The 56412-nt window shown below is 68.4% G+C and carries 59 protein-coding genes and 1 tRNA gene (2 of these 60 only partly in view); 30 read left to right on the top strand and 30 right to left on the bottom strand.

Annotated elements, in window-relative coordinates; genetic code table 11:
- Positions 1-716 carry the start of a DNA-directed RNA polymerase subunit beta gene (rpoB, locus tag AC1DH3_RS01635; protein ID WP_138768564.1) on the bottom strand. Its footprint begins 2800 nt before the window's first position, so 716 of the gene's 3516 nt are visible here — the first part of the coding sequence; its start codon is at positions 714-716; its stop codon lies beyond the left edge, outside the window.
- 399 nt (positions 717-1115) lie between these two features.
- Here rpoB and AC1DH3_RS01630 point away from each other — a divergent pair, with 399 nt between their 5' ends.
- Both AC1DH3_RS01630 and AC1DH3_RS01625 read left to right on the top strand, forming a co-directional pair.
- Positions 1116-2315 (top strand): acetyl-CoA C-acetyltransferase, encoded by a 1200-nt coding sequence (locus AC1DH3_RS01630; RefSeq protein ID WP_476892118.1) that lies wholly within the window; start codon positions 1116-1118, stop codon positions 2313-2315.
- Positions 2315-2827: an aminoacyl-tRNA deacylase gene (locus AC1DH3_RS01625; protein ID WP_441417030.1), complete on the top strand. Its 513-nt coding sequence runs from the start codon at positions 2315-2317 to the stop codon at positions 2825-2827. Before AC1DH3_RS01630 ends, AC1DH3_RS01625 begins: the two co-directional genes overlap by 1 nt.
- A gap of 108 nt (positions 2828-2935) precedes the next feature.
- Here AC1DH3_RS01625 and AC1DH3_RS01620 read toward each other — a convergent pair whose 3' ends face one another.
- From AC1DH3_RS01620 to AC1DH3_RS01575, 10 genes are all read right to left on the bottom strand, one after another.
- Entirely contained in the window at positions 2936-4768 is a 1833-nt protein-coding gene (locus AC1DH3_RS01620) for a bifunctional metallophosphatase/5'-nucleotidase (RefSeq protein WP_476892116.1), read from the bottom strand.
- Between the two features lie 205 nt (positions 4769-4973).
- The gene (gene rplL / locus AC1DH3_RS01615) at positions 4974-5348 is read right to left on the bottom strand and encodes a 50S ribosomal protein L7/L12 (RefSeq protein ID WP_441417028.1); all 375 of its coding nucleotides are present in this window, start codon (positions 5346-5348) and stop codon (positions 4974-4976) included.
- A gap of 75 nt (positions 5349-5423) precedes the next feature.
- The gene (rplJ, locus tag AC1DH3_RS01610) at positions 5424-6023 is read right to left on the bottom strand and encodes a 50S ribosomal protein L10 (protein ID WP_441417027.1); all 600 of its coding nucleotides are present in this window, start codon (positions 6021-6023) and stop codon (positions 5424-5426) included.
- A 291-nt stretch (positions 6024-6314) separates the two neighbouring features.
- Complete coding sequence (locus AC1DH3_RS01605; protein WP_441417026.1) at positions 6315-7433, bottom strand: GNAT family N-acetyltransferase; 1119 nt, start codon at positions 7431-7433, stop codon at positions 6315-6317.
- Positions 7434-7581: 148 nt separating this feature from the next.
- Complete coding sequence (locus AC1DH3_RS01600; protein WP_476908455.1) at positions 7582-8694, bottom strand: GNAT family N-acetyltransferase; 1113 nt, start codon at positions 8692-8694, stop codon at positions 7582-7584.
- Positions 8695-8789: 95 nt separating this feature from the next.
- Positions 8790-9497: a 50S ribosomal protein L1 gene (gene rplA, locus AC1DH3_RS01595; protein ID WP_441417024.1), complete on the bottom strand. Its 708-nt coding sequence runs from the start codon at positions 9495-9497 to the stop codon at positions 8790-8792.
- 188 nt (positions 9498-9685) lie between these two features.
- Positions 9686-10117 carry a 50S ribosomal protein L11 gene (rplK, locus tag AC1DH3_RS01590; protein WP_003803853.1) on the bottom strand — a complete coding sequence of 144 codons (432 nt, stop codon included), beginning with the start codon at positions 10115-10117 and terminating at the stop codon, positions 9686-9688.
- Positions 10118-10247: 130 nt separating this feature from the next.
- Entirely contained in the window at positions 10248-11054 is an 807-nt protein-coding gene (gene nusG, locus AC1DH3_RS01585; RefSeq protein WP_441417023.1) for a transcription termination/antitermination protein NusG, read from the bottom strand.
- A 112-nt stretch (positions 11055-11166) separates the two neighbouring features.
- On the bottom strand, positions 11167-11451 hold the full coding sequence (secE, locus tag AC1DH3_RS01580; RefSeq protein ID WP_056738571.1) for a preprotein translocase subunit SecE: 285 nt from the start codon (positions 11449-11451) through the stop codon (positions 11167-11169).
- A gap of 79 nt (positions 11452-11530) precedes the next feature.
- Positions 11531-11603: transfer RNA gene (locus AC1DH3_RS01575), tRNA-Trp, on the bottom strand.
- A gap of 288 nt (positions 11604-11891) precedes the next feature.
- Between AC1DH3_RS01575 and AC1DH3_RS01570 the strand changes: the two genes are divergently transcribed.
- On the top strand, positions 11892-13109 hold the full coding sequence (locus tag AC1DH3_RS01570) for a pyridoxal phosphate-dependent aminotransferase (RefSeq protein ID WP_476892113.1): 1218 nt from the start codon (positions 11892-11894) through the stop codon (positions 13107-13109).
- 81 nt (positions 13110-13190) lie between these two features.
- On the opposite strand, the gene AC1DH3_RS01565 is transcribed toward AC1DH3_RS01570, so the two are convergent.
- Positions 13191-13880 (bottom strand): LuxR C-terminal-related transcriptional regulator, encoded by a 690-nt coding sequence (locus tag AC1DH3_RS01565; protein WP_476908454.1) that lies wholly within the window; start codon positions 13878-13880, stop codon positions 13191-13193.
- A complete protein-coding gene (locus tag AC1DH3_RS01560; protein WP_476892112.1) occupies positions 13877-15241 on the bottom strand; it encodes an ATP-binding protein in 1365 nt (454 codons plus the stop codon). Before AC1DH3_RS01560 ends, AC1DH3_RS01565 begins: the two co-directional genes overlap by 4 nt.
- 125 nt (positions 15242-15366) lie before the next feature.
- On the opposite strand from AC1DH3_RS01560, the gene AC1DH3_RS01555 reads away from it, so the two are divergent.
- The 5 genes from AC1DH3_RS01555 to AC1DH3_RS01535 all read left to right on the top strand — a co-directional run bounded on the left by AC1DH3_RS01555 (position 15367) and on the right by AC1DH3_RS01535 (position 19504).
- A complete protein-coding gene (locus tag AC1DH3_RS01555; RefSeq protein ID WP_441417019.1) occupies positions 15367-17004 on the top strand; it encodes a PspC domain-containing protein in 1638 nt (545 codons plus the stop codon).
- 1 nt (position 17005) lies between these two features.
- Positions 17006-17266, top strand: coding sequence for a hypothetical protein (locus AC1DH3_RS01550; protein ID WP_441417018.1), 261 nt, complete (start codon positions 17006-17008; stop codon positions 17264-17266).
- Between the two features lie 3 nt (positions 17267-17269).
- Positions 17270-17524: a PspC domain-containing protein gene (locus AC1DH3_RS01545; RefSeq protein WP_441417017.1), complete on the top strand. Its 255-nt coding sequence runs from the start codon at positions 17270-17272 to the stop codon at positions 17522-17524.
- Positions 17525-17711: 187 nt separating this feature from the next.
- Positions 17712-18737, top strand: coding sequence for a 6-phosphofructokinase (locus AC1DH3_RS01540; RefSeq protein WP_175321157.1), 1026 nt, complete (start codon positions 17712-17714; stop codon positions 18735-18737).
- A 56-nt stretch (positions 18738-18793) separates the two neighbouring features.
- Entirely contained in the window at positions 18794-19504 is a 711-nt protein-coding gene (locus AC1DH3_RS01535; protein ID WP_441417016.1) for a GNAT family N-acetyltransferase, read from the top strand.
- Positions 19505-19539: 35 nt separating this feature from the next.
- On the opposite strand, the gene AC1DH3_RS01530 is transcribed toward AC1DH3_RS01535, so the two are convergent.
- The 6 genes from AC1DH3_RS01530 to AC1DH3_RS01505 all read right to left on the bottom strand — a co-directional run bounded on the left by AC1DH3_RS01530 (position 19540) and on the right by AC1DH3_RS01505 (position 24998).
- The gene (locus AC1DH3_RS01530; protein ID WP_476892111.1) at positions 19540-21093 is read right to left on the bottom strand and encodes a DHA2 family efflux MFS transporter permease subunit; all 1554 of its coding nucleotides are present in this window, start codon (positions 21091-21093) and stop codon (positions 19540-19542) included.
- A gap of 30 nt (positions 21094-21123) precedes the next feature.
- Positions 21124-21540: an ankyrin repeat domain-containing protein gene (locus tag AC1DH3_RS01525; RefSeq protein WP_441417014.1), complete on the bottom strand. Its 417-nt coding sequence runs from the start codon at positions 21538-21540 to the stop codon at positions 21124-21126.
- Positions 21537-22619 carry a CAF17-like 4Fe-4S cluster assembly/insertion protein YgfZ gene (ygfZ, locus tag AC1DH3_RS01520; protein ID WP_441417013.1) on the bottom strand — a complete coding sequence of 361 codons (1083 nt, stop codon included), beginning with the start codon at positions 22617-22619 and terminating at the stop codon, positions 21537-21539. The genes AC1DH3_RS01525 and ygfZ overlap by 4 nt, the downstream gene beginning before the upstream one ends.
- A 22-nt stretch (positions 22620-22641) precedes the next feature.
- A complete protein-coding gene (locus AC1DH3_RS01515; protein ID WP_441417012.1) occupies positions 22642-23400 on the bottom strand; it encodes a flavodoxin family protein in 759 nt (252 codons plus the stop codon).
- Positions 23401-23471: 71 nt separating this feature from the next.
- The gene (locus tag AC1DH3_RS01510) at positions 23472-24086 is read right to left on the bottom strand and encodes a nitrobindin family protein (protein ID WP_441417011.1); all 615 of its coding nucleotides are present in this window, start codon (positions 24084-24086) and stop codon (positions 23472-23474) included.
- A 177-nt stretch (positions 24087-24263) separates the two neighbouring features.
- Positions 24264-24998, bottom strand: a complete 735-nt coding sequence (locus tag AC1DH3_RS01505) for a permease (protein WP_441417010.1) — start codon at positions 24996-24998, stop codon at positions 24264-24266.
- Positions 24999-25361: 363 nt separating this feature from the next.
- Between AC1DH3_RS01505 and AC1DH3_RS01500 the strand changes: the two genes are divergently transcribed.
- The 17 genes from AC1DH3_RS01500 (at position 25362) to asd (ending at position 39638) form a co-directional block, all read left to right on the top strand.
- Positions 25362-26060, top strand: a complete 699-nt coding sequence (locus AC1DH3_RS01500; RefSeq protein ID WP_175321149.1) for a winged helix-turn-helix transcriptional regulator — start codon at positions 25362-25364, stop codon at positions 26058-26060.
- Between the two features lie 269 nt (positions 26061-26329).
- A complete protein-coding gene (mshD, locus tag AC1DH3_RS01495) occupies positions 26330-27349 on the top strand; it encodes a mycothiol synthase (RefSeq protein WP_476892107.1) in 1020 nt (339 codons plus the stop codon).
- Between the two features lie 103 nt (positions 27350-27452).
- Positions 27453-29717 carry an RNA degradosome polyphosphate kinase gene (locus AC1DH3_RS01490; RefSeq protein ID WP_441417008.1) on the top strand — a complete coding sequence of 755 codons (2265 nt, stop codon included), beginning with the start codon at positions 27453-27455 and terminating at the stop codon, positions 29715-29717.
- Positions 29718-29728: 11 nt separating this feature from the next.
- Positions 29729-30694 (top strand): NUDIX hydrolase, encoded by a 966-nt coding sequence (locus tag AC1DH3_RS01485; protein ID WP_441417007.1) that lies wholly within the window; start codon positions 29729-29731, stop codon positions 30692-30694.
- Positions 30695-30761: 67 nt separating this feature from the next.
- Complete coding sequence (locus AC1DH3_RS01480; RefSeq protein WP_476908453.1) at positions 30762-30914, top strand: hypothetical protein; 153 nt, start codon at positions 30762-30764, stop codon at positions 30912-30914.
- Between the two features lie 3 nt (positions 30915-30917).
- Positions 30918-32432 (top strand): hypothetical protein, encoded by a 1515-nt coding sequence (locus AC1DH3_RS01475; RefSeq protein WP_476908452.1) that lies wholly within the window; start codon positions 30918-30920, stop codon positions 32430-32432.
- Entirely contained in the window at positions 32429-32878 is a 450-nt protein-coding gene (locus AC1DH3_RS01470) for a GntR family transcriptional regulator (RefSeq protein WP_441417005.1), read from the top strand. The genes AC1DH3_RS01475 and AC1DH3_RS01470 overlap by 4 nt, the downstream gene beginning before the upstream one ends.
- A 9-nt stretch (positions 32879-32887) precedes the next feature.
- Positions 32888-33691 carry a thymidylate synthase gene (locus tag AC1DH3_RS01465; RefSeq protein ID WP_476892104.1) on the top strand — a complete coding sequence of 268 codons (804 nt, stop codon included), beginning with the start codon at positions 32888-32890 and terminating at the stop codon, positions 33689-33691.
- Positions 33688-34281, top strand: a complete 594-nt coding sequence (locus tag AC1DH3_RS01460; protein ID WP_441417003.1) for a dihydrofolate reductase — start codon at positions 33688-33690, stop codon at positions 34279-34281. The genes AC1DH3_RS01465 and AC1DH3_RS01460 overlap by 4 nt, the downstream gene beginning before the upstream one ends.
- The gene (locus AC1DH3_RS01455; protein WP_441417002.1) at positions 34281-34499 is read left to right on the top strand and encodes an NF038396 family protein; all 219 of its coding nucleotides are present in this window, start codon (positions 34281-34283) and stop codon (positions 34497-34499) included. The genes AC1DH3_RS01460 and AC1DH3_RS01455 overlap by 1 nt, the downstream gene beginning before the upstream one ends.
- 179 nt (positions 34500-34678) lie before the next feature.
- Positions 34679-35761, top strand: a complete 1083-nt coding sequence (locus AC1DH3_RS01450; protein WP_476892103.1) for a WXG100 family type VII secretion target — start codon at positions 34679-34681, stop codon at positions 35759-35761.
- A 14-nt stretch (positions 35762-35775) separates the two neighbouring features.
- The gene (locus AC1DH3_RS01445) at positions 35776-36429 is read left to right on the top strand and encodes a hypothetical protein (RefSeq protein ID WP_476892102.1); all 654 of its coding nucleotides are present in this window, start codon (positions 35776-35778) and stop codon (positions 36427-36429) included.
- The gene (locus tag AC1DH3_RS01440; protein ID WP_441416999.1) at positions 36416-36835 is read left to right on the top strand and encodes a hypothetical protein; all 420 of its coding nucleotides are present in this window, start codon (positions 36416-36418) and stop codon (positions 36833-36835) included. Before AC1DH3_RS01445 ends, AC1DH3_RS01440 begins: the two co-directional genes overlap by 14 nt.
- A 161-nt stretch (positions 36836-36996) precedes the next feature.
- Positions 36997-37377 (top strand): hypothetical protein, encoded by a 381-nt coding sequence (locus AC1DH3_RS01435; RefSeq protein ID WP_476908451.1) that lies wholly within the window; start codon positions 36997-36999, stop codon positions 37375-37377.
- 110 nt (positions 37378-37487) lie between these two features.
- Entirely contained in the window at positions 37488-37904 is a 417-nt protein-coding gene (locus tag AC1DH3_RS01430; RefSeq protein ID WP_476892100.1) for a hypothetical protein, read from the top strand.
- An 82-nt stretch (positions 37905-37986) separates the two neighbouring features.
- Positions 37987-38403 carry a hypothetical protein gene (locus AC1DH3_RS01425; protein ID WP_476908450.1) on the top strand — a complete coding sequence of 139 codons (417 nt, stop codon included), beginning with the start codon at positions 37987-37989 and terminating at the stop codon, positions 38401-38403.
- A gap of 92 nt (positions 38404-38495) precedes the next feature.
- Entirely contained in the window at positions 38496-39638 is a 1143-nt protein-coding gene (asd, locus tag AC1DH3_RS01420) for an aspartate-semialdehyde dehydrogenase (RefSeq protein ID WP_476908449.1), read from the top strand.
- A 15-nt stretch (positions 39639-39653) separates the two neighbouring features.
- On the opposite strand, the gene AC1DH3_RS01415 is transcribed toward asd, so the two are convergent.
- A complete protein-coding gene (locus AC1DH3_RS01415; RefSeq protein WP_476908448.1) occupies positions 39654-40769 on the bottom strand; it encodes a winged helix DNA-binding domain-containing protein in 1116 nt (371 codons plus the stop codon).
- A 109-nt stretch (positions 40770-40878) separates the two neighbouring features.
- On the opposite strand from AC1DH3_RS01415, the gene AC1DH3_RS01410 reads away from it, so the two are divergent.
- Positions 40879-41364, top strand: a complete 486-nt coding sequence (locus tag AC1DH3_RS01410) for a hypothetical protein (protein ID WP_441416993.1) — start codon at positions 40879-40881, stop codon at positions 41362-41364.
- A gap of 19 nt (positions 41365-41383) precedes the next feature.
- Here the strand turns inward: AC1DH3_RS01410 and AC1DH3_RS01405 are convergent, their stop codons facing one another.
- Genes AC1DH3_RS01405 through AC1DH3_RS01390 form a run of 4 tightly spaced genes read right to left on the bottom strand, consistent with a single transcriptional unit; the run spans position 41384 to position 44709 of the window.
- Positions 41384-42451 carry a UDP-N-acetylmuramate dehydrogenase gene (locus AC1DH3_RS01405; RefSeq protein WP_476908447.1) on the bottom strand — a complete coding sequence of 356 codons (1068 nt, stop codon included), beginning with the start codon at positions 42449-42451 and terminating at the stop codon, positions 41384-41386.
- Positions 42452-42504: 53 nt separating this feature from the next.
- A complete protein-coding gene (locus tag AC1DH3_RS01400; protein WP_476908446.1) occupies positions 42505-43782 on the bottom strand; it encodes an MFS transporter in 1278 nt (425 codons plus the stop codon).
- Positions 43783-43797: 15 nt separating this feature from the next.
- Entirely contained in the window at positions 43798-44235 is a 438-nt protein-coding gene (locus AC1DH3_RS01395; protein WP_441416990.1) for a MaoC family dehydratase, read from the bottom strand.
- 3 nt (positions 44236-44238) lie between these two features.
- Entirely contained in the window at positions 44239-44709 is a 471-nt protein-coding gene (locus AC1DH3_RS01390) for an FAS1-like dehydratase domain-containing protein (RefSeq protein WP_441416989.1), read from the bottom strand.
- Between the two features lie 149 nt (positions 44710-44858).
- Here AC1DH3_RS01390 and AC1DH3_RS01385 point away from each other — a divergent pair, with 149 nt between their 5' ends.
- Together AC1DH3_RS01385 and AC1DH3_RS01380 are read left to right on the top strand one after the other, a co-directional pair.
- Positions 44859-45236 carry an ArsR/SmtB family transcription factor gene (locus AC1DH3_RS01385; protein ID WP_476908445.1) on the top strand — a complete coding sequence of 126 codons (378 nt, stop codon included), beginning with the start codon at positions 44859-44861 and terminating at the stop codon, positions 45234-45236.
- Positions 45233-46921: a SulP family inorganic anion transporter gene (locus tag AC1DH3_RS01380; protein WP_441416987.1), complete on the top strand. Its 1689-nt coding sequence runs from the start codon at positions 45233-45235 to the stop codon at positions 46919-46921. The genes AC1DH3_RS01385 and AC1DH3_RS01380 overlap by 4 nt, the downstream gene beginning before the upstream one ends.
- Here the strand turns inward: AC1DH3_RS01380 and AC1DH3_RS01375 are convergent.
- From AC1DH3_RS01375 to AC1DH3_RS01355, 5 genes are all read right to left on the bottom strand, one after another.
- Complete coding sequence (locus AC1DH3_RS01375; RefSeq protein ID WP_441416986.1) at positions 46911-47135, bottom strand: DUF3188 domain-containing protein; 225 nt, start codon at positions 47133-47135, stop codon at positions 46911-46913. The two genes, AC1DH3_RS01380 and AC1DH3_RS01375, sit on opposite strands and share 11 nt — an antisense overlap.
- A gap of 52 nt (positions 47136-47187) precedes the next feature.
- On the bottom strand, positions 47188-48138 hold the full coding sequence (locus AC1DH3_RS01370; RefSeq protein WP_441416985.1) for a DUF2797 domain-containing protein: 951 nt from the start codon (positions 48136-48138) through the stop codon (positions 47188-47190).
- A 29-nt stretch (positions 48139-48167) separates the two neighbouring features.
- Positions 48168-49031 carry an HpcH/HpaI aldolase/citrate lyase family protein gene (locus AC1DH3_RS01365; protein WP_441416984.1) on the bottom strand — a complete coding sequence of 288 codons (864 nt, stop codon included), beginning with the start codon at positions 49029-49031 and terminating at the stop codon, positions 48168-48170.
- A 185-nt stretch (positions 49032-49216) separates the two neighbouring features.
- On the bottom strand, positions 49217-50194 hold the full coding sequence (locus AC1DH3_RS01360) for an aldo/keto reductase (RefSeq protein WP_476908444.1): 978 nt from the start codon (positions 50192-50194) through the stop codon (positions 49217-49219).
- Positions 50191-51897: a glycoside hydrolase family 13 protein gene (locus AC1DH3_RS01355; protein ID WP_476908443.1), complete on the bottom strand. Its 1707-nt coding sequence runs from the start codon at positions 51895-51897 to the stop codon at positions 50191-50193. Before AC1DH3_RS01355 ends, AC1DH3_RS01360 begins: the two co-directional genes overlap by 4 nt.
- A gap of 73 nt (positions 51898-51970) precedes the next feature.
- Here AC1DH3_RS01355 and AC1DH3_RS01350 point away from each other — a divergent pair, with 73 nt between their 5' ends.
- Positions 51971-53200, top strand: a complete 1230-nt coding sequence (locus tag AC1DH3_RS01350) for an ROK family protein (RefSeq protein ID WP_476908442.1) — start codon at positions 51971-51973, stop codon at positions 53198-53200.
- A 191-nt stretch (positions 53201-53391) separates the two neighbouring features.
- A complete protein-coding gene (locus AC1DH3_RS01345; RefSeq protein WP_476908441.1) occupies positions 53392-56250 on the top strand; it encodes a M43 family zinc metalloprotease in 2859 nt (952 codons plus the stop codon).
- 24 nt (positions 56251-56274) lie between these two features.
- On the opposite strand, the gene AC1DH3_RS01340 is transcribed toward AC1DH3_RS01345, so the two are convergent.
- Positions 56275-56412, bottom strand: partial view of a Na+/H+ antiporter gene (locus AC1DH3_RS01340; protein ID WP_476908440.1) — the 3' portion only. Its footprint extends 1434 nt past the window's final position; only the last 138 of its 1572 coding nucleotides appear in the window; its start codon lies off the right edge, out of view; it ends in the stop codon at positions 56275-56277.

Here is a 56412-nt window from a genome sequence, read left to right as displayed (position 1 = left end):
CCTTCGGTCCAGCCGAGGGCCTTCAGCAGCACCGTGACGGACTGCTTGCGCTTGCGGTCGAGGCGAACGCCGACCTGGTCGCGCTTGTCGATTTCGAGTTCGAACCAGGCGCCGCGGGACGGGATGATCTTCGCGGTGAAGATGTCCTTGTCGCTGGTCTTGTCCGCGGTGCGCTCGAAGTAGGCGCCCGGGGAACGGACCAGCTGGGACACGACGACACGCTCGGTGCCGTTGACGACGAAGGTGCCCTTCTCGGTCATCAGCGGGAAGTCACCCATGAACACGGTCTGCTGCTTGATTTCGCCCGTGTTGTTGTTCATGAATTCGGCCTTGACGTACAGCGGAGCCGAGTAGGTAGCGTCCCGGTCCTTGCACTCGGCCATGGTGTACTTCGGATCAGCGAACTCCGGCTCGGAGAAGCTCAGGGACATGGTGCCCTGGAAGTCCTCGATCGGGGAGATCTCTTCGAAGATGTCAGACAGGCCCGAAGTGGTGGCGACGCTGAGGTCGCCTTCTTCGACGGCCTTCGCGACGCGTGCCTGCCAGCGTTCGTTTCCGACCAGCCAGTCGAAGCTGTCGGTTTGCAGGGCAAGCAGATTCGGAACGTCAAGCGGTTCGTGAATCTTTGCGAAGGAGAGCCGGCGGGTTGCACCGTCGGTGCTGTCGGCATTGATAGCGGTAGCGTTGTTTACATTAGAGGTGCTCGAGGCGACCAAGAGGGATCCTTCCACAGACCTTCAGGCGTTTTCAGATCTCCCCCGTTATGCACCCTGCGAAGTGACTTCGCAGTGCTACCAGTCCGGTTCCGCTATATGACCCGGGACCCGGCTGCCCATGCTGGTGCGCGTTGTAGACGGCACATTGATGGAGCAGCTGTCAGGCTAAGCCCACCGCTATATGAAGGCTGAAGGTAAACAGGGAAGACGCAAATATCTACGATACGGCAAAGCAACCTACTTGTCTACCCCACTTGCGGCGTGAATGCAAGCACGGCCCCCGCTCCCCCACGGCCTCGCCGCGGGCCCACCCACAGCCGGGACGATTCCGCGGAATGGCTCCGTGATGGGGCTCACGATAGCCTTGGAGGACATCGTTAGAGATCGGAAGAGATAACCATGAGCAACTCCGCGGACAACAATGATGTTGTCATCCTCGCCGCCGCCCGCACCCCGCAGGGGCGGCTCAACGGGCAGTTGGCCAGCTTCACCGCCGTCGAACTCGGCGCCCACGCGATCCGGGCGGCCCTGGCCGCCAGCGGAGTGAAGCCGGACCAGGTCGACTCGGTGGTCATGGGCCAGGTCCTGCAGGCCGGCGCGGGCCAGAACCCGGCCCGGCAGAGCGCCATCGGCGCCGGCATCGGCTGGAACGTCCCCACCGTCACCATCAACAAGGTCTGCCTCTCCGGCCTCACCGCCGTGATCGACGCGGCCCGGATGATCCGCAGCGGCGACGCCACGGTCGTCGTCGCCGGCGGCCAGGAATCCATGAGCCGGGCGCCGCACCTGCTGCCCGGCTCGCGGCAGGGCTGGACCTACGGCTCGGTCCAGGCACTCGACGCCGCCGCCCACGACGGCCTCACCGACGCCTTCGACGGGCAGTCGATGGGCCTGTCCACCGAGAGCAAGAACGTCACGCTCGGCATCGACCGCACCTCCCAGGACGAAGTGGCGGCGGCATCGCACCAGCGCGCCGCCACGGCGGCGAAGGACGGGGTGTTCGACGGCGAAATCGCCCCGATCAGCGTCAAGCAGCGCAAGGGCGACCCGATCGTGGTCGGCACCGACGAGGGGATCCGCCCGGACACCTCCGTCACATCCTTGGCGGCCCTGCGCGCCGCCTTCGCCACGGACGGCACGATCACCGCCGGCAACTCCTCCCCGCTCTCCGACGGCGCCGCGGCCCTGGTCCTCACCTCGCGGAAGTTCGCCGAGGACCACGGCCTGGACTACCTGGCCGTCGTCGGCAAGCCCGGGCAGGTCGCCGGACCGGACAATTCGCTGCACTCCCAGCCCTCAAATGCGATCAAGAACGCACTGGACAAGGCCGGCTGGTCCACCGGGGACCTGGACTTCATCGAGATCAACGAGGCCTTCGGTTCCGTGGCCGTGCAGTCGCTCAAGGACCTGGACTACCCGCTGGAACAGTGCAATATCCACGGCGGCGCCATCGCCCTGGGCCACCCGATCGGCGCCTCGGGGGCCCGGCTGGCCCTGCACGCGGCCCACGAGCTGAAGCGGCGCGGCACCGGCAAGGCCGCCGTGTCGCTCTGCGGCGGCGGCGGCCAGGGCGAAGCCCTGCTGCTGTACCGCGACTGATGAGCGAGCTCGTCTCGGGCCAGGACCGCGGCGGCGGTGCCGGCAGGAAGCGTTTCCTCGCCGACGCCGCCGCGCGCGGACTTGAGGTGGAGCTGGTTGAGCGGCTGGCCGCCAGCAGCCTGGAGGAGGCCGCCGGTATCCTCGGGATCGCCCCCGGCGACATCGTGAAGTCACTCGTGGTCAAACACAAGGACGGCAGCTTCCTCTTCGCCCTCGTTCCCGGCGACCGCCAGATCTCCTGGCCCAAGCTCCGCCAGCTGGTCGGCGTCAACAAGCTCTCGCTGCCTGGCGCCGACGTCGCCCTCGCGGCGACCGGCTACGAGCGCGGCACGATCACCCCGCTCGGCAGCACCTCCCCGTGGCCGGTCTACGCGGACAGCACCATCACCGGCCGGCGGATTTCGATGGGCGCCGGCGAACACGGCTACAGCGCGTTCGTCGACGCCGACGCGCTCACCGCGGCGCTTGGCGCCGTCGTCGCGGACATCACCGAGCCGATGCCGGCCGTCTAATACACCCGGGTTAAAACCAACGCGGGGTCACTTCCAGCCCATCCGAGGCCAAAGGATGGGCGAGAGGTGACCCCGCGTTGCTGTTTCCGGCGGAAGGGTCCGTAGGAATCAGGCGGTGACGGTCAGCGGCGCCCCGTTGACTGTGAGCCGCCAGTTGCTTTGGCTGAATACGGCCGCGTCCAGGGTGCCGAGGTCCACGACGTAGTCAATGATGCGCTGCCGGATTTCCTGCTGGCTGTTGGAGAGCACCGGCGCGGTCTTCACGGCCGGGAAGTTCCCTCCGCCGCTCTGCCGGTAGTTGTTGATCGCCATCGCGAATTCCTGGCCGGCCGGGACGGGCGCCCCGCCGTACGTCAGGTTCATGATCCGGTCCCCCACCGGGCGGGCGAGGTCGATCTCGTAGTCCAGCGGGGCGTCCAGGCCGTAGACGACGTCGTAGTTATAGTCCGGGGTGCCGTTCGGCGCCATCGCGGTGGCCGCGTTCGTGACGTCCTGGGCGCTGGCCGTTGTGCCGGAGACCGGCTTGAAGTACTGCGCGGACCATTCGAGGTAGGCCTTGACCTGGGCGCCGGTGACCTTGATGGACAACAGCGTGTTGTCGAAGATGTACAGCCCGGCCACGTCGCGGATGGTCAGCGGGCCCGCCTTGACGTCCACCGCCCGCGAGAACGCCGCCGCGATGGAGAGCACCGGGAGCCCGGCTGCCGGCCCGTTGGCCAGCTCCGCCTTGATAGTGCTCGCCTGGACATAGTTGATCGCGTCGATCGCGGCCGAGTCGCCCCAGCAGGCGGTCGCCGTGCTCAGCGGCGCGGTGGACGTGCCGATCACCTGGTTCACGTACTTCACGGTCGCCTGGTGGCCGGCCTGCACGGCGCTGACGACGGCGGCGTCGGCATCGACGGTCTTGGCGTCGAGGAGGTGGGAGTGCGCCGAGACGACGCTCCACTGCCCCCGGTCCTTGGCGAGCTGCAGGTCGATCACGGCGACGCGCATCCCCCACTTGAGGGGTTCAGTCAGGAGCACCTGCCGGCCGGTGGCCTTGTTGGTGACGAAGCGTTCCGGAATCTCCAGGTGGGCGTGCCCGACGAGGATCGCATCGATCCCGGGGACCTCCTCGGCGAGCTGGGTGGAGGCGTTCTCGGGGAACGGCAGCGCATCGCCGTAGGAAGAGCCCGGCGTCGCACCGGAGTGGCTGGAGACGATGACGACGTCGGCTCCGGCCGCCTTCATCTGCGGGATGACGGTCTTGGCCTCCTCGACGATCCCGTTGAAGTCGAGCTTGCCCTGGACGTTGTCGCGGTCCCAGAGCGCGCAGCCGGGGGTCACGAAGCCGACGAGTCCCACGGTCAGCCAGCCGTTCCCGGTCTTGACGCGCTTGAGGATGTACGGGGTGAAAGCGCGCTGGCCGGTGACGGCGTCGTGCACGTTCGCGCCGAGCAGCGGGAAATCCAGCTGCTTTTCCCAGGTCCGCAGCAACGGGATGCCGTAGTTGAATTCGTGGTTGCCGAGCGCGACGGCGTCGTAGCCCACGGCGTTCATGGCCAGTGCCATGGGGTGCTTGACGGTGTCGGAGATGGGGTTGACCTTGGCGAAGTAGTAGGCCAGCGGCGTGCCCTGGATCGTGTCCCCGGAGTCGATGGTGAGGGTGTTGCCGGCGCCGCGTTCTGCCCGGACCGCCTTGATCAGGGTGGCGGCCTGCGCGATGCCGATCTTGTTTCCTGCGTTGTCCGAATAAGGCACGTCCTTGAAGTAGTCCCAGTTGAAGACGTTGTTGTGCAGGTCGGTGGTGCCGAGCACGGTCAGCTGGAACTGCTTCTTCCCGTTGGCCGGCGCGGCCTGGGCCGCCGGGGCGCCGGAGAGGGCGGCAGCGGCAGCGCTGCCGCCGACGAAGGCCGCGGTGAGCATGGCGCGGCGGGAGAACGAAGGATTCGGATCGGTCATTGGGTGGACTCCTCAGGGTTTGGCGGCCGGTCGGCACAGAGCCAAAGTCTAGGGGCCGCGCACGCTCCTGAAAAGGAGAGCCCCCAATCATTTACAAAAGGTTCACCTGGGCCGTATCCGACCCGGAACGCAGGAAACCCCGCCCACCGGAGTGGACGGGGTTTCCCGAAGCTGGAAAGCTGAATGCCTTCCGGAGCTGAGAGTGTTACTTGAGGGTAACGGTGGCGCCGGCAGCCTCGAGCTGCTCCTTGGCCTTCTCTGCAGCTTCCTTGGTGGCGCCTTCGAGGACAGCCTTCGGTGCACCGTCGACCAGGTCCTTGGCTTCCTTGAGGCCGAGGGAGGTGATGGCGCGAACTTCCTTGATCACTGCGATCTTCTTGTCGCCAGCAGCTTCGAGGATGACGTCGAAGTCGGTCTTCTCTTCAACCTCTTCAGCGGCGCCGCCGGCGGGGCCAGCAACAGCAACCGCAGCAGCGGTAACTTCGAAGGTCTCTTCGAAGAGCTTGACGAACTCGGAGAGCTCGATGATGGTCAGTTCCTTGAAAGCTTCAATGAGCTCTTCGTTGGTGAGCTTCGCCATGGTTGGCGTCCTTCCTATAGTGGTGCTTGGCGGCCGGGGCCGTGCCTTCGCACCGGAGTCTGGTTTGAAAGAGAGTTAGTTCTCTTCGGCAGCTGCGGCTTCGGCCGGAGCTGCGGCTTCGGCGTTAGCCTCGGCTGCGGGGGCTTCTGCTTCTTCAGCGGCGGGCGCTTCGGCAGCTGCCGGTGCACCGTTCTCTTCTTCAAGCTTGAGGCGCAGTGCGTCGATGATGCGTACAGCAGCGGCAGCAGGAGCCTTGAGGACGCCTGCAACCTTGGCGAGCTGCAGCTCACGGGACTCGAGTGCTGCCAGGGCAGCAACTTCGCTGGCGTTCAGTGCCTTGCCTTCGAAGTAACCGGTCTTGATAACCAGCTGCTTGTTGGCCTTGGCAAAATCCGTCAGGCTCTTGGCAGCGGCAACTGCGTCACCCTTGATGAACGCGATTGCAGTGGGGCCGGCGAGCTGACCGTCGAATGCTTCGACACCAGCTTCCTTGGCTGCAATTGCGGTCAGGGTGTTCTTGACGACCGAGAACTTGGTTTCCTGGCCGAGAGAAACACGCAGCTGCTTGAGCTGTGCAACGGTGAGCCCACGGTATTCGGTCAGGACAGCGGCGTTCGATTCCTTGAAATCGTTAGTGATCTCAGCTACTGCTGAAACCTTGCTAGGCGTTGCCATAACCCTCCTTCCGGGGATAGTGCCGGTTTGTCCGGGTCCCCGCTCGGATGAGCTAAAACTAAAAACGCCCCGCGCAGATGCACGGGGCTTGGCTCAACGCGATCATGCCGCGGAGCTTTGCTTCGTTCACCTGCGCCGGCCGCCCTATGTCAGGGTCCTTCGTCTGGAGATCCACTGGCCCTCCCGGCGCAGCTGCAGAATTGAGCCTTGCTTGGGAGAGTGGATTTCCAACAACCGACGGTCTTTGGTCCCATCAGCTTACGGGAAGGGCACCGTGTGCTCCAAATCGGCTCAGCTGACACTGGGCCGGAAGTCCGGCAGCTCCTTTTGCCAGATGCCCGTCACGCCCGCGGTGGTGAACCCGAGCTGCTGGTTGACGGTGAGGAGGTAGCGGTTTTCCGGAGCGTTCCAGGTATAGAGCACACGCGCGTCCGGGAACTGTTCGGTCAGCCTTTCCATGTTCGCCACCTTGATCAGCAGGCCAAGCTTGTTGCCGCGGTGCTCGCGCAGCACAACGGTGTCGTCCTGGAAGACGACGTCGGGGCGCAGGGCCAGGACGCTGATGGTGGTCAACCCCACGAGCGTTCCGCTGGCGATGTGCTCGACGGCGGTGACCACCGTCCGGCGTCCCTGCGCGATGGCGACGTCCTCCGCCTCACGGAGGATGCCGCCGTCGAACACCAGAGCCCCGTCGTCGGCGCCGGGGATACCATCCTCTCCGGCCTGGTTCTCCAGCGCGGCGACAGCCTCGAGCCACTGCTCCGGGCAGCGGTCCGTCCAGTGGTGCAGCCGGTAACGTCCGGCGTTGGCTTCTTCCGCCTCGGCCTGCAGCTCGGCGACCAGCTTGCTGTCCAGCGGAAGGGTGCAGGAGCTGAACTGTTCGATGTGCTGCAGGGTGTAGCCGGTGTGCTGCGCGAATTCCACCTCCCGGCTGTTCAATGGCACGAACCCCATCCCGGTACCGGGAATCAGCTGCCCTGCCTTGCTGTCGGCGAGCGTCGCGCCGGGGTGGTTCGTGTCGATCAGGATGATGCGCCTGCCCTCCTCCCGGGCCAGGTGCTCCGCGGCTTCCAGCAACTGCCGCCCCACGCCGCGGCCCTGGAACTCCGGCAGGATGTCGAGGGTGAATTCGGCCAGGTCCAGGTTGTCCGCGAGCGGCAGGGCAATATCCACGGTTCCGACGATCTGGTTGTCGACCTTGGCCACCAGGATCACCTGGCGTTCATAGGGGTCCGCCAATTCCAGCAGCTTCTCCAGCGGCGCGTAGGCCAGGTCATCGCTCCCCCACGTCTGCATCCGGACCTTCCGCCCTACTTCGACGGCGGCAAGGAAATCTGCTGCATCCGGTCCGTCCAGCGAATCCGGGATCCAGAGCTGCTCGACCCGTACCTCGTATGCCTTAGCGGGCATGTTCCCAGCCATCCTGCCGCCCAATGCTCTACCGCCCCATGCGTTGCCCGGCCCGCGCCGGGCTTTCAAGCGTCAGCATATGCCCGTTTGGGTCCGCATTCCATGGCCGGCACCGGGATGTTTGCGGGCAGCCTCGATGCAGGCGGGGTCACTGGGACGACGCTGCTGTCCCGGACGTGACGGAGCGTTGCCATTCCCCATCCCAGCCGGCCGGACGGAAGCCGAGGGCCACGTTAATGGCCAACATGTGGTCGTTTTCGGCGGCGTTGAAGGTGGCGACGCGTTCGACGCGGGGGTAGTCCGCCAGACGGCGGAGGTTGGCGATCTTGACCAGCATGCCCAGGCGGTGGCCGCGGTGGTTGGCGGCCACCAAGGTGTCATCCTGCTCGGCAAGCCACGGCTTGCTGGGCGCCAGCTCGAGGACGGAGTAGGCGGCCAGTGCGCCGCTCTCCCGGTGCCGGGCCGCAGCCACGAGCGAGACGTTGCCGGCCTGTTTCCAAGTGTCCTCCACATGCCGGACGCGTGCGGCGTCCCAGGTTTCCTCGTCAAAGCTGAGGCCTCCCGTGGGCGCGTCCGTGCTCATCCGTGACATCAGCACGGCAAGCTGCTCCACGTGTTCGTCCGGGCAGCGGTCCGTCCAGGTCAGCAGCTCGTACCCGGCGGCCCTGGTCCGCGCGTCCCGCTCCAGGCCGTCCAGCGCCGGCGCCGCGGCAGCGAGATCCAGGCTGCTGAACCGCTCCACCTGCTCGAGCTGGTAGCCTGCCGCCGCGGCGAAACGAACGCCGCGGGCCGCCGCCGGCAGGGCGCCGGTCCCGGTCAGCGGGGCGATCACGTCCGGGCCGTCGGCGTCGAAGTCCGCCGGGTGTTCCGTGAAACTCATCAGGACGCTGCGGCCGTCAGCGGCGGCCAGCTCCTCAGCGTGCTGCAGCAGCGCCCGGCCGATCCCGCGGCCGGCATACGCCCTGAGCACGGCGACGTGCAGGAGTGCCCGGCCAAGGTTCTCCTGCTGCTCGAAGCGGATCCAGGACTTCGCCGCCATCCGGCCGTCAACGCGGACAAAGAAGATCCGCATCCGGGTGTAGGCGTTGTCGCGCCAAAAGCGCAGCCGCGCCGGGGGCGCCGTCGCCCGGTCCAGGCTTCCCCAGGTTTCGAGGGTCAGCGCGTCACAGAGGCGACCGAATTCGTGGAAGTCCGCGGCGTCCGGGGCGTCGATGGTTTCCGGGAGGGTCAGGGGTTCGATGAGGTACGTCGCTGGAGTCACCGGGACAGCCTAACCGGGGTCCGGAATGCAGAAAAGACCGCCCCGCGGACGCGGGACGGTCTTTTCGCTGCTTACTACGGCAATCCGGGAGGGGATTAGACCTCGGTCAGGACCTTGGTGACGTTGGGGTCAACCGAGATGCCCGGGCCGAACGTGGTGGCGACGGTGGCCTTCTGGATGTAGCGGCCCTTGGAAGCGGACGGCTTGAGGCGAAGGACCTCTTCCAGAGCGGCTGCGTAGTTCTCGGCCAGCTTGATGGCGTCGAAGGAAACCTTGCCGATGATGAAGTGCAGGTTCGAGTGCTTGTCGACGCGGAAGTCGATCTTGCCGCCCTTGATGTCGTTGACAGCCTTGGCGACGTCAGCGGTCACGGTGCCGGTCTTCGGGTTCGGCATCAGGTTGCGCGGGCCGAGGACCTTACCGAGGCGGCCAACCTTGCCCATGAGGTCAGGGGTGGCGACGGCGGCGTCGAAGTCCGTCCAGCCGCCGGAGATCTTCTCGATCAGGTCGTCGGAACCGACGAAGTCGGCGCCGGCTGCGATTGCGGCCTCAGCCTTGTCGCCCGTGGCGAAGACGAGGACGCGGGCGACCTTGCCGGTGCCGTGCGGCAGGTTGACGGTGCCGCGGACCATCTGGTCGGCCTTACGGGGGTCGACACCGAGGCGGAACGCGACCTCAACGGTGGCGTCGAACTTGGACGGGTTGGTGTCCTTGGCGAGGGTCACTGCCTCGAACGGCGCGTAGAACTTCTCCGCGTCGATCTTGGCGGCGGCTGCCTCATATGCTTTGCTGCGCTTTGCCATGCTGCTTATTCTCCTTGTGCAGTTGTGGTCTGCGGACCGCGCTGGGCCCTGCCACAGTCGGATGCCGAACGGTTGATCCGTTCCTGGTTCCCGACATTTCAATGTTTAGGTGGTGCCGGTCGCCCGGCGGTGCTGTCCGTCGTCGGTTTCGGTTTCCCGGACCCGGCGCCGCATCAGCGGTGGGGGAATTAACCCTCGACGGTGATACCCATGGAACGGGCGGTGCCGGCGATGATCTTCGCGGCGCCTTCCAGGCTGGTGGCGTTGAGGTCTTCCATCTTGGTGGAGGCGATCTCGTTGACCTGGGCCTGGGTCAGCTTCGCAACCTTGACGGTGTGCGGGGTAGCCGAACCCTTGGCGACGCCTGCAGCCTTCTTGATGAGCTCTGCAGCCGGCGGGGTCTTGGTGATGAACGTGAATGAACGGTCTTCGTAGACGGTGATTTCAACCGGAATAACGTTGCCGCGCTGGGCTTCCGTCGCAGCGTTGTACGCCTTGCAGAATTCCATGATGTTGACACCGTGCTGGCCAAGCGCAGGACCGATCGGCGGGGCCGGGTTAGCGGCACCTGCCTGGATCTGCAGCTTGATGAGGCCGGTGACCTTCTTCTTGGGAGCCAATGTAGGGTCCTTCTCTCAATTACGTCCTGGGACACAGGAGCGTGCCTCAGGTTGTTGGCCGCCATGGCGAGGCGGCCTGCCGCTCCAAGGCTGCTAAGCGGGCAGCCCGGGGCGAATTCTGTCGGTGTTGCTAGATCTTGCTGACCTGGTTGAACGCCAGCGTGACCGGGGTCTCGCGCTCGAAGATGGAGACCAGCACCACGAGGGTCTGCGAATCCACCTTGATCTCGGAGATCGTGGCGGGGAGGGTCTCGAAGGGACCTTCCTTGACGATAACGGATTCGCCGACCTCGAAGTCGACGTCGACCGCGGCGGCTGCGTGCTTGACCGGCTTGCCCTTCTCGGCCTGCTCTTCTTCGAAGACCGGGGCGAGCATGGAGAAGACCTCGTCGAGGCGCAGCGGCACGGGGTTGTGGGCGTTGCCCACGAAGCCGGTGACGCCGGGGGTGTGGCGGACGGCGCCCCACGAGGCGTCGGTCAGGTCCATGCGGACCAGTACGTAGCCGGGGATGCGGACGCGGTTGATGACCTTGCGCTGAGCGTTCTTAATCTCAACGACTTCCTCCATCGGGACCTGGATTTCGAAGATGTAATCTTCCATGTCCAGGGTCTGGATGCGGGTCTCAAGGTTTGCCTTGACGCGGTTTTCGTAGCCGGCATACGAGTGGATGACGTACCAGTCACCCTCCTGGCGGCGCAGCTTGGCCTTGAATTCGTCGGCGGGGTCGACCTCGGCCGCGGCGGCGGCAGCCGCGAGGGCGTCGCCTTCCTCGCCGGTTCCGGTTTCCTCGGCAGCTACGGCCTCGTCAGCAGTCTCATCGGCGGCGTCGGATTCGGGCGCAGCAGACACAGCCTCGGACTCTTCCGTGGCTTCCGCCGCGGCGTCCTGGCTCTTATCCAGCTCAGTCTCAGTTACCTCGAGCTCCTGCTCAGACACTTGGTCTCCTGCTTCCTCATTGCCTAACATGCCTATTTAAATGACTCAATTCCGCACACCCCGCGGAAGCTCCGGTTTCCCGGAGGTCCACGCAGTCTGCGGACCGGTCGCCTTAGCGGTCCGTGGCGCCTGTTCCGCCGAATACCCAGCTCACTCCGGTCCCGAAGGCCAGGTCCAGCAGGGTGACGATCACCATCATGATGACCACGAACACCAGCACCACGAGCGTGTAGTTGATCAGTTCCTTGCGGGTGGGTGCAACGACTTTCTTCAGTTCACCGATGACCTGGCGGACGAAGAGTGCAATCCGAGCGAAGAATCCTGCCTTAGGGGCATTCTTGGCGGGGCGGCCTTTGGAGCTGCTGGCAGCTGTTTCGGTCACCTGATCCTCACTCATCCTCGCGATGTCGGATACCCGGCTCTGGACTGAACCATGGTTGCTGCGCTGGTTCCGATAAACCCCGGAACAGCTTGCGCAGGGCAGACAGGACTCGAACCTGCAACCTGCGGTTTTGGAGACCGCTGCGCTACCAATTGCGCCACTACCCTATGGATCGAAAACCGGTCAGACCGCGCATTTCCGCAGGCTTCCCTGAGGCGCACGCCATCATCGTGTTTTCAACACCGGAGAACCAGTCTACGCAACAACTGCGTCCACGTCGAACCGGCTCCGTCCGGACCCCTGGCTGCCTGCGGAAACGGCGGACCCGAAAGCCGCTTTCCCGCTCTGGGTCACATTCATACCCGGCACCCCGGAGGATCCGCTGAACAGCATAGAGTAGATTTCGTCGAATCCCCTCATCCAGCCACGAGCTGAACGCGAAGAACGGACCCGCAATGCCTGCCGCCCGCATTTCCCAGCGCATTTCCGCCATAGCCGAATCCGCCACACTGGCTGTCGATGCCAAGGCGAAGGCGTTGAAGGCGGCCGGCCGGCCGGTGATCGGCTTCGGCGCCGGCGAACCCGATTTCCCGACTCCCGGCTACATCGTCCAGGCAGCCATCGAGGCCGCGGGCCAGCCGAAGTACCACCGGTACTCCCCCGCCGGCGGGCTGCCCGAGCTGAAGCAGGCCATCGCGGACAAGACCTTCCGGGACTCCGGCTACAAGGCCGAGGCATCCCAGGTGCTCGTCACCAACGGCGGCAAGCAGGCTGTCTACAACACCTTCGCCACGCTGCTGGATCCGGGCGACGAAGTGATCGTCCCTGCGCCGTTCTGGACCACTTACCCGGAGGCGATCCGGCTGGCCGGCGGCGTTCCGGTGGAGGTCTTCGCCGGCCCGGAACAGGGCTATCTGGTCACGGTGGAGCAGCTGGAAGCGGCCGTCACGGACCGCACCAAGATCCTGCTCTTCGTCTCCCCGTCCAACCCCACCGGCGCTGTCTACTCCCCGGAGCAGGTCCGCGAAATCGGCCAGTGGGCGGCCGCCAAGGGCCTCTGGGTGGTCACCGACGAGATCTACGAGCACCTGACGTACGACGGCGTGCCTTTCACCTCGATCGCCACGGCCGTCCCCGAGCTCGGCGACAAGGTGGTCATCCTCAACGGCGTCGCCAAGACCTACGCCATGACCGGCTGGCGGGTGGGCTGGATGATCGGCCCGGCCGACGTCATCAAGGCCGCCACCAACCTGCAGTCGCATGCCACCTCCAACGTTTCCAACATCATGCAGATCGCTGCCCTCGCGGCAGTTTCCGGCCCGCTCACGGCGGTCGATGAGATGAAGGTGGCCTTTGACCGCCGCCGGAAGGCCATCGTGGCCGGGCTCAACGCGATCGAGGGCGTGGACTGCCCCACGCCCAAGGGCGCCTTCTACGTCTACGCCGACGTCCGGGGGCTGCTGGGCAAGGAGTTCCCCACCGCGAACGGCCCGGTCCGGCCTTCGACGTCGGCCGAACTCGCCGCGCTGATCCTCGACGAGGTGGAAGTCGCTGTCGTGCCCGGCGAGGCCTTTGGCCCCTCCGGTTACCTGCGCTTGTCCTACGCACTGGGCGACGAGGACCTCGCCACCGGCGTCGGCCGCCTCCAGGACTTCCTCGGCAAGGCCAAGTAGCGGCCCGAACCTCTGATGCTCTCTCACATAGGGTCCCCAAGCCGCCGGCTTGGGGACCCTATGTGAAGGAGCATCTTAGGGTTAGAGGAGGCGGCGCTCCGCGGCCCAGCGGGTCAGCTCGTGCCGGCTGGAGAGCTGGAGCTTGCGCAGTACCGCCGAGACGTGGGTTTCTACTGTCTTGATCGAGATGAACAGCTCCTTGGCCACTTCCTTGTAGCTGTAGCCCCGCGCGATCAGCCGCATCACCTCAAGTTCGCGGGCCGACAGCCGGTCCAGTTCGTCGTCGGCGATGTCCGCCGGGGCGGTGCCGAAGGCGTCGAGGACAAAGCCCGCCAGCCGGGGTGAGAAGACGGCGTCGCCGCCCGCCACGCGGCGCACCGCGTCGCTGATCCCCGCCCTTGAAATGCTCTTGGTGACGTAGCCCCGCGCTCCGGCGCGGATTACGGAGACGACGTCCTCGGCGGCATCCGAAACGCTCAGCGCAAGGAACCTGGTGCTGCCCAGCAGCGCCGCGGAGCCGGCCAGGACCTCGCGTCCGCCGCCGCCCAGTCCGCCAGGAAGATGGACGTCCAGCAGCACGACGTCGGGACGCGCCTCGGCGATGACGGCGACGGCTTCTTCTACGGTGCCCGCCTCGCCGACCACGAGGATGCCGGGATCCAGGTCGGCCTTCAACCCGGAGCGGAAGATGGCGTGGTCATCGACGATCACCACGCGCGTGGCCACGGGAGGGGTCCCGGCCCCGCTGCTGGCCAAGGGCTGGGTGCTCATGGTTGGTCCTCTCCGTTGGTTCTGGTGCCGTTGCCGGCGGCTGTGTTGTTGGTGGTGGCAGCGAGCGGCAGCCTGAGCCGCACCTCGGTACCGTCGGGGCCGCTGGCGATGGCGGCGGTGCCTCCGTGGCGCCGCATCCGGCCGATGATGGATTCCCGGACGCCCAGGCGGTCGGCGGGGATCGCGCCCGGATCGAACCCCGGCCCCCGGTCCTTGACGAAGACCTCGGCGGCGTCATCGGTGACTTCCAGGTACACCGAGACGGCGCCGCCGCCGTGGCGGGCCGCGTTGAGCATGGCCTCGCGGGCTGCCTGGACGAGGGCCTCGCGGCGTTCTGTCATGGCGCAGTCCCCCACGGTCACGACTTCCACGGCGTGCCCCAGGGAGTCCTCGACGTCCGCGGCGGCAGCCTTGAGCCCGGCGGAGAGCTGGCCCGAGTCCGGCCCGGGGTCGCGGTAGAGCCAGCCCCGCAGCTCCCGTTCCTGGGCGCGGGCGAGGCGGACGACGTCGTGCTCGTTGGCGGCGCGACGCTGGATCAGCGCCAGCGTTTGGAGCACGGAGTCGTGCAGGTGGGCGGCGATCTCGGCCCGTTCGGTGGCACGCACCCGGCCGGCGCGCTCGGCCTCCAGATCACGCCAGAACTTCAGGCCCCAGGGCAGCAGCACCAGCGCCACGCCGCCCAGGACGGCCACGGAGGCCAGCAGCGCGAGCCAGGTCTGCTCCCAGGAGCCCGAGCCGGACACCATCAGCAGCACCCCGGCCACCACCAGGGCGAGCCCGGCCGCGAGCCTTGCCCAGCCCCCGGCTTGGTCGGCCTTGGTCTTGTCCACGAGGCCGGCCCGCCGCGTTTCATCCAGCTGCATCCAGGCGATGGCCGCGCCGCCCAGGATCGCGGCAACCGGGATAAGTGTGCCTAGCGGCACGTCCAGGCCAAAGAGCCGGGCGATCAGGATGCCGGCCGCCAGCAGCAGCCCGGCGCCGAGCAGGATTTCCTTGCCGTACGGCATGCCCGGGAACCGCGTCCGCCAGGCCCCTGCCGGGACGCCGGCGCCGGCATCCACGCCGACGCCGCTCCCCCCGCCTACCGCGGGACCGCCTACCGCGGGCGCGCTCACCGCGGGAGCGATCGGCGACGCCGGCTGACGGGCGTTGCGCTTAGAGTTCTCGTCCGCGGTGGGCACCATGATCCAAAGCCAGGCATAGAACGCGACCCCGGCGCCGCCCGCGAGCGCCGCCACCACCATGCCGATCCGGACCATCCGCACCGGCCAGCCCAGATGATGGGCCAGGCCCGCGCAGACGCCGGCGATCACGCGGTCGCTGCTGCGGACCAGCGGCGGGCGGGAAACGGCTGTCGTCATGGGTCAATCCAAACACGGACCGGGGTTTCCCGGAGCCGTTTTCGGACGGAACCGGGGACCGCTCAGGGGCCGTTCAGGGTCTTCCCCAGTAGAGCGCCGGGCCCCCTGGGCGGGAGGATCGAGGTATGAACCCGCACACTCCGCACCCAGATGAGGACCCGAACGCTTCGGGCCGTCCGGATAGCACTCCGGACGCCACTTCCGGCGGCCCCGCCGACACCACTGCGGCGGCCGGCGAACCAGCGCAGGAGGCTCCGCCGCTTTACCCGCCGGGCGGCCCGTACCCGTCCGGCCCCGGGGCCACCCCTCCCCCGTACACCGGCGCCCCGCCGGCCCCGGGCGTGCCGCCGCAGAACTTCTTTGACTGGATCCGCAGCCACGGGATCTACCGCGGCCGTCAGCGCTGGGTCGGCGGCGTCGCCAGCGGCATTGCCCAGCGGCTCGGCGTCGACCCCTTGATCGTGCGCGGCATCCTGATCGTTCTGACCGTGTTCGCCGGCGTCGGCGTCCTGTTCTACGGCCTGGCCTGGGCGCTGCTGCCGGAGCCGGACGGCCGGATCCACGTCCAGGAGGCGGCCGCCGGCCGCTGGAGCTCGGGCATGACCGGCGCCCTGATCACCACCATCATCGGGTTCCCCAGCCTGGGCAGCGGCGTCTGGGGCTGGGACCGCTACGGCTTCGGCGCCTTTGTCTGGACCGTGTTCTGGGTGGGCGGCGCCATCTACGTCATCTACTACCTGACGCAGCGCAACAAGGCCCGGGCCGGCGGACCCCCCGCGTCCCCAAGGCCGGGGACGGGAGGTGCCGGCTGGAGCGCGGCGGGCGCCGGCACCTACGGCACCATGTCCGGCACCGGCACCGGCACCGGCCCGGGCAACCCCGCCACACCCGGCGACAGCGCCCTCGACGGCACCTACGAGAGCACCTACGAGAGCACCTACGGCGGCACCGGACCGAACCCCACCGGCACCAACCAGACCCTCCCGCTGGAAGGACTCCCGGCGCGGAATTGGGAGGACCATTCCGGAGCTGCCCCCGGCTGGGCGGTACCGCCCGCCGCCGGCCTCACCCCGCCCTACGGCGGCGGTTACGGACCCGTGCCGCCGGCCGCGCCGGTGCCGGCCCCCAAGCCCCGCAACCTGGGCCCCGGCGCTTCTGCCGTGGCGGTAACCGCCGGCATCGCGCTCCTGGTCGGCGGCGGCATCAAGGCCCTCGACGCCGCCCACGCGATCAACCTCGGCACCGCGGGCAACGCCGTCGTATGGGCCAGCGCCGCGGCGGTGCTGGGTCTGGGGATCCTGGTCTCCGGGCTCCGGGGCCGGACGGCGGGCATCCTGGGGTTCTTCGCCGTCGTGGCACTGATCATCGGCGGGATCTTCAACCTGGTGCCCAACGCCGACCGGGCCCGCTTCCAGAACATCGACTGGGCCCCGGCGAGCATCGAGCAGGCCCGGGACGGCTTCGACATCACGGGCGGGACCGGCACGGTGGACCTGACCAAGCTCAACCTGAACCCGCCGCTGGGTTCCGACGTCGTGGTCCGGCTGGATGCCACGGCGAGCAATGTCACGGTGGCCATCCCCACCAGCGTCCCGGTCCAGGTCCAAGCGGACATGACGATGGGAAACCTCAGCGACAGCCGCGGCAACCACGGCGGCATGACCACCCAGCAGAACGACTACAACACGGACAAGCCCGGCAGCCGCCTGATCGTCAAGATCTCGGGGACCCTGAGCAACGTCACCGTGAAGGAAGGGAACTGACATGAGCAGCTACGACCCGGCGGACACGCCGGCGGGGCCCTCGACCGACGGCGGTCCGCGGGCCCGCGTGGGAACCGTGGTTTGGGGGCTGATCGTGCTGGCGCTGGCCGCGCTGATCATCATCTCCCGGCTGGGCCTCGTCGCCCTGAACGGAACCTATGTGCTGATCGGCCTGATGATCGGGGCCGGCGCCGCGCTGGTGGTCGGCGGATTACTGTCCGCCCGCAGACGTGACAAAGACACTACGACAGGGAAGTCTTGAACCATGGATAAGTTCTTCAGCATCGTCCGGGGCCTAGGCCTGAAACGCGGCCCGCAGCGCTGGCTGGGCGGCGTGTGCGGCGGGATCGCCGCCAAGCTGAACGTCGACGTCGCGTACGTCCGGATCGGATACCTGCTTTTCGCCCTCATCCCCGGCCCCGCCTTCGTGTTCTACCTGGCAGCCTGGCTGATCCTGCCGGACCAGCGGAACGCGATCATCCTCGAGTCCTTCCTGGAGAGGCGCGCCGGTCGGCCCTGAGCCGGCCCTGAGCCGCGGCGGCAGCCGCCTGCCCCACCACGAACGCGCAGTGCCCCCGCCGACTCCGGCGGGGGCACTGCGCGTGGGTCACCGTTTGTGTGCTGCCCCACATCCGCGATTACACTTCTAGGTGAGCTCAGCGTGGCGCTCTGCCTGTACCCCTTCGAACCAGGATTTGAGCCGAGACATGAAAATTGGAATCCTCACCAGCGGCGGAGACTGCCCCGGACTGAACGCCGTGATCCGCGGTGCCGTCCTGAAAGGCATCGCCGTCCACGGCCACGAATTCGTGGGGTTCCTGGACGGCTGGCGCGGCGTGGTCGAAGGCGACATCATCGACATCCCGCGCGCGCTGGTCCGCGGCATCGCCAAGCAGGGCGGGACCATCCTCGGCACCTCCCGGACCAACCCGTTCGAGAACAACGGCGGCCCCGAGGTCATCAAGGCGAACATGGACCGCCTCGGCATCGACGCCATCATCGCCATCGGCGGCGAAGGCACCCTCGCCGCCGCGAAGCGCCTGACCGACGCCGGGCTGAAGATTGTCGGCGTGCCCAAGACCGTCGACAACGACCTCGACGCCACCGACTACACCTTCGGATTCGACACCGCCGTCGAGATCGCCACCGAGGCCATCGACCGCCTGCGCACCACCGGGGAATCCCACCACCGGACCATGATCGCCGAGGTCATGGGCCGCCACGTCGGCTGGATCGCCCTGCACGCCGGCATGGCCTCCGGCGCCCACGCCATCCTGATCCCGGAGCAGAAGGCCTCCATGGAACAGATCACCGAATGGGTCATCTCGGCCCGCGACCGTGGCCGCGCGCCGCTGGTCGTCGTCGCGGAGGGCTTCGTCCCCGAGGGTCAGGAGTCCCCGCACTCCGAGCGCGGACTGGACACCTTCGGCCGGCCGCGCCTCGGCGGCATCGCCGAACTGCTGGCCCCCGAACTGGAGGCCCGCACCGGCATCGAGACCCGGGCCACGGTGCTGGGGCACATCCAGCGCGGCGGTGTCCCCACGGCTTTCGACCGGGTGCTGGCGACCCGCCTCGGCATGGCGGCGATCGATTCGGTGGTGGAGCAGCGCTGGGGAACCATGGTGTCGCTGAACGGCACCGACATCGTCCATGTCGGCTTCGACGCCGCCTTGGGCAACCTCAAGAGCGTGCCGCAGCACCGCTACGAGGAAGCGGCCGTTCTCTTCGGCTGAGGCGTCCCCGGGCTGGGCTTTCCCGGCTGGGCGTTGCCGCTGGGTAGGGTTGAGGCATGACTCTTGCGCCCGGTTCCGCTGAAATCATCCAGCTCGCGTGGGCCCGCCGGCTGGGGCTCGACGACGGCGCTTTTGCCACCGCCGCGGGTCGCCGCCTCACCCGGGTGGACGACGCGGCCCGTTCCCTGCAGTTCGTCCGCCTGTTCGGCAGCTCCGCCCTGGTCGGGCCGGGATGGGCCATCGACGCCGCGGCCGGGTACTCCGAGGAGGAGCTGGCGCAGCACGTCACGCTGCTGACCATCACGCGCGGGCACGGCGGCCACGGCCTGGGCGCCGCCGCACTCTTCTTCGCCGACGACCTGCCGCTGCAGCAGCCGGCCGAGGAGCTGACCGTCTCGCAAGGGAACCCGGAAGCGATCGAACTCGAAGCACTGTGCCCGCCGGACGACGTCAACGAGGTCGGCCTCGCGGACCTCGAACACCGCTTCACTATCATGCACGTCGAAGACGGCCGGCGGACGCCCGTGGCCTGCGGCGCCTACACCGAATGGGAAGGCATCTTGGCACAGCTTGGCGTGCTGGTGGCCCCCGAGTGGCGGCGCCGCGGCGTCGGCACCCTGGCCGCCTCGATTGCGGCCCATGAGGCGCTGGCCTCGGGGTTGACGCTGCAGTGGCGCTCCGATGTCAGCAACAAGGGCTCGCTGGCCCTGGCCCGGAGCCTGGGCTTCACCGCCGGCGGCATCCAGACCAGCGTGCTGCTGGGCTAGTCGGGCCGGGTCCGGTTGCGCCCGGCCGCGTTGCCCTAGCCCCGCTGGGCGTCGGCGTCCTCCGTGACGGTGGCCTCCGTGACGGTGGCCCCGCCGGTTGCTGCCGCCGGAACCGTGCCGGGGGTTCCCCAACCCTCGTGCGGCTGCGGCTTGGCGAAGAACAGCGCCACGGCAGCGCCGAGCAGGATCACCGCCGCGGGCAACAGGATGGACTGGCCCATCGCCGTCGAGAATCCCTCGTGCAGCGCCTCGGGCAGCCTGCCGCCGAACGCCATCGGGTTTGACTCCCCGGACGCACCCGGGGCTGCCGGGAGTTCCGCGGCAAGCCGGGCCTGGATCAGCACGGCGATGGCAGCGCTGCCCAGGACCGCACCGATCTGGCGGGTGGTGTTGTAGACGCCGGAGCCGGCCCCGGCCTGGCGCGGCGGCAGGTTCCGGGTGGCGGTGGAGCTCAGCGGCGCCCAGATGCCGGCGTTCGCGAATCCCAGCACGGCGCTGGGCAGCAGGAAGAGCCAGATGGGGGTGTCCGGGTGCATCAGCGAGGCGTTCCAGAACAGCGCCACTGACATCAGGACCAGGCCGCCGGCCGTGATGAACTTCGGGTTGACCCGGTCGATGATCTTGCCCACGACCGGTGCCAGGCCGCCGGAGATCACGGCCATCGGAACCATCATGAGCGCGGACTGCGTCGGGGTGAGGCCCCGGACCACCTGGTAGTAGAAAATCAGCGGCAGGCTGAAGGCGGTCACGGTGAAGCCAACCGTGGTGATGCCCACGTTGGCCAGCGAGAAGTTGCGGTCCTTGAACAGGCCGAGGGGCAGCAGCGGTTCGCCCTTGTTGAACCGCTGCCAGGCCACGAAGGCGACGAGGACAACGACGCCGCCTATGATCAGGCCCCAGACGGTGATGGGGCCGGTGATGGTGCCCCAGTTGTAGGTTTCGCCTTCTTGGATCCCGAACACCAGCAGGAACAGTCCGACGGCGCTGAGCAGCACGCCGGGGATGTCGAACTTGTGCGGGTGCGTACTCAGGGCCGGAACGAAGCGCAGGGCCAGGATAAAGCCGGTGATGCCGACCGGAATGTTGATGAAGAAGATCCACTCCCAGCCCAGGCCGTCCACCAGGACCCCGCCCAGGATCGGCCCCACCAGGGTGGCAACCCCGGCCGTGGCACCCCAGATGCCCATGGCGGCGCCGCGGCGGTCCGGCGGGAAGATCCGCGTGATGACGGCCATGGTCTGCGGTGTCATCATCGCGGCCCCGAGGCCCTGCAGCACCCGGGCCTCGATCAGGGTGTGCACGTCGCCGGAGAGCCCGCACCACAGCGAGGCAAGGGTGAAGACCACCAGTCCGGACAGGTACAGCTTCTTCGGACCGAAGCGGTCGCCCAGCCTGCCCGTGATCAGCAGCGGGACGGCATAGGCCAGCAGGTAGGCACTGGTTACCCAGATCACCGAGTTGATGTCAGCGTTCAAGCCCTCCATGATCCGGGGGTTGGCCACCGAGACGATGGTGGTGTCGATCAGGATCATGAAGAATCCGATCACCAAAGACCAGAGGGCGGCCCACGGCCTCGCTACGTTTTCCATTAGGTTCCTTAGGGTGCGTGGGTGGCCGGTTCAGGCGAGGAGCGCCAGAATATCGTTCCGGGCAAACATTTGGGCGGCTGCCCGGGCGGAGGGACTTCCGGCGTCGGGGTCGGCGCCCGCGTCCACGAGGACCTGGACCACGTCCGGGTAGCCCTTGAACACGGCCCCGGCCAGCGGTGTCTGGCCGCGGTCGTTGGCTGTGTTGGCGTCGCCGCCGTGCGCCAGGATGAGCCGGACGGTGTCCGCGTGGCCATGGTAGGCGGCAAGCATCAGCAGGGTATCGCCGGCCGCGGTGGTCAGCGTGGCGGGCGCCCCGGCGGCGAGGTAGCTGCCGAGCAGGGCGGAGTTGCCGTCGCGGGCGGCGTCGAACAGCGCGTGGGCGAGGGCGAGGGTCTCCTCGTCGGGGGCGGCCGGCTCGGAAGCGGCCGCTTCCGGCCCGCCGCTCACCGGGTCCCCCGGAGGAAGCCGGTCTGGCGTCCCACGACCTGACCGGCGTCGGGCGCCACAATGAGTTCCTGGGCGGCGGTGTACGCTTCGTCGCCGTCCATCACGGTGAGCACCTCGTCCGGGGCGACGGAGCGCTTGATGACGGCCAGGGCCACCGGACCCATTTCGTAGTGCTGCGCCACGGAAGTCAGCGTGCCGACCTTCCGCTCGCCGGCCCGGACTTCGCTGCCGACGGCGGGCAGCGTGTGCTGGGACCCGTCCAACTGGAGGAACACCAGCCGCCGCGGGGGATGACCTAGGTTGTGCACCCTGGCGACTGTTTCCTGTCCCTTGTAGCAGCCTTTCGCCAAGTGCACTGCCGTGCGCAGCAGGTCCAGTTCGTGCGGGATGGTCTTGTCGTCGGTCTCCGACCCCCAGCGGGGGCGCCACGCGGCGATGCGCAGCGCCTCGGCCGCCAGGACACCGGCCAGCGGGCGTTCCGCCACGGTGGCCTCAAGCTCTGCAGCCGGCACGAGGTATTCGAACCACGGCCGTTCCAGGCCAGGGTGGGTGTCCTCGCCCACCACGGCGTAGGAGTACCCGCCGGCGCCGACGTGCGGCCAGGGATCTTCCCAAACACGGAGACCGGACCACTCCGGAACCGGCCGGGTGGCGCCCAGCACAGCCCAGTCCGCCGAGACGTCGGCGACCTCGACCCGGAGCATGAACTTCATCCTGGTCAGCCATTCGGCCAGCGGCGCGGCCTCGGCCGCCTCCACGATCAGCCAGGTGGTCTCGCCGTCGTCCAGCACCCGCGCGTCGAACTCGATCCGGCCCTGCACGCTGAGCAGCAGCAGTTCGGTGGACTGGCCGGGGGCCAGGGCCGTGAGCTGCTGCGAGGACAGGGTGTTGAGCCAGCTCAACCGGTCCGGCCCGCTCACCGTGACCACGCCGCGCTGGGACAGATCGACGACGGCGGTGCCGGCAGCCAGGGCGCGCTGCTCGCGCAGCGGTTCGCCGTAATGGGCGGCGACGCCGGCGTCGGCACCGGCCGCTTCGACGGCGCCCGGGCGCGACAGCAGGGGGCTCTTGGTAGTCATATGAAGTAGAAGTCCTCAGCGCTCAGCGGTATTCCGGATTTTCGAAGTCGAATCGGGTGCCGGCTTTCCAGCCTTCGGGCAGGTTGCCGTACGCGGGGATGCCGCCGGCATCCTTGAGCATCCGGGCCAGGTGCAACAGGTTCCACGTCATGAAGGTGGTGTTGCGGTTGGTGAAGTCACTTTCCGGGCCGCCGGAGCCTTCGTCAAGGTAGCTCGGCCCCGGTCCCACCGCACCGATCCAGCCCGCATCAGCCTGCGGCGGGATGGTGAAGCCGATGTGCTGGAGGCTGTAGAGCACGTTCATGGCGCAGTGCTTGATGCCGTCCTCGTTGCCGGTGATGAGGCAGCCGCCCACCTTCGGATAGAACGCCCACTGGCCCTTGGAATTCAGCTCGCCGGAGTGCGCGTAGAGACGCTCGATCAGTTTTTTGGTCTGGGACGAGTTGTCCCCCAGCCAGATCGGGCCCGCCACCACCACAATGTCCGATTCCTGCACCGCCGGGTACAGCGCGGGCCACTCGTCGCTCGCCCAGCCGTGCTCGCGCATGTCCGGGTAGACGCCGCTGGCAATGTCGTGGTCCACCGTCCGGATGACGCTGGTGGCGACGCCCTGCTTCTCCATGATCCTGCGGCTGATCTCGATCAGGCCCTGCGTGTTGGACGTCTCCGGGGATTTCTTCAGGGTGCCGTTGAAGAAGACTGCCTTGAGGTCGCCGTACGTGCCGGGTCTCGCCGCGTCAGTGCCGGTTTCATTTGCGGTGCCACTTGCTGTGTCGTTCACTGTGGTGCTCCCTGCGTTCGCTGCGGACAACGGAAATCCAGTGAGACCCCGGCTTCGGCCGGACGTGCGGTTCAGCCGACCTTGCTGAGGATGGCGGAGGCGTGCGCTTCCAGGCCGCCGCCCGGCGTCGAGCCCTTGCCGGCGGCGACGTCCCAGCGCCAGAGCAGCTTGCCGTCGACCAGGCCGAAAATCCGTGTTGCCGCGGTGTACTCCTTGGAGTGGCTGCCGCGCATCACCATGTCGGTGCTGAGCTGGATCTGCGGTCCCTTGATCTGGCCGTAGTAGAGCTCGGAGATCCCGCCCGGATGCGAGATGGAAACGGAAATGTCGAAACCGCCCTCGCTGTTGCGCAGTTCCTCGACCTCGTCTGCGCTCTTGAGCACCGGGACGATGTCGGCCGGAATGAGCCCGGGGCCGCCGTCCTCCTCGCGCTGCTTGCGCTCAAGGGCCCAGAAACCGGTCTCCACGGTCAGCGGCCGGAGTTTGGTTCCCTCGTCGTCCGTCAGCCACGATTCGGCCCGGTACTGCAGGTACGGCAGGCCGTTGTGGGTGAAGGAGACGTGCTGGAGGAAGTGCTCCGAGTCCTCTTCCCCGGCGCCGAGCCGGCCGCGGCCCTCCCACTCACCAATGAGCCAGGACAGCGGAACAAGTTCGGGGGTCAGATCTGTAGGAATTTCAATCGGCACAGCAGCTACCTCTGGAAACTACGGGTTCTGGACGCTTAGCGGCTTTTTACTTCTGGCCCTTGAAGAGCCGGTACACCACGAAGCCGGCAAACCAGGCCATGGAAAGGCCGGCGACGGCAAGCAGGACAAGGAAGAAGATCTCAAATGCAAGTACGGACATGATGCCATCCTAACGCGTTAGTGGAGGAGTAGTTTGTCTATGAAGTAAGCCAGCGAACCGACCGCGGAGACGGGCGCCAGGCCCATGCTCAGCACGGCCGGCAGGTTCAATGTAGCGCCCCGGATGATCACCAGCCGGCGGAAGCTGACCAGGACGGCCCCGACCACGATCCCGACGAGGGCGGCCGGCAGCACGGCGATGTCGGAGAGCACGAGGCCGGCCAGCGGGCCGGCAAGCCCTGCCCCGACGATGCCGAGCGGAGCGACGATCCGGTCCGGCCAGCGGATCAGGCCCGCCATCAGGGCGATCGCCGCGCTGATGGCGGCAACGAGCAGCATTTCCCTGACCCCGTTGAAACGCGAGCAGGCGATCCAGCCGGCGCCGAGGCAGGACAGCAGCACGCCGGCGCTGGACCCCAGGGTGGACTCCAGCCGCTGGGCCTGGCCCGTGCCGCGGATCAGCTGCATGACGAAGATGGCCATCACCCCGGCCGCCACGAATGCTGGCGTCCAGTTCAGGAACCCCGGCGCGGGCAGGTAGGTGGCGGCCACAGCGGAGCCGATTCCGGGGAGGCCGATCAGGGCGGCGAGGGTCTTCTTGGCCGGGATGCCGAGGAAGTGCGGCCAGCCAATGCCGACGCAGGCCGCGGTGAGCACTGCGACGGCCAGCAGGACCTCAGGCGCGGAGTAAGCCCCGGCAATGATCGCGGCGAGTCCGGCCAGGCCGATGACGCCGACACTCCAGGACTTCACAGTTCCCCCTCCAACGTCTGTCTCAAAGCCCTCCCCAGCAGGGCACCCGGAACGCGGTCCCCCACGATCAACTTAGCCACGATCAACCGGTACCTTCGCTCACTGCGGACCCGTTGGGCCTGCTCGACTCGCCGGGCTGGAGGCCCTGACGGATCAATCCTGCCCTATGTGAACGTTTTGTGTCGCAAAAGGGCCAAGCTGGAGCGGCGGAACAGTGCCTGTCGGGGGCCGTTTGGGTATACTCAAAGCTCAGCTACGCTTCCTCCGGCAGCCGCAGGCAGGTCACCGTCCGGAAGCTCAGTACCGGCCGGTGAGAGCCCGGCTCAGACGCCCAATGATGCGCGGACACCCCTTGGAGGAACCATGTCGCACATCCTGCTACTGACGAACAGCACCGGGTCATCGGTGGATGTCCTGCCTGCGCTGGAACTGCTTAATCACCGCGTCCACATTCTTCCCGCTGAGCCCACGGCCCTGCTCGAGACCGACCCGTGCGACATCGTGCTCCTCGACGCCCGCAAGGACCTGGTCGGCGCCCGCTCCCTCACCCAGTTGCTCAAGGCGACCGGGCTGAGCGCACCACTCATGCTGATCCTGACCGAAGGCGGCATGGCAGCGGTCTCCTCGGCCTGGGCCGTGGACGACATCCTGCTGGAGTCGGCCGGGCCCGCGGAAGTCGAAGCCCGCATCCGCCTCGGCGTCGCGCGTGCCCTGCCGGACCAGGACGACACCCCCACGGAGATCCGGGCGGCCGGCGTCGTCATCGATGAAGCCAGCTACACGGCCCGGGTCAACGGGGCGGCGCTCAACCTGACGTTCAAGGAATTTGAACTGCTCAAGTACCTCGCCCAGCACCCCGGCCGCGTCTTCACCCGGCAGCAGCTCCTGACCGAGGTCTGGGGCTACGACTACTACGGCGGCACCCGCACCGTGGACGTCCACGTCCGGAGGCTGCGGGCAAAGCTTGGCGCCGACCACGAGAACCTGATCAGCACCGTCCGCAATGTCGGATACCGCCTGACGCTGGTCCGGCAGCCGGATGAGGAACTCACCGAGGCCTGAGCGGCTCCGCCCACCGCGCTGGCCCGTTTCGAACACAGAAAAGCCCCGGACTCAACAGTCCGGGGCTTCCTTACGCCGCTTGGCGCTGCAGTGGAGGACATACGGGTCGAACGTATCGAGGCCACCCCAGTGGTGGATCCCCCTCGCATCCATTCAACGTTTCGAACCGTTGAGCCGGATGAGATAACGACTATACGTGCCCCGAACGGATGCATCAAATCGACGCGGCCCCCACCCGCCGGCGGGCAGCGGACGTATAGCCTTGCACCATGAGTCCTGCGCATCCGGAAAACTGGCCCGTACTCACCCTGCAGGGAGCTGTGGACGAACAGCTGCTGCGGGACGTCAAGACGCTCGTGGCGGCCGCCGAGGAGTCCGACGGCAACCCGCCGCTGTCCGAGCAGACCCTCGTGACGCTCCGCGCCGCGGGCGCGGGCCCGCATTCCGTGCTGGCCTTGGCCCTCTACTCCCCCGACTATTCCCGCGAGGACTCCGGCGTGGATGCCGCTGCCCCCGGCCACGCCGGATCACCACACCCGGGCCGGGGCAACGACTTGGCGGGCTTCGCCGTCGTCGTCGAGGAGGCGGACGGCACCGGGGTGCTGGAGGTGGCCGTCCATCCGAGCTACCGCAACCAGGGCGTCGCAGACCGGCTGGTCGGGGAACTCCGGAAGGTGCGCGGCTTCGCGGGCCTGAAGGCGTGGTCACACGGCAACCATGAGGCCGCCGCTGACCTGGCCGCCCGCTACGGCTACGCCCCGGTGCGCGAGCTGTGGAAGATGCGGCTCGCCACCGCGGCCTCGGAACTGCCCGACGTCGCCCTGCCCGACGGCGTGTCGCTGCGCAGTTTCGTGCCCGGCCGGGATGAGGAGGCCTGGCTGGCGGTCAACCGGGCCGCCTTCGCCCACCACCCGGAACAGGGAAACATGAGCCGCGCGGACCTGGACGCCCGTATGGCCGAGCCGTGGTTCGACCCGGCCGGTTTCCTGCTCGCGGTCGACGCCGACGGCCGGATCCTCGGCTTCCACTGGACCAAGGTGCACCCCCGTCACGGCGAGCACCCGGCAATCGGCGAGGTCTACGTGGTCGGCGTCGCCCCCGAGGCGCAGGGCACCGGCCTGGGCAAGGCCCTGACCGTGGCCGGCATCAAGCACCTGCAGCAGCAGGGCCTGCACGCCGTGATGCTCTACGTCGACGCCGACAACATTCCCGCCGTCGCACTGTACCGGCGTCTGGGCTTTTCACGCTGGGATGTGGACGTCATGTATGCCCCGCTGGAAGGGCAGTAGCCGGGCCGGCGGCCGGGCACCCGGCCGGGGTCGAAACCTGGGCTCATCCGGATCTGATTCCTTGTAAGGTTGAAGCTAAATCGCGCCAGCATTAGGAGAGACCATGCAACGGGAATCTGCCCGGACAGCCACGTCTGAAGCCGCTACGCCGGACAAGGCTGCGCGTCCCGTGCGGGCGCGGTTCGGTTCCTCCGAAGTGCCCGCCTCCCGCGCCACCCAGGACCGGATCGACATCCCCGAGTTCGCCCCCAACCTGGAACCGGAAGGCGACATCAGCCCGGACCGCTTCCTGGACCGGGAGCTGAGCTGGCTCGCGTTTAACTCACGCGTCCTGGAACTCGCCGAAGACCCCAACCTTTACCTGCTGGAACGCGTCAGTTTCCTCTCCATCTTTGCCTCCAACCTGGACGAGTTCTTCATGGTCCGCGTCGCCGGCCTCAAGCGCCGCATCGCCACCGGCCTGGCGGTGCCCTCCCCCGCCGGACTGAGCCCCATGCAGGTCCTGGAACAGATCGGCGACGCCGCCCACCGGCTCCAGCAGCGCCACGCCAGGGTCTACGCGGAACAGATCCGCCCCGCGCTGGCCTACGAGCACATCCACCTGATGCACTGGGAAGAACTCGACGACCAGGCCAAGGACCAGCTCAGCGCCATGTTCGCGGAAAAGGTCTTCCCAATCCTGACGCCGCTGGCCGTGGATCCGGCCCACCCGTTCCCGTACATCTCCGGGCTCTCGCTGAACCTCGCCGTCGTGGTCCGCAACCCGGTCAGCGACAAGGAGCTCTTCGCCCGCGTCAAGGTCCCGGACCAGCTGCCGCGGCTGATCTCCATTGACGGCCCGCGCGCCGGCTCCGTGCCCGGGCGGGTGGCCCGATTCATCGCGCTTGAGGAAGTCATTGCCGTCCACCTGGACCAGCTCTTCGCCGGAATGGAGGTGCTGGAACACCACACCTTCCGCGTTACCCGCAACGAGGACGTCGAGGTCGAAGAGGACGATGCCGAGAACCTGCTGCAGGCCCTGGAGAAGGAACTGCTGCGCCGCCGCTTCGGCCCGCCGGTCCGGCTCGAGGTCACCAACGACATCAACCCCAACATCCGGGCGCTGCTGATCCGCGAGCTCGGCGTGGAGGAATCCGAGGTCTACTCCGTCCCGGCCCCGCTGGACCTGCGCGGGCTCTCCGTGATCGCGGGGATCGACCGCGCGGACCTGCACTACCCCAAGCATGTGCCGCACACGTCCCGGTACCTCAACGAGTCGGAGACCTCCAAGGCAGCGAACGTCTTCGCGGCCATGCGGCGCCGGGACATCCTCCTGCACCACCCCTACGATTCCTTCTCCACCTCCGTGCAGGCCTTCCTCGAGCAGGCCGCCGCGGACCCCAAGGTGCAGGCCATCAAACAGACCCTGTACCGCACCTCCGGCGACTCGCCCATCGTCGACGCCCTGATCGATGCCGCGGAGGCCGGCAAGCAGGTGCTCGCCCTTGTGGAGATCAAGGCCCGCTTCGATGAGCAGGCCAACATCTCCTGGGCCCGGAAGCTGGAGCAGGCAGGGGTGCACGTGGTCTACGGCATCGTGGGCCTCAAGACCCACTGCAAGCTCTCGCTCGTGGTCCGCCAGGAAGTCGACGGGCTGCGCCGCTACTGCCACATCGGCACCGGGAACTACCACCCGCGCACCGCGCGCTATTACGAGGATCTCGGCCTGCTGACGGCCAACGAGCAGGTGGGCGAAGATCTGTCGAAGCTGTTCAACCAGCTTTCCGGCTATGCACCCAAGTCCACCTTCAAGCGGCTGCTGGTTGCTCCAAGGTCGGTGCGCTCCGGGCTGATTGACCGGATTGAAACGGAAATCCGGAACGCCCGGGCGGGAATCGCCGCCCGCGTCCAGATCAAGGTGAACTCGATGGTGGACGAAGCCATCATCGATTCCCTCTACCGTGCCTCGCAGGCCGGGGTGCAGGTGGACGTCATTGTCCGCGGCATCTGCTCCCTGCGTCCCGGCGTCCCCGGACTCAGCGAGAACATCACTGTGCGCTCCGTCCTGGGCCGATTCCTGGAACACTCCCGCGTCTTCGCCTTCGCCAACGCCGGAGACCCGGTGGTCTACATCGGCTCGGCGGACATGATGCACCGCAACCTGGACCGACGGGTGGAGGCCCTGGTGCAGCTCAGCAGCGGGGACGACACCTCGTATGTCCTGGACATGCTCCGCCGCTACATGGATCCGGGTACCGCCAGCTGGCATCTGGACAACAGCGGCGAATGGGTCCGCCACCACCTCGCGGAGGACGGCACCGCCCTGCAGGACGTCCAGTCATGGCTGCTCGCATCGCGTTCGCGGCAGCGCTCGGCGAGCCTGCGCTAGGGCCTCCGGTTGTGAGCAGCGATTCACTGGTCGCGGACCAGACCGACCATCCCGGCGAGGCCATAGCCGTCGTCGCGGCCGGCGCCCTGCCGTGGCGCGTCAACAAAGACAAGCTTGAGGTCCTGCTGATCCACCGCCCGCGCTACGACGACTGGTCCTGGCCCAAGGGCAAGCTTGATCCGGGCGAGACCGTTCCCGAGTGCGCCGCCCGCGAGGTGGAAGAGGAAATCGGCCTCAAGGCTCCCCTGGGCATCCCGCTCCCGCCCATCCATTACCACGTGGCAGCAGGCCTGAAGGTGGTGCACTACTGGGCGGTCGACGTCGACGGCGCCCCGCTCCGCCCGGATGGCAAAGAGGTGGACAGCGTCATGTGGTGTTCGCCGGAGAAGGCCGCCGGCCTGCTCAGCAACCCCAGCGACCGGGCCCCGCTGGAGCACCTCGCGGCGGCACACTCCCGCGGCGAACTGGACACCTGGCCGCTGCTGGTGTTGCGTCATGCCAAAGCCAAGCCGCGCTCGTCCTGGTCAAAGGCCGAGGGCGACCGTCCGCTGGCTGCCACCGGGACACGCCAGGCCCAGGCCGTCGGCCGGCTGCTCCAGGCCTGGAGCCCGTCGCGGGTGGTGACGAGTCCCTGGCTACGCTGCGTAGCCACGGTCGCGCCCTATGCCAAGGCCGTCGACGCCAAGGTGAAGCTGCATGAATCACTGACCGAGCACCTGCACGGCCGGAGCCCGCACAAGACCGCCAACGTCGTCGAATCCCTGTTCGACAAGGGGCGCCCGGTGGCACTGTGCACGCACCGCCCCGCACTGCCCACGGTCTTTGCGCAACTGGGCAAGCACATGAACTCCCGGCTGCGGGCCCTGCTGCCCTCAAACGATCCATTCCTCTCGCCCGGGGAAATCATCGTCTGCCATGTCTCGCACAGCAAGGGCAAGGTCGTGGCCGTGGAGCAGTTCCGGCCCTTCGACGACTAGGGTCCTTGACCCCGGCGCCCCCCGGCCCTAGTTTGTATCAAGTACTTGGTACATAACTGCGGGATCTTTGGGGGATTTCATGCCGGGCGAGTTCTACTTTCCATCGATGCTGCTGTTCGGCCCGATCATCGCCGCCGTGCTGGTCTACGCCGTGCTGCGCTGGGTAATCTGGGCGCCGGATACAGGCACCTCCCCGGCATCGGTGTCGGAACACGCATAGTGGGTGGGGGTCATCGGCTGGCTGGCGAGCTCGCTGCAGGGCGCCATGAATCTGGGCATCATTCCGGCCGACCCTTCCGCCGGCGGCGCCATGACGACCCCCGCGACGATCCTGCCGGCCCTTACCTGGCCGATCCTGGGTTGCCTGGGCGTACACGCGCTCGGCCAGGTCAGCTATCCGGGGCCGCGGCGAATGCGGCGGCAGACCGTCCTGTCGGTCCGGCGGATCCGCGACTTCCTGCCGCACCGGCTGGCCGCGGTCACGGCGGCCGTCTTTGCCGCCGCCGGCGCGCTCATCGCGTGGACCGCCACGCTCCCGGGGTTCGCACCCGTGCCGCCCACAACCGGGGCGGACGGCCCGTACACCCGGCAGACGCTGGGCGTTGACGGCCGTATTCCCGGGGTTGAGCTAGCCGCCTGGCTGGGCGGAGCCCTGGCCGTCCTGGCCGCCGGGACGATGCTGGTGCTGTGGCTGATTGCCAGCCGCCGCCAGCTGGAGGCCCTCGACGCCGGCGACAATGCGGTGCTGCGCACCATCGCCATGAACCGCCTGCTGCGGACCGCTTCCATAGTGGCTGCGGGGCTGGGCGTGATCGCAGGCAACTTCGCAGCGCGGCCGGACCCGTCAACCGGCGTCTCGTCCTGGACGAATGCGGCCGGCCTGGCGGGCATGGGTGTCCTCTTGATGATGTGGTTTTGGGGGCCGCCGCGGCTCGCGGCCGCCGGGCTGGGCGCGCGCAACCGGCCGCCTGCAGGACTGCAGGCCGGCGGCCAGCACCCCGCGGCCCGGCTGGTCTCGTCGCTGGGTCCGCTGCTGGGACTCGCGGCGGCGGTGCCCCTGCTGGCGGGGGTCTTCATCGTCCCCGGATTGACCGCCGCCGCGGCGGGCTTCGGAATGGCGGGCTTCGCTACCCTGATGGCGGCCGCGGTGCTGGCGGTCATTGCGGCCGGCGAGCTGCTCCTGCAGCGCAACTACGGCGACCCGGGAGCGCCGCGCAACTGGCCGCGGCAGCCGGTTAGCCCGGCAATGCTGACCACCGCCGTCCTGGCCCTGCTGTCGTTCCTGCTGGCCCTGGCAGTCACGGCGGTCGGTCAGGAACGGCTCTATGGCGAGCCGGACTGGGTTCCGCCGGCCCTCCTCGCGGCCGGCGGCGCGCTTGCCTCGGTGCCGGCTTTCCTCGCCGCCAGGCACCGGCAGGGGGTCCCCGGTCTTGCCGCCGGCATGGACGCCGCGCTGCGCGCCGTCGCGATCCACCGGACCGTGCGGACCCTCGCGGCCCTGTTCACCGCCCAGGCCGCCGTGTTGCTGCTGACCCAGGGGCCCGCGTGGGCTGCCTTGTTTGCCGCCGAATCCTTCGGGGGACCATTCAATCCCGACGCCAACACGTGGTGGCCGGCGACCCTGGCCGGAGCGGTCCTCGGCACCCTTGCCACCATCATCGCCGTTATCCCCGTCGCCGGCCCCGCGCGCAGCCCGGCCGGACCCGTGCCGCGGCGGGACAAGGAGCCCGCCGCGTGACCGCGGGAATCTCCATCGACCTCCGCTCGGCCACACCGCCGTACGAGCAGATTCGGGCGCAGATCGCCTCGCTGATCGTCATCGGGGCGCTGCCGCCGGGAACCCGGTTGCCGACCGTCCGGCGCCTCGCCGCAGACCTCGGCATTGCGGCCGGAACCGTCGCACGTGCCTACAAGGAGCTCGAACAAGCCGGGCTGATCCAGACCGGGCGCCGCAACGGAACCGTCGTCGCCGGCCCGGTCGGCGGGGACGGCCCGGGTGGCGCCCTCGGTGATGCTGTCCCGGCGCGGCCGGCGGCCGGACCGAACGCCGCGGTGATCGCCGCCGTCGACCGCTGCATTGCCGCAGGCCGCGCGGCCGGCCTCGACGACGGCGCGTTGCTCGCCGTGATGCGCGCCCGGCTCGGCCAAAGCCATGAATACGGCGAGCAAGACTCTTCTCAGTAGACTGGGAGCGTGAGCATCCCAACGCCCTACGAAGACCTGCTGCGCGATGTCTTCGAGCACGGCACCCACAAATCGGACCGCACCGGGACGGGCACCCGCAGCGTGTTCGGCCGGCAACTCCGCTTCGACCTGGGCAAGAGCTTCCCGCTCATCACCACCAAGCGCGTGCACTTCAAGTCCGTCGCCGTGGAACTCTTGTGGTTCCTGCGCGGGGACAGCAACGTGAAGTGGATGCAGGACCAGGGCGTCACCATCTGGAACGAATGGGCCGACGCCGACGGCGAACTCGGCCCGGTCTACGGCGTCCAGTGGCGCTCCTGGCCCACGCCCGACGGCGGGCACATCGACCAGATCGCGGAACTGGTGGAGAACCTCAAAAGCAACCCCGATTCACGCCGCCACATCGTCTCGGCCTGGAACGTGGCGGAGCTCAAGAACATGGCCCTGCCCCCCTGCCACGCCTTCTTCCAGTTCTACGTCGCCGACGGCAAACTCTCCTGCCAGCTGTACCAGCGCTCCGCGGACACCTTCTTGGGCGTGCCCTTCAACATCGCCTCCTACGCCCTGCTGACCTGCATGCTGGCCCAGCAGACCGGGCTGGAACCGGGCGAATTCGTCTGGACCGGCGGCGATGTCCACATCTACGAGAACCACCTGGACCAGGTCCTCACGCAGCTGGGCCGGGAGCCCTACGAATATCCGCAGCTGAGGATCACCCGCCAGCCGGAGTCCATCTTCGACTACACCCTCGAGGACTTCGAGGTCGTCGGCTACCAGCACCATCCAACGATTAAGGCCCCGATAGCCGTATGAGCAACGAGACCAGCAACCCCACGGATCCCGTCGATTTCACCGAGCAGCTCCGCGGCACCGTCACCGGCCTCGGCCTGGTGTGGGCGCAGACCAGCACGGGAGTGATCGGCCAGGCCGGGACCATGCCGTGGCACCTTCCAGAGGATATGAAGCACTTCAGCCGGCTCACGGCCGGGCACCCCGTCATCATGGGGCGCAAGACCTGGGATTCCTTCCCGGACAAGTACCGGCCGCTGCCCGGCCGGACGAACATTGTCATCACCCGGCAGGAAGGCTGGGGCGGGACGCCGGAGGCCGACGGCGCCTTGGCGGTCAAATCCCTCGACGACGCCTTGCTGGAGTCGCAGTTCGCGTCCGGTCCCGAGATGGTCTGGATCATCGGCGGCGGCGAGATCTTCACGCAGTCCCTCGACCTCGCCGACGTCGCCGTCGTGACGACCATCGACACCGCGACGGAGGGCGACACCTTCGCCCCGGAACTCGGCTACGACTGGACCGCGGAGGCCAGCCTCCCGCCCGACGGCTGGCTGACTGCCGCGAACGGCACGCGGTACCGCATCACCCTGTGGCGGCGGACGGAGGCCAAATAGTGCTGCGTAAACCGGAAATCCTCTTTGTCCTCGGCTACATGCTGCTGCCCCTGCTGGCGCTGCTGTCCGCGATCGTGGGACTGACCATGATCCTCGGCGGCAACAAGATCGCGGGCGCGATCGTGCTCGTCGTCGTCACGCAGCTGTTCGCTTTCGGCGCCATGTTCGCCCTGCGCCGGCGCAAGAGCGCACTGCTGGCGGAGCCCGACGGCGAGTAGCGGCACCGGCCGCGGCTCCCGCCGGTGCCGGCGGATGGGGAGACCACCCCATCGCGCGATCCCGGCGGCACGGCTAGATTGGGGCCGGTCAGATTCTTTGGTCTGGCTGTAATGAGCTGGAATGCACTTGGTCTTGGCAGTGGCCCGTTAGGCTGTTGCCCGTAAGGGGGGATGCCATCATGGCAGGTAACGTGTGGGGCGCCGACGTCGCCCAGCTTCGGTCGCTCGCGCAGCACTTCGGCAAGACGTCGGAAACGCTACTGCAGCAGTCCTCGGTCCTCACGTCCACGATCAACAACAACACCTCGTGGAAGGGCGCCGACGGCGCGCGCTTCAAGTCCGACTGGAACGACACCCACCGTGCCTTGATCCAGCAGACCGCCCGGGCGCTGAAGCAGCAGTCCAAGGCACTCCTGACCCAGGCCGACGAGCAGGAGAAGGCCAGCAACGCCGCCCCGGGCTCCGGCGGCGGCCCGCTGGGCCCCCTCGGCCACGGCGCCGGCCCCGGGGCGTGGGCCGTGGCCGGCGGCATCCTCGCCGGCGGAGCCGCCCGCCTCAAAATGTTCATGGGGATCCAGAAGAACTTCAAGACCCCGCTCACCCTGGCCAAGCACCTCGGACAGTACGGCTGGGTCTTGAAGAACGAGCGGGATGCACTGTCCAAGGCGTTCTTCACCACCGGCCGCCACCGGTTGGGGGGACCCGGATTCACCGCAAGCAACCTCTTGCGCAGCGACCCGCTCAAGGAGCTGCTCACGGCATCGACGAAGTCCAGCAGGGCCCTCGGCCTGATCGACAAGGCCTCGGACATCGCGTCGCTCAAGGACCTCAACAAGCACATACCCGGGCTGTCACGTCTGGCGCCGCTGCTCGAAGAGCGGCAGCTCTTCGGGGCCAACAAGAGCTGGGACTGGCTCGGGAAGTCCGGACTGTCCCGCACTCTCGGCTGGGCCGGAGTCGGATTCAACGCCGTGGACACAGTAAAGAGCTTCGCGGACGGCGACCTCAAGGGTGGTGCCGCCAGCCTTGGCAAAACGATGCTCGGCGTCGGATGCTTCATGCCGCCGCCTGCCGGGACCATCTGCCAGGTGGCGAGCGTGGGCGTAGCCGTTTACGAGAACTGGGACACCATCAGCAGCGTCGGCAAGAACGTCGGCGAAGGCATCGTCGACGCCGTCAAGGATCCGGGCAAGTTCGTCAGCGATGCCGCTGACAGCGTCAAGGATGCCGGCGAATCCGTGGCACACTTCTTCGGCTTCTAGATTAGGAGAATCACATGACAGTTCAGGATGAAACTGCCTACGAGCCCCGGCTCGGCGTCGATGTCATCGGCTTCGGCATCGGGGAAATCGCGTACCTGCTTGATGTTTTCGAGGGACCGGCCCGTGACCGTTCCGTCAGCGTCTTCCGGGCTGAAGAGATGGTGGACGACGTCACTCTGGCGACCGCCGGCGCCTCCTCGCTCCTTGCACGGGACCTGGCCACGGTCAACGAGGAGGGAGAGCTCGGCGTGACCGGTGTCGCCGCCGCCGTCGCGTCCGCTTTCGGCCACGCAACCCACTGGACGGAGGTGTCCCTCCTGGCACCCGAGTCGATGGACAACGTGTTGCTCATCGAAGCCCCCGACGTCGCGCTGATGCTGCAGCCCCGGCTGCTGGGCACCTGGTTCGTGTTCGCGCAGGACCCCGCCATCAGCTCGGCCGAGGCTACGCTGCGGCTGGTCAAGCAGCACGCCGCAGAAACCCCCGGCGGCTCTGCCTATTTCGTGTTCAAAACCCTCACTGCCGAGACCCGTCTGCTGGTGCGCCGGGAAGGCGAAACGTGGACGACCGGCGTGCCCGACTTCGAGACGGATGAGGTCGTGGAAACCGCAGGCCTGGACGACGCCGCGCTGCTGCGGGCGATTGAGGAGTCCCGTGGACAGGCATAATCAGAACACCCCCCAGGATCCCGCCCGCGACGGCGCGCAAGGAGAGCCTGAGCGGGGAGCCGGGCCAGAGCGCCCGATCCGCCGCAGGGCGGACAACGGGGATCTTGTCGCTTACAGCGCCGAAGAGTACGGGGTCCGCAAGGATGAAGGCCTCGGCGTGATCAAACCCGTCAATAGCGCCAACGGCATTCTCTTCCTGGCTATCCTGCTGACGATCGGAATGGGAGGGCTGGTCTACTTCGTCGTCCAGATCATCAGGCAGGACGCCTGGCACATCGCCGGCGAGGTCTGGTGGGTCTTTCCCGCCTGCATCTTCCCCTTCGCCGCTGCCTGGTTCAACTACTTCAAGGAACGCAAGGCCGAAAAGCTCCGCAAGGCCGGCAACCTGCCGCGGCCGGTCGAGTAGCGTGACGGAGGCACCGCCGCTCCCCTTTCAGTCGCGGAGCATGCTGAATTTTCCCGACGTCGCCGAGGGTCCGACGATCTCGTCGAATGCTGCGCAGGCCTACGGCACCGGAGGTAATCTCCTGAAGCCGCGAGGGTCCCGTGGCGAGGCGTAGCCGGGACGTGCCCCAGGAACGCGGTTACACACCGCCGCCGGCCCCGGAGGCGCCCGTGAAGCACCGGATGGCCGAAAATGGCGAAATTGTCAGCTATACCGACGAGGAATACGGCGTACGCAAAGACGACGGGCTGGGCATCATCAAGCCGTTGAACGCCTCCGGCGGCCTGCTGTTCCTGGCCCTGTTGATAACCGCCTTCTTCGGACTGATGCTCTACGGCGTGGTCCAGATGGCCGTCACCGACCAGTGGCACATCATGGGCGAGATCTGGTGGATGTACGTGCTGGTACTCTATCCACTGTTCGCCGGCTGGGCCGGCTACTTCAAGGAACGCAAAGCCGAGAAGCTGCGTAAGGCCCGCAACCTGCCGAGGCCGGTCAAGTAGCTTCTCCGCAGGTAAAAAGTTCCGTGGCCCGGTGGGCGCGACGGCGTCATCTGAAGGGCCGCTGGCAACCGTCTTCCCGAGCAGATCCGCACCGTTAGTCAGGACGAACTGTGAGCTTCGATCGCGAGCGTGAACGCCGCAACGACGACGTCAATGCCGAGCACAAGGAGGCGCTCGCGCGGGGCGAGAAGCGCGTGCTGCGAAAGACCGACACAGGCGAACTGCACAGTTACCCCGCGGACGAAATCGGGTTTTCCCCCGGCCGCGGCCAGGTGCAGGTCCGGTCCTGGTGGGGCATGGGAATCCTTACCGCCGTCATGGGGCTCTTAGTCATTCTTTCCGGGGTGATCCTGCTGGCCCCCGTGGGCCGCGGTGAGCAGCCTTTCTGGGGAGCACTGTTCCTGACGGCATTCGGCGGTTTCGGAGCCTGGTATACCTTCGGCATGGCAAGTGACGAGTACCGGGCCAAAAAGCTACGGACGGAGCGGCAGGCGCCCGAGCCTGGAGCCGGGCACATCTCGCAGTAGTTCGCAGGGCCGGGCATCGCTCGCTCGCATAACGTACCCGACTGCGAATGCGTCATCCACACCATCCAGAAGGTAGAACCACGTGCCTACAGACACTGACAACCACCAGCACGACGAAGAGATCCGGGCCCGCCATGAACGGGCAGTGGCTGCCGGGGAGAAACGGTTCCTGACCAGGACCATGGACCACGGGCGACTGCACTCCTACGCCGCGGACGAGATCGGCTTTGCCCGCGCCGGGTCCGGCCCGATCGTCGCCACGGCGTCCGGGATGGTCCTTCTGGCGGCCGTGTTCGCCGCGGTGACCGTGTTCTCGATTTTCCTCGTCGCCGCCCCTACCTCGCGGGGCGAAAGCCCGCTGTGGGGCGCTCTCGTGCTGACCGTGATCGGCGCCTCGGGTGTGCTCTACGCTGTTCGGCTCGCCGTCTCCGAATTCAAGGCCAGGCGCATCCGCCGCGAGCGCGGCCTTCCGGAGCCCAGCCCGCGCCAGCTGAACTGATACGGGACGTTGCCGAGCCCTGCGGGAGGGCCGACGTACCCACGTGACGTAACCGGCTGCGGGCCAGGCACCGCAAAGTCTAAACTGGCCCAATGACTACAGCAGCTACCCCGTCCGTCGGACTGGTCGGTTGGCGTGGCATGGTCGGCTCCGTCCTGATGCAGCGTATGCAGGACGAGGGCGACTTCGCCAACATCAACCCGGTCTTCTTCTCCACCTCGAACGCCGGAGGTGCCGCCCCGGCCATCGCCGGTGCGGCGGCAGGCGCTGCCGGCAAGCTCGAGGACGCGTTCGACGTCGAGACGCTGGCGAAGCTGCCGATCATTGTGACCGCCCAGGGCGGCGACTACACCAAGCGGGTGCACGGCGAGCTGCGCAGCCGCGGCTGGGACGGCCTGTGGATCGACGCCGCTTCCACCCTCCGCATGAACGACGACTCGATCATCGTGCTGGACCCGATCAACCGCGACGTCATCGACGCCGGCCTCTCCGGCGGCGTAAAGGACTACATCGGCGGCAACTGCACGGTCTCCTGCATGCTGATGGGCCTCGGCGGCCTGTTCAAGAACGGCCTCGTCGAATGGGGCACCTCGATGACCTACCAAGCCGCGTCCGGAGGCGGTGCCCGGCACATGCGTGAACTGCTGAGCCAGTTCGGCACGCTCAACGCCGAGGTCAGCAGTGAACTGGACGACCCGGCGTCGGCCATCCTGGAGATCGACCGCAAGGTCCTGGCCCACCAGCGCACCGACATCGACGCCACCCAGTTCGGTGTGCCGCTGGCGGGCTCGCTGATCCCCTGGATCGACGCGGACCTCGGCAACGGCCAGTCGAAGGAAGAGTGGAAGGCCGGGGTGGAAACCAACAAGATCCTGGGCACCACCGGCGCCGACCGCGTCATCATGGACGGCCTGTGCGTCCGGATCGGCGCCATGCGCTCCCACTCCCAGGCGCTCACGCTCAAGCTCCGCGAAGACCTCTCGGTCGCCGAGATTGAGAAGCTCCTGGACGCGGATAACGAATGGGCCACCGTGGTGCCCAACACCAAGGAAGCCTCGATGGCGGACCTGACCCCGGTGGCGGCGTCCGGCACCCTGGATATCCCGGTGGGCCGCATCCGCAAGCTCGAAATGGGCCCGGAGTACATCAGCGCGTTCACCGTCGGCGACCAGCTCCTCTGGGGCGCCGCGGAGCCGCTGCGGCGCATTCTCAAGATCGCCACCGGGACCCTCTAGCCCCTGCGGGTCCGGTCAGGTTCGGTCGAGGCCGAGGAACCGGCGATACTTCGCGGCCTGCAGCTCAAAGGATTTTCGAGCCGCAGGCCGCAGCCCGTTAACGTCGTCGAACGGTTCGGGCACGACGGCGCCGGACCGGCCGTTGCCGGGCGCCGCCCAGGTCCCGACCACGGCACCCCCGGCCACGAGGGTCTTCCTGAACACCCCGTTGCCGCCGGGGACGATCTTGTCCGCGTGCTGCGCGTGCAGCGCGATGGACCGGTCGGTGTAGCCGAGGAGGAACTCGTCGAATCCGGGCAGCGCCAGCACGGTGCGCTGGCCGGGGACGGCGCCGTCGAGCAGGGCCGCCGTCTGCGGGGAGAGCCAGTAGGTTTTTCCGTCAAATTCCAGCTCCGCCAGCCGGTCGCGCACGTCCGCCAGCGCAGCCCGGACCTCGGTCAGCGGGACGCCGGACCACCAGGCGAAGTCACGTTCGGTGGCAGGGCCGTGGCTGTAGAGGTAGCGCAGCAGCCACTCGGCGATCCCTTCCTCGCGGCCCAGCCGCCGCGAGTCCTTGATCCAGTCGTCAAACGCCACCACCAGCTGCTGGTTGCCGGCGAGCGGGCCCAGCACCAGCAGGCCGCGCTGGCACAGGGTCCCCAGGAGATGGATGCCGCGCTGGCCTGCCGTGGACTGGCCGGCTTGTTCGAAGGCCTGGAACAGCTCCGCCCGGCTGGCTGCTGCCCCGCCGGCGACCCGCTGCAGGGCGGCATCCGCGGCGGCGTCGACGTCCGCGGCAGAGATGCCCAGTTCCCGGTGCCGCCCCGCCAGGCCTTTGATGAGGCGGGCGGAGGTGATGTCCAGGACCCATTTCAAGTCCTCGGGCGCCAACAGGTGCAGCGTGCCGCGCATCGGCCAGGACCGGACGATTTCGCCGCGGTCCAGCGAAGCGCGGACATCGGCCGCGCGGGAGCCCGGCACGCGCTGCCCTACGGCCCACAGCGCAGCCTGGAGGTCCTGCGCCTGCATGGCGGTCATACCCCGGACGGCGCCGGGAACAGACTCGAAAGCCGGGCCGGCAAGCCCTTGGGAGACCAGGCGGAGCCGGCCCATGACGCTCCGGCTCAGACGCGTGCGCACCACTGCTGCCATGACAACATCCTAGGCCGGGCTCAGCCGCCCCGGCGGAATCCGGCCGGTGCGCGGCCACCGCCCGGTCCTCTCCCAGCCTGCGTCCAGCCGGCTTCATTACCGTGGATGCATGACTTTGGGTGATGTGTGGCCTCTCCTGCGGCCCCTGTGCAGGAGGCTGGCCCTGTTGGGCTGGGCCTCCAGCGCGGCCGGTATGGCCGCCGGACTGGCCGTCGCCATCGCCAGCGGCACCCGTCTCTCCCCCATGATGACAACGTTCCAGACGGTGTCCGCCGCGTCCATGGCGGTAGCCGTGGTCAGCTTTGTCACGGCTGCGATGATCCAGCCGCGGTCTCCGGCGTTGCAGAACGCCGACCGCAGGGAAGCCGACCCGGATCCCGGCGCGGAGTTTCCCGCCACAGTGCACAGTTTCCTCCTCGGTTCGCTGGCACTGCTGGCCGGGGCGGTGGCTTTCGCCTGCGCCGGGCTCCTGCTGCGGAGCGGGCCCAGCGCCCAGTCCGTGGCGTTCTGCCAGGTCTTCCTGCTGGGCGCCGCGGCGTCCGGCTTCACCTTCATGCTCTTCAGCAAGGTGGTCCCCCGCCGCGGGAGGAACTAGGCCCGGCGGCTGCCACGACTTAGAGCTCGACGCCGATCAGCAGCGGCTCGGGGTGCAGCTCAATACCGAAGCGTTCGAGGACGCCGCGGCGCACCTCGCGGGCAACCGCCAGGAGATCTGCCGCGCTGGCGCCGCCCCGGTTGGTGATGGCCAGGGTGTGCTTGGTCGACAACGATGCGCGGCCGCCGGAGACGCTGCCCGGCTCAAGCCCGAAGCCCTTTCCGTAGCCGGCATGGTCGATCAGCCAGGCCGCGGAGAGCTTGGTCAGGCCCTCGGCGCCGCCCGGGTAGCGGGGGGCATCCTCGGGCAGCCCCGCGGCAACCTCGACGGGCACGATCGGGTTCGTGAAGAAGGATCCGGTGGAGTACGTATCCCGGTCCGCCGCATCCAGCACCATGCCCTTGGAGGCCCGGAGCCGGAGCACCTCGCGCCGGACGTCGTTGGAGTAGGCCCGCTGGCCGGTCTCGACGCCGAGTGCCCGGGCCAGTTCGGCGTAGCGGATCGGAGCGCTCATCCGGCCCAGCGGCAGCTGGAATTCGACCGTGAGCACCACGTACCGCGGAGAGCCGTTGGTGGTGGTCTGTTTCAGCACGGAGTCCCGGTAGCCAAACTTGAGCTCCGAATTGGTGAACGTCTGGACGGCATTGCGTTCCCGGTCCCAGGTGCGCACCGCGGCGATGGTTTGCGAGACGTCGGAGCCGTAGGCTCCGACGTTCTGCACCGGCGTCGCGCCGGTGGCGCCGGGGATCCCGGACAGGGCCTCTACGCCCGACCAGGCATGCTTGACGGCATGCTCCACGAGGGCGTCCCAGTTGTGGCCGGCCTGGACCACCACGGCGACTCCGCCGCAGGAGTCTTCGGCGTTGACGGTGAATTCTTCCGACGCGATTTTCACGACGGTTCCGGGGAAGCCTTCGTCGCCGACCAGCAGGTTGGAGCCCCCGCCGATGATCAGCAGCGGCTCGCCGGCGGCGTCGGCCGTGCGGACGGCGTCGATGATCTCCGCCTCGGTGCGGGCTTCGACGTAGTTGGCGGCAGGGCCGCCGACGCCGGCCGTGGTCAGGGCGGAAAGCAGTGTCTGGGTCACCCCTCCAGCCTAGCCGGGTTCGGCGTGTGCCCGGAATGGCGGCAGCACCGGGCCTAGGCGGTCTTGCGGGCCACCGGGGAGAGCAGGAAGCTGACGACGAGCATCACCATGACGGCCAGCAGCGAGTGCAGGATGCCGACGTGCTCGGCCAGCAGGCCGAGCAGTGGCGGTCCGCAGAGGAACGCCCCGTAGCCGATGGTGGAGACCACCGAAACGCGTGCGGCGGCCTTGACGGGGTCGTCCGCGGCGGCGGACATGCCGACCGGGAAGCCCAGCGAGGCGCCCAGCCCCCAGACGGCCAGGGCGACGTAGGCCAGCCACGGAACCGGCGCGAAGACGAACAGGCCCAGTCCCGCCACGGCCAGCGCCGCGCACCAGCGCATCACCGGGACCCGGCCGTAACGGTCCAGCACCAGGGTGCCTGCGAAACGGCCCACGGTCATGAAAGTGACGAAGAGGCCGTAGCCGGCGGCTCCGGCGGCGTCGGACTGGCCGTGCCCGTCGGCGAGCGCCAGCGCCACCCAGTCCCCCGCCGCGCCCTCGGCCAGGGCGAGCCCGAGCACCAGGACGCCGAGCAGCAGGGTCCGGCGGTCCCGCCAGGCCTGCGCGATCTGCCGTTTGTTATCCAGCGGTTCTTCCGGGCCCTGTGTGGCCTGGCTGATGATGGGCAGCGGACCGGTGGAGGGATCCTCAAAGGTGTCCGGCCCGGACGGGGTGAAGTCCTTCTCGGCCTCGACCGGGGTGATGTCGGCGCGGAACCAGCTGGCGGCCGTGGCCACGGAACCGGCGACGAGCAGTCCCACGGCGGCCAGGTGCCAGAAGACCGGCACGCCGGCGCCGGCAGCCCAGGCCCCCGCGCCCGCGCCCGCGACGGTGCCCAGGCTGAACGCGCCATGCAGCCGCGGCATGATGTGCCGGCGCACCGCGCGCTCGACGGCGGCGCCTTCCACGTTGGACGCCGTGTTCCAGCTGGCCGTGCCGAGGCCAACCACCACGAGCCCAGCCGCCACCGCCAGCGGGTTGACCAGGACCGACGTCCCGAACCCGGCGAGGACCAGCCCGGCGCCCACCATGATGCTGCCGATCCGGATGGTCTGCTTGGAGCCGAAACGCAGCACGATCAGCCCGGACGCGGAGACCGAGACGAAGGAGCCCAGCGTCATGCAGAGCAGCAGCAGGCCGACGTTCCCGGGCGTGAGGTCGAGTCCGTCACGGATGGCCGGAAGCCGGGACACCCAGCTGGCGAAGGCTATCCCGCTGAAGGCATAGGCCACCACGACGGCGTTGCGCCACCGGGTCACCTCGGCGGACTGGGCCACACGGACCCTCACGGCTGGATCATTCGGTCAGGCCAGCCTGACGACGGCCTGGGCCTTCATGAGGACCTTCTGCCCGCCTGCGACGACGGTGAGGTCCACGCGGGCGGTGCCCGCGTCGGCGTCGAGCGCCCCAATGGCGCCGCTGACCTCGATCACCGCGCCGGCGTCCGGGGTACCGGTGGTGTCGGCCACCGGGACCGGCTTGCTGAAGCGGGTCTGGAAGTCGACGACGGCGGCCGGGTCACCGGCCCAGTCGGTCACGAGCTGGACGGCGGCGCCCATCGTGAACATGCCGTGGGCGATCACGCCGGGGAGGCCGACGCCGGTGGCGAAGGCCTCGTTCCAGTGGATCGGGTTGAAGTCACCGGAGGCGCCGGCGTACTTGACGAGGTCTGTGCGTGTGACCTCGATGCTTCGGCTGCCGAGGTCCTGGCCGACCGTGAGTTCTGAAAATGTGGGGGCCATGGCTTACTGTCCCTCTCCGCGGACCAGGATGGACGAGGTGGTGGTGGCGACGGCTTCACGCGGGGCGGCCGCATCGCTGCCGGCGAGGGCGAAGATCTCGGAGCGGGTGGTGATCATGGCGCCTCCCCCCATGGCGCGGACGCCGTCGACGTGCAGTTCGGCCACGAGCCGGTCCCCGGCGACGATCGGGCGGTGGTGGACGAAGCGCTGGTCGGCGTGGACCACGCGGGAGAAGTCGATGCCGGAATCCGGGTCCTCGATCAGCTGCGCGTCGGCGCGCTGCGCGACGATGATCGCGAAGGTGGGCGGGGCCACGAGGTCGCCGTGGCCCAGGGCCCTGGCGGCGTCCACGTCGAAGTGGGCGGGGTGGGTGGCTTTGACCGCGCGCGCGAACTCGCGGATCTTCTCGCGGCCGACGTCGTACACCTCTGCGGCAGGGTAACTGCGGCCCTGCAGATCCGGATTGATAGTCATGGTTCCAGCCTAGCGCCCTGCCTTCGGATGGCTTTCCCCGTTACACGGCCCCGCGGCGCTTGCACCCGAACGATATGATGGAAACATCAATTCATAAATCCACGGTGCGGGCGGTGCCCGTCCGCAGGCCAAGAGAGCGCAGGACCGCCATGATTTCCGCAGCGCAGACCCCCTTGTACGAAATCAAGGCCAACCTGTTCAAGGCCCTCGCCCACCCGGCGCGGATCCGGGTGCTGGAACTGCTGGCGGCGGCCCCGGACGGCTCGGCTCCGGTCAGCTACCTGCTGGCCGAGACCGGTCTGGAGGCCTCGCACCTGTCCCAGCACCTGGCCACGCTGCGCCGGCACCGGGTGGTGACCTCGGTCCGGACCGCCAACGCCGTGACCTACCGGCTGGCCCACCCGAAGATTGCCGAGCTGCTCGCCATTGCCCGGATCTTCCTGCTGGACAGCCTGGCGGATTCGGGCGAACAGCTCCGGCTCGCGCAGGAACTGCCGGCCGCGCACCTCCAGGGGTCCGCCTCGTGACCGCCGCGACGGCAACGACGGCGGCCCGCGGCGTCCGGGGCTACCTCGCCCGCTTCCTGCCCTCCCGCCGCGACTACGACGGGCTGCGCGGGTCGTGGCGGACGGACTTGCTCTCCGGCATCACGGTGGGCATCGTGGCCCTGCCGCTGGCCCTCGCCTTCGGGGTGAGTTCCGGGGTGGGTGCCGAGGCGGGGCTCATCACGGCAGTGGTCGCGGGACTGGTTGCCGCCGTCATGGGCGGCTCCCACGTCCAGGTTTCCGGGCCCACGGGCGCGATGGTGGTGGTCCTGGCCCCGGTGGTCGCCGCGCACGGCGCCGGCAGCATCGCCCTGGTCTCCGTGATGGCCGGGCTGCTGGTCATCATCCTCGGCGTCAGCGGCCTGGGCCGGGCGGTCGCGTTCATCCCGTGGCCCGTCGTGGAGGGCTTCACCCTGGGCATTGCCGCCATCATCTTCCTGCAGCAGGTGCCGATGGCCACCGGCACTGAGGGAGTACCGGGCCACAACACCGTGCTGGCCGCCGTCGAGAGCGCCGCCACGGCGACGGCCCCCACGGTGCTGCAGACCCTGGCTATCGTGGCGGGCGTCGCCGCGGTGATGTTCCTGCTGCCCCGGCTGAACAAGGCCATCCCCGCCAGCCTGGCCGCCGTGTTGCTGGCCACCGTGGCCGCCGAACTCCTGGACCTGCAGATCCCGCGGATCGGCTCACTGCCGCATTCCCTCGCCGCACCGTCCATGCCGGCACTGGACCCGTCGGTGCTGGGTGGCCTGCTCATGCCCGCCGTCTCCATCGCCACGCTCGCGGCCATCGAATCGCTGCTGTCCGCGCGGGTGGCCGCCGGCATGGTCGGCCCCGACGGCCGGCCCACCGGGACCTACAGCCCGGACCGCGAACTCACCGGCCAGGGCCTGGCGTCGGTAGCCGCGGGTTTCTTCGGCGGCATGCCGGCCACGGGCGCGATCGCCCGGACCGCCGTTAACGTCCGCTCCGGGGCGAAGACCCGGCTCGCGGCGATCGTCCACGCCCTCGTGCTGCTGGCCATCATCTACCTGGCGGCGGGCCTGGTGGGCAGGATCCCGCTGGCGGTCTTGGCCGGGATCCTGATGGTCACGGCCACCCGCATGGTCTCACGGCAAACCGTGGCGGCGGTGATGCGCTCCACCCGGGCCGATGCCTTCGTCTTTGTCCTGACAGCACTGATCACCGTCGCGTTCGACCTGATCGTGGCGATCGAGATCGGGCTGGTCGCGGCGGCGGTGTTCACGCTGCGCAAGTTCGCCTCGCTCAGCGGGGTGCAGCGCGAAGACATCCCGGGCCCGGCTGTACCCGGTGACAGGCACATCGCCATCTTCCGGCTCGACGGCGCCATGTTCTTCGGGGCTGCGGAACGGGTCCTGCAGGAGATCAGCCAGGTCAAGGACATCCAGGTCGCGATCATCCGGCTCTCGCAGGTGCGGATGCTCGACGCGACCGGGGCCCACACGCTGGTGGACGTCATCTCGGCGCTGGAGCTGCGCGGAGTCACGGTGCTGCTCAAGGGCGTCCAGCCTCAGCATCTGGACCTGGTGACCAATGTCGGCGTGATCCGCTCGCTGCGGCACCACAAGCATTTGTTCGCCAGCCTGCCGGACGCCGTGGAGCACGCCCGCAGCCACGTGGTGCGGAACGCCGCCGCTAGCGCTTGAGGTTTTTCCGGATTGTCTGGCCGCGGACCACGATCCCGGCGATGTGCAGGATGAGACCGACGCCGATGACGGCCAGCGAGGCCAGGGCCAGGCCTTGGTTGCCCGTGTTGTTGCCGACCAGATTGAGGATGATGCCTGTGGCGATCAGGCCCATGGCGCTGAAGACGAGCACCTTGTAGGTGGTTGACGCGGTGGCCCAGAATTCGTTCAGCACCGTGCCAGTCTACCGGGGACCCCTGCACCCGCCGTCGTGGGCGGACCCGGGCTCAGAACAATGCCTCCTGGACAGCGGGGACCTCGGAGCCGTGGTCGCCAAGCTCGATGGTCCGCGCTTTCAGCTCGCCGAGGTTGACGACGAATTCAAGGTCGGCGCCGTCGAGCCTGGCCAGCGCGACGCTGCCGCTCAGCGACGCGAGCCGGAAGCCGTGGGCGTCCGAGCCGAGGTCGTGGGGGTAGGCGTGCCGGGCGCCCGGGGTGCAGGCCGCGTCGGCCAGCGCGGGACGCAGCCACCGTTCGTCCACGACCTCAAAGCCGTCCGTATTGGCACCGCCCAGCAGGTTCCGGACTCCGGCTGCGAGCCGGCTGTTGAGGGCCTCCAGTGCTGCGGCGGGCGGCGGCGCGGTGAGCCCGGCGGCCTTCGCCGCCGAGCGGACCTGCTGCGGCAGCCCGGCGTCGCGCGTGACCAGATCCTCCAGCACCCTGACCACCCGCCCGTCGTCGGCGCGGGCGACGTAGCGGGCCACGACGGCACCCTGCTCGGCAAGCCGGTGCCACTTGCGCAGGTTCGAGGCGGTGCCCACCTTGCTGGCGCCATTGGCGAAAGTCGCGACATAAAGCCAGTGCGGCTGCATCAGGTAGGCGCGCAGCCCCGGCGGGACCCGGCCGCCGCGGTGGAAGTCATGGATCAGCCGCGAATCGTCGACGGCGAAGCACGGCCCGCACTGCTTTCCTCGGGCGGCCGGGGCACGGTCCGGGCAGACCATGTGGTCCCGGTCCGCGGGTCCGTGCACTTTGTGGTGGCCCAGGCAGTGCTTCCCCCGCGAGGCGAGCCGGAAACCGAGGCGCGTACCGGCGTCGAGCACCAGTTCGGTGAACGCACCCGCGGGGTCCTGCAACCGCAGGACGGCCCGGCCGGCGTCGGGCTGGCCAGGAACCGGCGAGGCCGGCTGCAGACCATCCCAAAAGACCCCGTGGACCAGATAGCGGGTATCGGTCACGGGGTCTCCTTGCTTGGGCCGGGAACCGGCTACAGTGCCGGCTGCACCCCAAAGGCTACAGCGAGCTTCATGATCTTTTCGGCTCGGCCCAGGCGCGGCAGGTCGGAGCCGTCCCGGATGACGCGGCCGTTGGCCTCGAAGTCGGCCATGAAGTCGGTGGCCCAGGCGACGTCGGACGGCGTCGGGCTGATGACCTCATTGATGACGCTGGTCTGGTCGATCGCGAGGCAGAGCTTGCCGGTCATGCCCATCATCACGGTGATGCCGGTCTGCTCGCGCAGGATCGGGTGGTTGGTGCCGACGGTGGGGCCGTCGATCGGCCCGGGCAGGTTGCCGACGCGACTGGCGACGACGAGCTTGGCGCGCGGGTAGGCCATGGCCTCCGGGGTGGCGGCCATGCCGGTGTCGCGGCGGAAGTCACCGGAGCCGAAGGCCAGCCGGAACGCGCCCTGGGCCTTGGCGATGTGGTTGGCTTCCTCGATGCCGACGGCGGACTCGACCAGCGGGATGACCGGGGTCTTGCCGTCCATGCGGTGGTAGCTCTCGGTGACCTGGTCCGCGGACTCGGTCTTGGCGAGCATCACGCCCAGCAGTCCCGGAGTGCCGCGCAGGCCGGCGAGGTCATCGGCCCAGAAGGGGCTCGTGGCGTCGTTGATCCGGACCCAGGCGCTGCCGCCGGCGGTCAGCCAGTCCACAACGTGCTCGCGGGCGGCATCCTTCTGCGAGGGATCCACCGCGTCTTCGATGTCCAGGATGATGGCGTCCGCGCGGGACTCCGCCGACTGGCCGAAGAGCTCCGGCTTCATGGCGTTGACCAGCAGCCAGGAGCGGGCGATTTCGGCCGGGACATTGCGCTGGGGCCGGACGATCCCGGCGGTGGTGGTAGAGGTCATGCCTCTACGCTAGCCGCCCGGGGCCGCCCGCCGCCAAGTAATACCCCTGTTTAGGGCGACCAATACGACCAAAATCACCCCGGCGCGCGAAACTGGCTCGCAGTTGTTGTCGTTTGAAGCGCTCATAACGACAACAACTGCGAGCCAGTTGGGCGGGCACGACGGCCGGCGCGGCCGGTGCGTGCCTAGGGGATGTTGCTGCCCCGGGCCGTGATCCAGAGCCGGTACCACTCGGTGCGCGTCATGGCCGAGGCCACCTTGGCGGCGCCGGCGCAGGCCCGGATCCGGTCCGGTTTGGCGGTGCCGATCACGGGGGCGATTCCGGCCGGGTGCTTCATCAGCCAGCCCAGCAGCACAGCCTCGCCCGTGGTGCCCTTCTCCGCGGCCAGCTCGGCGACGAGTGCCGCGGCGGCCTCCTCCGCGGCACTCGGGCTCGCCGCCGGCGCCCCGGTATAGAGCCCGCGGGAGAGCGCGCCGTAGGCCTGCAGGGTGATGCCGCGCCGGACGCAGTGCTCCACGGTGCCGTGCGGAAAGCTGTAGTCCGTGCCCTCGGCGTGGTTGACCAGCACGGTGCTCTCCAGCCAGGCCCGCGCGGAGAGGCTCATTTCCAGCTGGTTGGCCACCACAGGCACCTCGAGCTGGTCCTGCAGCAGCTCGATCTGCGGGGCCGACATGTTGGAGACCCCCACCGCGCGGACCTTGCCCTCGGCCATGAGCTGCCCGACGGCGGACGCCACCTCGGCAGGGTCCAGCAACGGGTCCGGGCGGTGCAGCATCAGCACGTCCACGTAGTCCGTCCGCAGCCGGTCCAGGCTGTCGTTGACCCGGTCCAGAATGCCGTCCCGGCTCAGGTCGTAGAACGCATCGAGGCCCTGTTCGCCCAACCGGATGCCGCATTTGGTCTGCAGCCTGACCCGTTCCCGCAGGCCGGGCGTCTGCGCCAGCACCTCGCCGAAGACCGCCTCGGACTTGCCGTTGCGGTAAATGTCGGCGTGGTCGAACAGGGTGATGCCAGCGTCCAGGGCGGCGTCGACGGCCGCGGCCGCCTCGTCCACGTGCGCGGACGAGTACGGTTCCGCCGACCAGCTGCCGCCCAGGCCCATGCAGCCATAAATCAGTTCCTGGGTGGGGAACCCTCCGGGCTTAGGGGGCGCGGAACTCACCGAAGCCAGACGGTGGTGTTGCCCGGGAGCAGCTGGCCGTCCAGCGGGCCGCTGCTGACCAGCATCTCGCCGGCGGGCAGTTCGACGGCGTCGTCCCCGAAGTTGGTGACGGACTGCCAGCCGCCGTGGCGGCGGAAGTGCAGCACGTCGGCGCGGCCGGTCTCCAGCCACTCCAGTTCCTCCGAGGTCTGCAGCTCGCGGCGCAGCTTCAGGGCCTTGCGGTAGAACTCCAGCGTGGAGCCTTCGGTCCCGTCCTGGGCTGCAACGGCGTAGCGGCTGAACCATGCCGGCTGCGGCAGGTGGGCGCCGCCGTCGCCGAAGCCAAAGGAGGAGCCTTCCGGGGCCCAGGGCAGCGGCACCCGGCACCCGTCGCGGCCGATCTCGACACCCTTGTTGCGGAAGAAGGTGGGGTCCTGGCGTTCGGCGTCGGGGATCTCAGCGACCTCCTGCAGGCCCAGCTCCTCGCCCTGGTAGAGGTACGCGGAACCGGGGAGGGCCAGCATCAGCAGGGTCGCGGCACGGGCGCGGCGCAGGCCCAGTTCGACGTCGAGTTCCTCGGCCGGGGCGCCGGCCAGCAGCCAGCCCTTGCCGTCCTGGCCCTTGGCGTGCCGTCCGCCGCCCTTGGGCAGGCCGTAGCGGGTGGCGTGCCGGACGACGTCGTGGTTGGAGAAGACCCAGGTGGAGGAGGCGCCGGACTCGGTGGCCTCGGCGAGGTTGCGGGTGATGATTTCGCGGAACTCGTCGGCGTCGAAGTCGGCCTGCAGCAGGTCGAAGTTGAAGGCCTGGCCGAGCCCCTCCGGGCTGGCGTAGCGGGCGCGGCGGGACGCGTGCACCCAGGCCTCGGCGACGGCGGTGCGCGGCGGGTTGTACTCGTTGAAGACCTCGCGCCATTCGACGTAGATCTCGTGCACCTCGTCGCGGTCCCAGAACGGGTGCGAGCCGTCGTCGAAGCCGTCGGTGCCGGAGTTGGCCTCGCTCAGCTCGACCTTGGACAACAGCGGCTCGGTGAGGTCCTTGGTCAGGGCGTGCGCGACGTCGACGCGGAAGCCGTCCACCCCGCGGTCCGACCAGAAGCGCAGGGTCTTGAGGAAGTCGTCGCGGATCTCGCGGTTGGACCAGTTCAGGTCCGGCTGTTCCTTGGCGAAGATGTGCATGTACCACTGGCCGGGGGTGCCGTCCGGCTCGGTGATGCGCTCCCAGGCCGGGCCGCCGAAGACGGACTCCCAGTCCGACGGCGGGATCTCTCCGTTTTCGCCCTTGCCGTCGCGGAAGATGTAACGCTCGCGGGCAGCCGAGCCGCGCGGGGAGGCGAGGGCTTCCTTGAACCATTCGTGCCGGTTGGAGGAGTGGTTCGGGACGATGTCAGCGATCAACTTGATGCCTGCGGCATGCAGCGCGGCGGACATCTCGTCGAAGTCTTCCAGGGTGCCGAGCTTGGGATCGACATCGCGGTAGTCATCGACGTCATAGCCGCCGTCGGCGAGGGCCGAGGGATAGAACGGGGAGAGCCAGACGGCGTCGATGCCGAGTTCCTTGAGGTACGGGACCTTGGCGGTGATGCCCTTGATGTCGCCCAGGCCGTCACCGTTGGAGTCGGCGAAGCTGCGCGGGTAGATCTGGTACACGGAGGCCTGGCGCCACCAGTTGGGGTCTGCGGCGAGGTCGGAACCGGACAGGGTTGCCAGCGTGGCGGTGTTCGACAAGGTGAATCCTTCGGGGCTGGGGAGCGGTGTCTGACAAAAGCGGGTCTGATAATTTAGATACAAGCTAAATCTATTGCAGGTCCAATTATGGGTCCGCACTTACAGGGAGGTCAAGATTCCGAAGCCGCAGGCAGCCGCCACCCCCCAACTGCTGCGCCGCGTCAACGCCCAAGCGGTGCTTGCCGCTATCCGGGGCACCGAGGTGGCCACCGGCACGGAACTGATGGCGGGAACCGGACTCACCCGGGCTTCGGTGATTGCCGTCTGCGAGGACCTGATCCGGCGCGGCTGGATCCGCGAACTGGACGCCCCGCGGAAGGACGCTCCCGCCGCTGGACACCCTCAGAAGGGACGGCCTGCCCGGCGTTTCGAGCTCCGGGCGAGGGCCGGCGTCGTACTCGGCATCGACATCGGCGCCGCCACCACCACCGCGGCCGTTGCGGACCTCCGGGGCACAGTCCTGGGCCGCGCCAGCGGGAGTTTCCGTGCCGCGGACATCCCCGCCGCGGAGCGGATCGGCGTCGTCGACCGGGCCTGCCGAGAGGCGCTGGAGGCCGCCGGCGAGGCCCCGGGCAAGGTTCTGGCTGTGGGTGCCGGCATTGCCGCTCCGGTGGACCGCGGCGGCAATGTGCTGGCCGCCCAGCACTTCTGGAGCCTGTTCGACGTCGGGCTCCGCTCGGCCCTGCAAGACCTCCACGGCTGGACCGTGCTGCTGGAGAACGATGCCAACCTGGCAGCACTCGGTGAACGCTGGCGTGGATCCGGCGCCGGCGTGGATGACCTCGTGGTGCTCCTGGCCGGCGAGCGGCTCGGCGCGGGCGTGCTGGAGTCCGGACGGCTGTTGCACGGCCGCGGCGGCGGCGCCGGTGAAATGGGCTTCCTGGACATGGTTGAGGGCGTCGGCTCCAGCGACGGCATCGCGAGCCTGGCCCGGCAGTGGCAGTCAGCGGGCGGCGGCCCGGCCGACGGCGGCGAAGCGAGCGCCCGGCGCGTGTTTAAGGACGCCGCCGCGGGGGACGCCGCGGCCCTCGCGATCCTGGGCCGGCTCTCGGAGCGGATGGCCCGGGTCATCGCCGCCATCGCAAGCTTGATCAACCCGGAGCAGGTGGTGATCGGCGGCGCCGTCGCGGATTCGGCCGGCGCACTGGTGCCCGGCATCACCGCCGCGCTGCCGCGTTTCACCGCCACTCCCCCGCGTGTCACGGTCTCGCCGCTGGGCGACAAGATCGTTACGGTGGGCGCCATCCGGCACGCCCTGGATTTCGTCGAGGCCAACGCCCTGGAAGTGGAACTGGCCGGCTGACGGCCGCCCAAGCAGGCCACTTTTCCAAGGAGCCGAATCTCAAGATTCGGCAACGATTGGATACCCAAGTCGAAAGTTTGACGCAGGTTTCCTTTTATTCTTCTCTCTCATCCGTAGACTGGCGTCACTCTGGTCACTTGCGGCCGTCCAGCTGACCCGTCGGCCGGGCGGCGGTCTCATGAAAGATAAACGTGAACTCTTTACGGATGAAGGCCGCGTTCTTTGCCGCGCTTGTCCTTGCCCTGGCGTCGGTCCCAACAACCGGCACGGCACCTGCACACGCCGAGCTGACGCCGGCACCTGTCGCGACCGCCACGGCAACACCGACTCCTAGCGCTCCGGCCGCGGCAACGCAGACGGCGACCGCCACCCAGACGGCAACACAGACGCCGACGGCGGCGCCCACCGCGGAAGCCCTGACTCCGGGCGCGGACGCCGTCCAGCCGGCGCCGACCCCCTCCGCTACTGCCGGCACCAGCCCGTCCCTCACGACGGTCGAATCGCTGCCCCCGGAAAACTCGGGCGAGCCCTTTGTGGCACACACCTTTGAGAATCCGCCCCCGCCCGGCGTGAAGGGGGCTCCGGCCACGGCCAGCGCGGGCATGCTGTCCACGGAGTCCTATTCGCTTGCCCGCCAGGGTGACATCAAGGTTCGCCTCGTCCTGGTCCAGTTGGCCGACAAGAAGGCCACCATCTCGCAGACAGCGGCTAAGGCCTCCATCACCACCAGCAGCAATTACTGGAAGACCATGTCCAACGGCCGCCTGTCGATGAGCGTGGCGACGGTGGAGAGCCGCACCAGCAAGGCCACCTCGACGCAGCGCTACCCGGACATGATGAACACCATCGCCACCGAGCTCAAGTGGACGCCGAATCCCTACACCGCACTCGTCGTCTTCGTGTCCACGCCCACGCTCTCCGACGGGGCGTACGGCGCAGGCTGGAGTTACAGCGGCACGAGCGGGCGGGTCATCATGCCGCTCCCGGCCACCCTGACCAACAGCGTGCTGACACACGAATTCGGGCACGTGCTGGGCCTGATGCACGCCAACAGCTTGCAGTGCGGCAGCGGCGCGCAGGACGTCGCCACCAAGTCGGACGGAACGTTCGCCGACTCCACCTGCAGCATCCGTGAATACGGCGACAGCCTGGACCTGATGGGCGTCTCCCAGACCACCCAGCCCGCCATCAGCTCGACCCTCTGGACCTATGGAGGATTCGGCCGCGGGGACGAGGTTCTCGACGCCGGGATCCTCAAGGACGTCAAGAAATTCACCTTGAAGGCCTGGGCCGGCACCGATGCCAGACGCGCCGTGAAGTTCACCGACCCGGTGAGCGGCGAAGTCTATTTCCTCGAGTTGCGCCTGCCGGTCAGCTACGACACCGCGAAGGCCGTGAACCTCAACAGCGGCGTCAAGATTGTCCAGCAACTGGGGGCGGGCTCGCTGATCCTGCTGCCAGACTCACGACCCTTCTCCGGGTACTACAACCCCAGCCAAACCTGGCAGGCCGGCCAGACCTTCAGCACCCATGCCGGCACCCGGGTGAAAATTGATTCCATCTCGGCTACCGCCGCGGCCATCACCATCACCGCTGCCAACGCCGTGACCGGAGTGTTCCGGGACGCCTGGCTGCAGGCCGGCGGGGAAGCCAGCCTGGGCTACAGCACCAGCGACGTGACCTGCCCGTACGGCGCGGCGGCCACCACCACTTGCCACCAGACTTTCCAGCGCGGCGTGGTCTACAGCACCCCGGGCGTGGGCACCTATGCCGTCTCGAACACCTACATGTCCGGGTGGAAGGACGCCGGCTGGCAGCAGGGCATCGGCTACCCCACCGGGACCGCGAGCTGCGGCCTGTACGGCGGAGGCTGCTACCAGCCCTTCCAAAAGGGCAACATCTACTACTCCACAGCGTCGGGCGCCCACGCCGTCGTCGGCGTCTATTGGAATGCCTGGCGGGACGCCGGCTGGCAGCCCGGCATCGGCTACCCCACCGGAGCACCAAGCTGCGGACTCTACGGCGGCGGCTGCTTCCAGCCCTTCCAAAAGGGCAACATCTACTACTCCACAGCATCCGGCGCCCACGCGGTCATCGGCGCCTACTGGAACGCCTGGCGGGAAGCCGGCTGGCAGCCCGGCATCGGCTACCCGACAGGCGAACCCGTCTGCGGGCTCGCCGGCAGTGGCTGCTCCCAGTCGTTCCAAAAGGGCAATGTCTACTTCACCACCGCCACCGGCGCCCACGCCGTGAGCGGTGTTTACGCCACAGCCTGGGCAGCGGCCGGACTCCAGCCGGGCCTCGGCTACCCGACCGGCGCACCGGCGTGCGGGTTGTACGGCGGCGGCTGCTACCAGCCCTTCCAGAAGGGGAACATCTACTACTCCTCCGCCTCCGGCGCGCACGCGGTCATCGGCGTCTACTGGAACGCCTGGCGGGAAGCCGGCTGGCAGCCCGGCATCGGCTACCCCACGGGCGAACCCGCCTGCGGGCTCGCCGGCGGCGGCTGCTCCCAGCCGTTCCAAAAGGGCAACGTCTACTACACGCCCACCACCGGCGCCCACGCCGTGAGCGGCGTCTACGCCACGGCCTGGACGGCGGCCGGACTCCAGCCTGGCATCGGCTACCCCATCGGAGCTCCCAGCTGCGGGCTCTACGGCGGCGGCTGCTACCAGCCTTTCGAAAAGTCCAACATCTACTACTCCGCCGCGTCCGGCGCCCACGCCGTCACCAGCCGGTACTTCAACTCCTGGCGTGCGGCCGGATGGCAGAAGGGCGTGGGGTACCCCACGGGCCCGGAAAAGTGCGGGTTGTGGGGCGGCGGGTGCTACCAGCCCTTCCAGACCGGCAACAGCTATTACACCGCCGCGACCGGCGCGAACATGATCGGCCAGCCCTACCGGGAAGCCTGGCGGCTGGCCGGCTGGCAGTCCGGCGGACTGGGCTACCCGCTCGGCGCAGCTGTGGCCTACAACGGCTACCGGACGGTGCCGTTCCAGGGCGGTTCCATGATCTACAGCTCGACGGGAGTCAAGGTCGTCCGTAAGTAACGGACTTACCGGTGGGCCGGTGCGTCACTCCGGCATGATCATGGTGCGCAGATCCAGCTGCCGCAGCACCCGGTCCGCGACCTCCGGGTCCATGTCGGGTTCGTTCCGGGCCGCCACAACCTCCTGACGCGCGGCGTCGAGGGCGATGGTCTGGACGGCAAT

This window comes from Arthrobacter sp. 05L428 (genome assembly GCF_056397665.1).
The sequence above is the reverse complement of the archived record's forward strand: the minus strand, read 5'-3'. Positions and strand labels throughout refer to the sequence as shown.

Coding starts and splice junctions, on each gene's coding strand:
- AC1DH3_RS01570 (WP_476892113.1), top strand. CDS start 11,892: ATGCCTGCCGCCCGCATTTCCCAGCGCATTTCCGCCATAGCCGAATCC.
- AC1DH3_RS01605 (WP_441417026.1), bottom strand. CDS start 7,433: ATGCCCGCTAAGGCATACGAGGTACGGGTCGAGCAGCTCTGGATCCCG.
- secE (WP_056738571.1), bottom strand. CDS start 11,451: ATGAGTGAGGATCAGGTGACCGAAACAGCTGCCAGCAGCTCCAAAGGC.
- AC1DH3_RS01630 (WP_476892118.1), top strand. CDS start 1,116: ATGAGCAACTCCGCGGACAACAATGATGTTGTCATCCTCGCCGCCGCC.
- AC1DH3_RS01500 (WP_175321149.1), top strand. CDS start 25,362: ATGTCGCACATCCTGCTACTGACGAACAGCACCGGGTCATCGGTGGAT.
- rplA (WP_441417024.1), bottom strand. CDS start 9,497: ATGGCAAAGCGCAGCAAAGCATATGAGGCAGCCGCCGCCAAGATCGAC.
- mshD (WP_476892107.1), top strand. CDS start 26,330: ATGAGTCCTGCGCATCCGGAAAACTGGCCCGTACTCACCCTGCAGGGA.
- ygfZ (WP_441417013.1), bottom strand. CDS start 22,619: ATGACTACCAAGAGCCCCCTGCTGTCGCGCCCGGGCGCCGTCGAAGCG.
- AC1DH3_RS01535 (WP_441417016.1), top strand. CDS start 18,794: ATGACTCTTGCGCCCGGTTCCGCTGAAATCATCCAGCTCGCGTGGGCC.
- AC1DH3_RS01385 (WP_476908445.1), top strand. CDS start 44,859: ATGATTTCCGCAGCGCAGACCCCCTTGTACGAAATCAAGGCCAACCTG.
- AC1DH3_RS01460 (WP_441417003.1), top strand. CDS start 33,688: ATGAGCAACGAGACCAGCAACCCCACGGATCCCGTCGATTTCACCGAG.
- AC1DH3_RS01395 (WP_441416990.1), bottom strand. CDS start 44,235: ATGGCCCCCACATTTTCAGAACTCACGGTCGGCCAGGACCTCGGCAGC.
- AC1DH3_RS01565 (WP_476908454.1), bottom strand. CDS start 13,880: ATGAGCACCCAGCCCTTGGCCAGCAGCGGGGCCGGGACCCCTCCCGTG.
- AC1DH3_RS01450 (WP_476892103.1), top strand. CDS start 34,679: ATGGCAGGTAACGTGTGGGGCGCCGACGTCGCCCAGCTTCGGTCGCTC.
- AC1DH3_RS01625 (WP_441417030.1), top strand. CDS start 2,315: ATGAGCGAGCTCGTCTCGGGCCAGGACCGCGGCGGCGGTGCCGGCAGG.
- AC1DH3_RS01410 (WP_441416993.1), top strand. CDS start 40,879: ATGACTTTGGGTGATGTGTGGCCTCTCCTGCGGCCCCTGTGCAGGAGG.
- AC1DH3_RS01545 (WP_441417017.1), top strand. CDS start 17,270: ATGGATAAGTTCTTCAGCATCGTCCGGGGCCTAGGCCTGAAACGCGGC.
- AC1DH3_RS01550 (WP_441417018.1), top strand. CDS start 17,006: ATGAGCAGCTACGACCCGGCGGACACGCCGGCGGGGCCCTCGACCGAC.
- rplJ (WP_441417027.1), bottom strand. CDS start 6,023: ATGGCAACGCCTAGCAAGGTTTCAGCAGTAGCTGAGATCACTAACGAT.
- AC1DH3_RS01490 (WP_441417008.1), top strand. CDS start 27,453: ATGCAACGGGAATCTGCCCGGACAGCCACGTCTGAAGCCGCTACGCCG.
- asd (WP_476908449.1), top strand. CDS start 38,496: ATGACTACAGCAGCTACCCCGTCCGTCGGACTGGTCGGTTGGCGTGGC.
- AC1DH3_RS01620 (WP_476892116.1), bottom strand. CDS start 4,768: ATGACCGATCCGAATCCTTCGTTCTCCCGCCGCGCCATGCTCACCGCG.
- AC1DH3_RS01555 (WP_441417019.1), top strand. CDS start 15,367: ATGAACCCGCACACTCCGCACCCAGATGAGGACCCGAACGCTTCGGGC.
- AC1DH3_RS01390 (WP_441416989.1), bottom strand. CDS start 44,709: ATGACTATCAATCCGGATCTGCAGGGCCGCAGTTACCCTGCCGCAGAG.
- AC1DH3_RS01445 (WP_476892102.1), top strand. CDS start 35,776: ATGACAGTTCAGGATGAAACTGCCTACGAGCCCCGGCTCGGCGTCGAT.
- AC1DH3_RS01540 (WP_175321157.1), top strand. CDS start 17,712: ATGAAAATTGGAATCCTCACCAGCGGCGGAGACTGCCCCGGACTGAAC.
- AC1DH3_RS01560 (WP_476892112.1), bottom strand. CDS start 15,241: ATGACGACAGCCGTTTCCCGCCCGCCGCTGGTCCGCAGCAGCGACCGC.
- AC1DH3_RS01415 (WP_476908448.1), bottom strand. CDS start 40,769: ATGGCAGCAGTGGTGCGCACGCGTCTGAGCCGGAGCGTCATGGGCCGG.
- AC1DH3_RS01530 (WP_476892111.1), bottom strand. CDS start 21,093: ATGGAAAACGTAGCGAGGCCGTGGGCCGCCCTCTGGTCTTTGGTGATC.
- rplL (WP_441417028.1), bottom strand. CDS start 5,348: ATGGCGAAGCTCACCAACGAAGAGCTCATTGAAGCTTTCAAGGAACTG.
- AC1DH3_RS01365 (WP_441416984.1), bottom strand. CDS start 49,031: ATGACCTCTACCACCACCGCCGGGATCGTCCGGCCCCAGCGCAATGTC.